The organism is Paenibacillus sp. IITD108, from assembly GCF_036541265.1.
Lineage (GTDB): Bacteria > Bacillota > Bacilli > Paenibacillales > Paenibacillaceae > Pristimantibacillus.
In genome coordinates, this window is the sequence record NZ_JAZHCT010000001.1 from 346,028 (window position 1) to 403,698 (window position 57,671).

A 57,671-nucleotide genomic window follows, 5' to 3' on the forward strand; every position below is an offset into this window, starting at 1 on the left:
CATTAACGTCATTCTTTTTGGCAACAAGTTCAAGTCGTGCTGCAGCTATATTTCCATCGAAGCTTTTATTTTTCAATTGCGTGCCTACAATGGTAATCTCGCTGTCCTGCGCCGTCCAGGTGAGAAAGCCTTCTGCATTCCACTGGTCTGATCCCGTAATGCTTTTTATTTCCCATAATGCCGGATCAATATTGAGCTTGGCCTTAAAGCCGTACAGCTTATTTGCTTGATCAAGCTCGAGATTAACTGTAATTGTATCGTTCACTTTCGCCGAGGCAGGTCCCGTTAATTTCAATTTTCCTGCATGCTCATATTGCACATCCGATACCGCGATCATTTGCAGGCTGCCCATATCGGTGGCATCAGCAAAGTAAATATTTTCATTGCCGTTTGCATCCTCGGCAAGCGTCATAAATTTAACTTCCATACTATCTTTGAACAGCCGTACGAAATCCATATTTTTCGGGTTAATAACGGTAATGCGATCCGCAAGATCCATATACAGCAAGCCGTCCTTGCCCCAGTAAGAATGATATGGACGCCACATGCCATAGCTGCTGCTTACATCCGGGTATATCGTTTTATAGTCAATAACCTCATAATTTACCGGGTCCAGCTTGAATAATGTTCCGCTTACACCGCCCCAGATGTTTCCATCCGGTCCTACTGTAAGTCCGCTGATCATAGCCGGATTGCTAAGTCCTGGAATATTTAGCGAGAATTCCGTTACCTTACGCTTGTTGGCTACATCCCAGACGAACATTTTTGCTGATTTTTCTGAAGCAGTAATGCCCAGCCCTCCATGTATTGTCGTTGAGCCGTAAATGTAGCCGTCCTTATAGGCAAGGCCGACGATACTTTGGTTTTGGACGATGTTACGAAAAACCTCATGCTTGCCTGTGGCTGGATCAAAAATCGTAAGAGCGCCGCCAAGCTCTCCATAGCCCGGAATGGTACCGATTATAATTTTATCATCCATCACTTTCATTACATATGGCCGATCCTGCTCTTCTCCGATTGTAAACACTTCTGTAGCGACAGGCGTACTGAGTGTGGAATCGATTTTGTATACATGGCCGCCTGGATATATGCCTAAATACATATCCTTGCCATACGCGATCATGCCCTCAGCCTGCTCCATCACCAAATTTTTTCTTTGTCCCGTGCGCGGATTATATACCGCCCCTAAACCTGCCGGATAAGCTGACATGTACAGATTGCCGTCCGGGCCAACTTCAATATTGTGAATCGGATTTGGCGCCCCTTCCAGCACCGACAGCTTGTTATATACCGTTTTGGCATCCACATTGAAAACAGCAATATCTCCGTTTGCTTTCATGGAAACAAGCGACATGCCCGGGTATCCTTCAAGATCATCAAACTGTACCCATGCCGCGCCTCTCAATGATGTCCCATACTTGATAAGCGGGGTAGCTTTGAAGGTCGTAAGATCAAGCTCCGTCAAATGTCCGTTAGCGGGCAAATATAATTTGTTATCACGGGTAACCAGTTGTGCAAAGCTGAATACCCCGGATCCTGTTCCGCCATTTTCCGTGCTTTTGCCAAGCTTATGCTCCAGCCATTGCTTATTTTTCAAATCATAGAACAGCAAGGTAAGTATATCTCCGCCCTGAAACTTAACAAGCAAATAATCGTTTACAACAGCCATATCATAAGCAAACGGCACCTGTGCAGCCGTCACGCCCAGAAGTTCCGGCACTTTCGCTCCGATGCTTTCCTTCGTGCCTTTTGTAGCATCCGTTACGCCTAGCTTGATAACATCCCCAACTGTACCGATCCCTGCATAAATATAGCCGTCATGATACGCTATCGAGCGAACGTATTCCTGGCCTGCAACCATCGTTCCATAATCAGTAAACTTTTTAGCAACCGGATCATATTTGAACACCTTGCCAGATTGAAACGTGCCGCCATATACATTTCCCTTGTCATCGGTCGTCAAGCTCCAAATCGACTTTTCTGAAGAAATAGGCTCGCCGATTTCCTCCAGCTGATGCGTCTTGGGCGAGTAGCTCCATAAAATACCTTTTGTTTGCCCAGAGGTTCTAATTCCGCCTATATATACCGTACCGTCCGGTGCGATCGCATGCGCCCAAGCCTGCTGCACGCCTTTCATAGGCAAGCTGTAAAGCAATGTATCCGTCTTGATATCTACAACCTGAAATAATGCAAGCTCCGCATTGACGGTTGTATAATAAACAGGCCTTCCCTCTTCTTCACCTACGACAGCGCCGGAAATTCCTGCCTTCGTAATTGGCGTATCGATCTTGACCGGCTCGCCAAATACTCTTCCCATGAATTTCGTATCATTATCTTGGCTCGCATTCGCCGCTGCAGGAGCGGCAGTAAATCCGAGCGAAGCGATTAAGCTGCAAATAATAGCCAACAGCATACCTTTTTTTCGAATATTGCGCATGGTAAGCCTCCTATTTTAAATGATGTTAAAGCAATTCCGCTTAGCCAAGCGCTAGTTAGCAGCTACAGCCTGTGCGATTAGAGCGACATCAGCAATATCAATTTTGCCATCGCCATTCAAATCATAATATTGGGTTACACTATCCAGCTGCGCATCGACTTGTTTAGCTACCAGCAGCAAATCTAGCAGGTTAACAACGCCGTCATGATTCACATCTTCCACATGCTTCATAATGATCGTACGCACTCTCAAGTCGGCCGGGTACGTCTGGCTCTCCAGCTTGCCTGCCTTGTAGGTTTTAAGAATTGAGCCGGCTTTTAAGGAAAGAACCGTATTGCCTGCATCACCTTTTACTCTAAAAGTAACATTTACTATGCCCACGTCTCCGCTTACAACGCCGTTGCTGTTTTTAGCGGCCTGGATGGATAGAACACCATTATTCACAGCAGAGGTTACAGTCGTATTTTCATTTGTGCCAAAATCAGAATGTACAACCGCTTCAACAAATTCCAGCATATTAGCATCAAATGCCAGATTGAGATCGGCTCCTGTCAGCGAGTCAGCTTTTTTAGCGCCTAATTGGACCGTAAATGTTTTATTTTTTACCGCGAATTCTGGCGCTGCAATATCCAGCCCCATCAAATCACGTTCATAGGTCAATAAAAAGTCGTCATAATACGCAACTGATTTATTGAATTTGTTTGATAAAGCAAACGCCTTGGCATATTTCGCACCTTCAGGAGCAAGCCCCTTTACTTCAGCCTTATACCATTCTCCGAGCGGGGTTTTGTAATGCTGCAAAACATCCGAGCCAACCTGGGCATTTTTGTCATCAAAGAAGCGCAGCAGCAAGGTAGCCCCAGTAGTAACAGCATCCTCGATATACATCTGGGCAGAAAGCGTATATTCCACCCCTGGCTTAACCGTTATTGGCAGGCTTTCCAGCACGACATCTCTGTCATCTACCAGATCCGTTATTTTCAAGCTGTACTTGCCTGACTTTGTTTTTTGTGTTGAACGCTCGTATTTAGCCGTATCAGTCGGAGCACTCCACGCTCTCCAGCTTTGAACCGTTCCGTCATCATTCAAGTTTCTTTCGAAGCCCGCGTTCGGGATCGGAATGCTGATAATTTCCTTCAGACCGTCAGATGATATCACCTTTTCTGTCAAGTCCTCAGGCGCTTCTACAGACGACTCGGATTTATAGATTAGCGTAAAATCATCGAAATACGTATCGCCTACCCAAGCCGCTGTTACAGAAGCTGATATCGTTACATATTTAGTGCCGGCAGGCGCCTGCAGCTCCAAGCTGAGCGGGACAAACTGTCCGTATTTATCGGTCGTTGTATAATCCGCTCTATTTTTTTCCGCCCCTTTAACCTCAATCCCATTTTCATCATAGAAATTCATAAAAATCGAACCGCCCCTGGAGCCTCCGGTAGAAATGGTAGGATTGTTAGGCGATATTTGTGTCATCACTTTGTAAAACTTGCCTGCAATCGCTTCATATTTATCGCTTGTTATAAGAATATTTTCCGATGTCGAGTAATCTCGCAAATGCAAGCTGTAACTGCCCGATTTCTTTTGTTCAATGCTTACACTGTGCGATACATTTGATGATGGCGTATAAGCGACATTCCAGCCCGGAATTTTGTTATCCCCGCCAACTGTTGATTCAAAGCCAGGATTAACAAGCGCAACTGTACCATAATCCGGCGTCGGCGTTGGCGACGGAGTCGGTGATGGCGTTGGAGGAGCTGGCGTGTCAAACGTAATTTTGAAATCATCAAAGTACGTATTGCCGTTCCAGCCCGATGATATCAACACCGCGACTACAACATATTTGGCATTGCTTGGCGCGACCTTGCTTGGAGTAACGATTTCCTGGAAGTTTCCTTGATTTCTCCAATCATTAAAATCATTTACCGTTTGGGTAACGCGATTATTATTTTCATCGAAAAACCGCAGCTCAATCGATCCGCCTACTGAACCGTTCTTGTAATTTTCCGGTTGATTCGGATTGATCCATGCGCTTAGTGCATAATTTTTTCCTGGGATGACCGGATATTTCTCGCTTAAAAGCATAACGGTGTGCGTTGTTGAATTATCGAACAAATTCAAGCTTCTGGTGCCGTTTCTAGCAACTGCATTACTAATGCTATGGCTGACAGTGCCATCAACGCGCGTATAGCTTGGCGTCCAGCCGGGTATATTTCCATCCTCGTCGGGATTATCCTCAAAGCCAGGGTTAATCATGACGATTTCACCCGATACCGGTTCCGGTGCTGGTAGGGTTGGCGTTGGGGTCGGAGTCGGTGTTGGCGTTGGCGTTGCCGGCGTTTCCACACTAATTTTAAAATCATCGAAGTACGTATTGCCATTCCAGCCCGTTGATATCAACACAGCTACTACAACGTATTTTGCATTGCTTGGCGCGACCTTGCTTGGAGTAACGATTTCCTGGAAGTTTCCTTGGTTTCTCCAATCATTAAAATCATTTACCGTTTGGGTAACGCGATTATTATTTTCATCGAAAAACCGCAGCTCAATCGATCCGCCTACTGAACCATCCTTATAATTTTCCGGTTTATTCGGATTGATCCATGCGCTAAGCGTATAGCTGTTTCCAGGTATGACCTCATATTTGTCACTTAAAAGCATAACGGTATGCGTCGTTGAATTATCAAACAAACTCAAGCTTCTGGTGCCGTTTCTAGCAACTGCATTGCTAATGCTATGGCTGACAGTGCCATCGACGCGCGTATAGCTCGGCGTCCAGCCGGGTATATTTCCGTCCTCGTCAAGCTCATCCTCGAAGCCAGGGTTGATCATGACGATCCCCGCCTGTTCACCCGCATCATCCGCCGCATGAATAAATGAAGCTGGCATGCCAGCAAATATAGTAGAAATCAATAATGCCAGAGCAACGAAAATGGATATCCTTCTTCGCATCATTCTCAATATACTCACTCCTTATTGTTGTTCGATCAAGCGCAGTAAAATAACCGCAACATCTGCACGTTTAGCGCTCGCTTTTGGCTGTAGAAGATTATTGCCAACACCTTTCAGAAGGCCGTTTTCCTTCGCCTTATAAACAGCTTCCTTCGCCCAATCGCTGATTGACGCATCGTCCGCAAATTTATTCGTTCCAGTGCCATCTGCTTTTAATAATCCTGCGTTGACAAGCATTACTGCCATCGCTTCACGAGTGAGCTTGCCGCCCGGATTAAAGTTGATACCATCACCTTGAATAATGCCTGCTTTTTTAGCTGCGCTCACCTCAGCTGCATACCAGGCTCCAGCTTTAACATCAGCAAAAGAATGATTGCTGACAGCGGCAGTATCCAATCCAAGGATACGAACAAGAAGTGAAATAAACTCCGCTCTCGTTATTTCTTTGTCAGGTGAAAATTTTCCATTGCCAGTGCCGAACATATAATGCTTGGCAGATAAAGCTTCTATCGCATGCTGAGCCTCTTTGTACACGTGATCCACATCTTTATAATGAGCCGAATAGGACATAACGGCATAAGTGCCAGGCACATCAGTTACAAGCTGAAAGCTTCCGTCCTGCTGCTTGGCCTTGCGAACAAAGTCCCAAGTGGATGAAGCCTCATTCCATACGTAAACGCCAAGCTTATGAGCTTCGGAGCTCGCTTGATTAAATGGCAAAGTCAGCTTGATCTCCCCAGCAGCTTGAGTCATCACTGTTCCTCCTGCTGTAAGAAGCTCAAATTTTAATCCAGAGAGAGCTTTCAATTGCTTATTCATTTGCTGACCGGGTTTTACATCAGCAGCTTGGAAACGAATTATGGTCTGCTTCTCTTGCAAAAGCGCCTTCGGTGAAATCTTGGCTTCGCCCTGATTTGTTACCAGCACAAGTGATGCTTTATGCTGTTCCAACAGCTTCGCCTGCTCTGCCGTGACATACAGCGCTGATGCACCAGCCTGAGCAAGCTGCAGTTGAACCTCAATTTCTGATGACAATTTCAGCTGATGGGCTTGTGCCAATGCGGTTAGACTGCCAAGTGCTTTAAGCGCTTTCAATAAAGCGTCATTGTCGAGCTGAATTCCGTTCGTTGAGCTGCTAGTCACCGTTCCAGCATTCTTTTCCAATTGCTGTTTAAGCAGATTGGCAATATTTCGCAGCTTATCCAGCTCGGCAGCAGAATAGTTAGACGTGCCTCCTGCAAGCAATGAAGTCAATTGAGCCAGCGCCTGCTCACTGTCGCCGGCTGATATTTTTTTCTCGAGCTCTTTCAGCCCTTGTTCTTGAGTCTGGCCGCCTGTCCAAGAATCTGTAGTTGGAGGATTAACAATCTGTATAGCAAGAGCAGGGCCAGCAGTTATGTCCAGCTCAACTAAATCGTTCAAATGATGATCATTTTCAAACGTTTCGCTTGAAACTGCCTTGAGCTCCTGAATAGAAAGCTTTGCTTCCCCTGTGTTTTTAGCTGTAAATGAAAGCTGAGCAATTGTTATTCCAGAGCTGCTGACAGAGGCTGCCCCTCCTTGTCGAAGCAGCGGAATCAGTATCGTTCCCTCGCTTGAATTCGTCTTGATCCCGCCGAAATCGTTGTAGCTGCCTTTAGCTTCCGCACCTGATACTTGCAGCTTTGCTGCATCATAGCGGACAACAAGCTGTACGCCATACAAATCCATTGCATCGCGAGCAACTACTTGGACAGCTAATTGCTGCCCTATCTTTACAGACTTGCCATCATGTACAAGCTGGATCGTCGTCTGCTTACTTGTCCCGCCCTCTGCAAACGCATACATAGGAATGTTTAATATCAGACAAAGAATAAGAACAGGCATAATGAATCGCTTATATTTCATTTTCATATCTCCTTTCGTTTACATGACTCACCTTTAAATAATAGACATCTAGTACTTAGTAACCATTACCACTTTCGACAAACCCGAAAAAATAGACTAGATAAGTAATACATATAACGTAATGAAAGAATTGAAAATCGACATTTTCCTCCTTTTTATATTAAATAAACAGAAAAACACAATTTTTCTTGATGTTTTAATAATTATGTATTGCTTATCTGGTTCATAGCTGATTATAATCTAAGCAGAAATATACTGTCAATGAGAATCGAATACGCTTTCATGACTTTATCTTTTCCATAATTAATTCACTATTTTATGCTATAATTAACCATTGAGGAATTATTTTGCAATCGAGGTGTTTGTATGGGCTCTAAACCGAAGCGTTCTACGTTTAGAAATCGATATGAAGAAATGATCATAACATTAAGAAATGAAATGATAACGAATATTTGGGAGGAAGGCAGCTACTTACCGTCTGAATCTGATCTTGCTGACCGCTTCGAGCTTAGTAAAAACTCAGTTCGTAAAGGATTAGAGCTGCTGGCTTCAGAGAACTTTATAGAAAAAATTCCGCGTGTAGGTAACCGCGTGCTGAAATCACCGACAGGCGTAACGATTAAATTCGGATACTATCCTTCCATGATTAAAGAAGCACAGCTGGACAAGCTCGTAGAACAATTTCATATGCAGCACCCGCTTATTCGGATTACGATGATTCCGATGCCCTATAACCATACCCATCCAACGATGAGGGATTATATGGAATCTGATAATATTGATGTTATGGCGATTAATAATCAAAATGTCGAGCTGTTTATGAACGCCAACACGCCGCCAAGCATGCTGGAGCCGCAACAAATAAACGACGGCGTCTATCCTCTTTTGACAGAGCCGTTTGTACACGAAGCGAAGCTATACGTTCAGCCCTTTATGTTCTCGCCGATTATTCTTTGCTACAATAAAAAGCATTTTTCGGAAAATAACGTTCCAGAGCCTGATAGCAGCTGGACATGGGAGACGGTAAAAAAAACAGCACAGCAATTATCATCAGGCAATGACCGATACGGATTTTTCTTTCATTTATTGTCTGACAACCGCTGGCCCATCTTCTTATTGCAAAACAATCTGGTATTCAATCGGGAGCCAGAAAACCAGAACAGCCTGGAGCTAGATAAAGCATCTCTCAAAGAAAGCTTTCAGACGATGATTGATCTAAGCGAGGAAGTGTTCCCGCCTTTTCTGTCCGAAAGCGACCATGATGTCGATATGCTGTTTCGGCAGCAGAAAGTGTCTATGATTATTACCTCTTACTTTTTGCTGAATATGATCGAGGATGTAGATTTCTCATACGATATTTCGCCTTTGCCTTACCAAGGTTCGCCTAAAACATTGATTATTACAATAGGGCTGGCTATTAACAAAAACTCCAAGCATAAGCAAGCAGCACAAACGTTTATCGATTATATGCTTTCCCATGAGGTTCAGCTTGCATTAAGGCAAAATACGCTAAGTCTACCGAGCTTGAAAAGCGCTGCCGAATGGAACGGGCCTGTAAATATAAAACAGCCTGAGCGTTATTTTATATTTCGGGAAACCTTTCCGACCTTCAACTATCACACCGCTCTCAATGTCTCCTTTTCAGAGCTGGAGGAAATTCGCCAAAATATGAAGCTTTATTTGTCCAAAATGGGCGAGCTGCAAGTGTTTTAACGCTTGTTTGCAAAAGAACAAAATCACCAATCGGTGACCTAACTTGCCGTCATCGTGTGCAAGGAACAAACGATGCGATGTTATTTGCGGTGCGGACATCCATGACCGTTAGAACCAAAAAAGCAGTCTTTTTGTTGTGTATGCGGACACTTATGACCATTAGAAGAACATTCCGCCGAATTTTCTAGCTTTTTTCCCGCTAACAGACATTTCTGTCCTCTAGAAAGTGGAAGTTGGCGAAATATGAGCGCTAACGGCCATCAGTGTCCGCATTATTAGGATCAATTCAAGCTCGACATACTTATCCACAATTTTATCTGGCTCATAATTTCCTAAAAAATGAACAAAAAGCCTGCCGGATAATTTCCAGCAGGTTTTCCCATTTTATTCTTAACGACACTTCTTTCTTTTTAGTTGAATCGTATTGGAGATGATTGTTGCCATTCCGGCAATACTTATCCATACTCCCCAATGATCCCCGCGCCATAAGAAGAAACTGCCGCCCAGCACTCTTCAAAATGATCTCACTTAGAAAATCCAAGATACCCAATAGCTCAATAATACTAACGTGACGATAGCGGTAATTGGTATGACGATTATGGTCACCTTCAAATACTGCCCCCAGCTGATTTTTACACCGCCCTTCTTAATAATATGCATCCACATGATCGTAGCTAATGTACCGATTGGCAGCAGAAGCGAGCCGATATCACTGCCGATGACGCTTGCGAGATAGGAGATTTTCAGCGTCAGCGGATCGAGTCCCATATTCGTCAATGTCAGTGTTCCAACCATCAAAGCCGGATGATTGTTAAACAGGTTGGACAATATGCTAAGAAGGAGCCCCGTCAGTACGCTTGCTTGCAGCAGACTGCCGGCGACAAGCGGCTGCATGATCGTAATCAGCCATTCCGTAAGCCCAAGGTTGCTTAATCCGTAAATAATGACATACATAGCAAAAGCAAAGATAAGAATATACCATGGTGTTTTTTTAATCATATCGGTTGGAGGAATCTTCAAGAAAGTCCAGCGCCATGCGAGAAGGAAGGCGGATCCAAGGACAGCCATTATTGAAACTGGGAAGTGAAAGTATGAGGCGACGAATAAGCTGATGCGCACACAGAATACGAAAATAAGCACATTCCGCATAAACTTCGTGTTTATTTCTTGTAAATGGTCCCCTTTTAACGGATGTCCCCCAGGCATTAAGCTCCACTGCGCGACTTCTGGCAATTTTTTTGGCAATCTCTTATAGAAGATTGCAAAAAGGAGCAGCGTCAGCAGCACCAGTCCGAACGATGCGGGTATGAACATCATCGCTGTGTGCATATAAAGATCCATATGAACGATTTTAAGCGCAATTAAGTTAACGATATTGCTTACTCCGATCGGTGCACTGGAAGCTGTCGCTATAAGCGCGCCAGAAAGCAAATAGGGTATTTTTTGATGATTTTTAAGCCCCATGCTTTTAAGCAGCATTAATAAAATCGGTGTAGTAATTAGAATACTCCCGTCATTATTAACAAAGAGCGTCATAAGAAAACAAAAAAAGTTGGTTAACCAGAACAGCCTTATGCCAGACCCGCGTGCTTTCCTTAGTAAAATTTCGGCGGCCCAATGAAAGAAGCCAAAGCTTTCAAGTACAATCGCCATCACGATGGTTGCCATAATCGTAATCGCAGCTCCGCTTATCGTTTCTGTTATTGCCCCCAGGTCGGACAACGATACAGTACCCGTCAGCAGCACGATTAGAGCACCGGCAGATGCCGGTATAGCTTCGTTAATATTAGGTTTCCAGAATATAAATGCAATTGTAAGGAAAAAGGCACAAATAGTGATTATACCCATTAATTCATGCATACTTTAACCTCTCTTCATTTCTCTACTATCTCATTCTCCTTTCAAAGCCATATAATTGCCATGAAACAGGGAGATTTATTTCATAGATTCGCCTCCTTCTAATTTCCGCTAGAGATAAGATGTAATATATAGATATGTGCTGCACAAATAGCTCGTACTGGTCAATAACCCCAATTCTTTGAAAAATCATCTCCTATCATTTATTGATAGATATCCCCTATTGACATTTGCCAGCTATGAAATCTAGCTTTTCGCAGCTGTTGATGCGCGACAAAAACATTGACGCAGAAGCGCCGGTCAATTAACTGCCGACATACTTACAGTGGTGATGTTTGCAGGGTCTATTGCAATACCCGCTCCCCTTTCTATTTCGCAAAAAAATATACCCCCTAGCGCAGCTTCAGCGGTTCCTTTTACGGGTTTTCCACTGTTTGCTTTAGGGGGTACACTCAATTCAATCTACTCACATAAGTTTTCACATTATTTTAACTAACAAATACAGGCGATATCCATGCAAATTGGTTGTTCGCTTGACGAATTTCTACATGATAAGCATCCGTCTCCAGCTCCTTCTCAGCATCTGTCCATTCTAAATGAACCTTGTACGATGTTTCGGGAACAGCGCGATGAATGAGTATAGCCTCAGAGTTATATGGTTGAATATGCATGGAGCAGGAGCCTTCAAGCAGCTCACCCAAACTAATTTGCTTTTCCATCCCGTTTGCTTCCACAGTAAGCGTAGTATCCTGGCCTCCTTCAATTTCCAGCACAACCGCTGCTGTCGCAGGATGCAGAGTCGAAGGATTCTGGAAGGTGGTGCAGGTCCAGGCAAGCACCGCTTCTGTCTGCTCGACAATTTGATTGCCGAGCTTGTTAATATTCGGATTTTCTCTCATGCCCGGTTCAGGCGCCAAGACGCTTTGACCGCGGAAGCAGCTGTCTGCCGACAGCAGCTTGCCGCCGCTCACTTGAGCTTTGGCGGTCCAGCTGTAGCCTTGCTTGGAATCGCCCCAGCCCAGCTCTACCCTCACTTTATAGGCTTGTTTGCCGCCGCTGTGAGTTGGCTGCTGTAAACTTTCCCCTGCGACTACCTTCCATGGCTTTGCATTTTTGTAGATCGTAACTTTATCAACATAATCGACGCATTCCGCATCCAGCACAATATGTCTTGGCTCAGACGTTTGAATACTGCTGCCCATCTCCGCTCCATTTATTGAAAACTGGCACGCAATTTTATCACCTGTAACCGCATAAGTACGGCCTGCTTTAATCGCTTCCCATATCGCTTCGCGCGTTTTCTCCTTCGCCCAGACAGCTGCACGCCCATCTCCGTATGAGCCTGGATAGCCTGCATGATGATCAGTAGAGCCGACAAAGCTGAACGTTTTGCCTTTCTTAAGACCAGCAATTACAGTATTGCGTGAATCCTTTGGTCCCATCGTATGATAATAGGGATAACTGCTTGAATCCGACATGCCGCAGCCATGCTTGGAAAACACTTCAACGATCGGAGAATAGTCGGAGCGGAACGCCTCCCAATTGATGCCGCGATAGCCTGGCGTATACCCAATGTGATGCGGTACTGCAATCACATCATAGGCAGCGAGCTTCTCCACCAGCTCTTGCGGTGAAGCAGCATATTGTAGCGGCAGCTCATCGTTTGGCGACAAAATATGATGATCGCCAAACTCGCTGGAATGAATTTCATAGCCTTGAAAGGTGACAAACTGATGCGCTTCATTGGCTGCTTGAACCTTGGCGCGAACCGCCTCCCAGTCTGCTTTCAATTTCGCAAATCCCTCGTTATGAAAATCAACCAAAAATGCCGTCGCATCTGTTCGCTCGGGCATATCCGGCCACATCGCATGTCCGATAATTGCGCAAAAGTCCAGCTGGCTTTGGGCTGCTTCAAGAGCATTGTTCAATTCTCCAAACCCATAAGTAATCCCGCAATGATTGTGCAGGTCTCCCCAAAATAACTTCATATGGTTTGCTCTCCTTTTTTCTCCTTAAAAATCTCTTATTTTTTGTCTAGCAATGCTAGTATTAAAACGACAGCTTCCGCACGAGTAGCAAGCTGATTCGGTGCGAATTGATTATTGCCCTTGCCTTTAATCAAACCAGCCTGTACAGCTGCAGCAATATAAGGCTTGGCCCAATCTGCAATCTGATCCGCATCTGCAAAAGTAATATCCGCTCCTTCTTCAAACGGCAAATTCAGCGCTCGAACGATAATAGCCGCAAGCTCCGAACGGGTAATCGCCTTGCCAGGACGGAAGGTTTGATCGCCATAGCCGCTAATAATGCCAGCTTCTATACTTTGGGCAATGTAGCCTTTTGCCCAGCCTGGAACATTTGCCGCATCGTTAAATGGCAATTCCTTATCGTCAGACTGCTCCATTTGCAGCGCTCTGCCCAACATGACCGCGAATTCAGCACGCGATACATTCGCTTGCGGACGGAAAGATTGATCACCGTAACCATTAACAATGCCTAATTTAACGGCGCGTTCAATTTCATCTAGGGCCCAGTGTCCTTTAATATCTTGAAGAATTGGCGGCTTCTCCTCACCGCTATTGCCGTTGTTGCCGTTGTTGCCGTTATTGCCGTTGTTACCATTGTTACCGTTGTTTCCGTTGTTTCCGTTGTTTCCGTTGTTTCCGTTGTTTCCGTTGTTGCCTTCGCCGTTTCCATTGCCAGGCTGCTCAGGCTCAGTTTTTTTCATTTGATACACGCGAACCTCTGCATAAGAATTCCATTGGTTTACGGAATTGCCGTGGCCTGTTATGCGCACATAACGGGCTTCATGCTGTCTTAAATATGTTTTTTCAATGTCCAGGCTCTCTCCGCTGCTTTGACCCGAATAAGCTTTGTACCAGGTTTCACCGTCTAAAGATGTTTCAATTTCATACTTGAAGCTGCGCTCGTTGCCGCGAATAAAGGCAATGCCGACACTATTCACCGTTTTAGCCTCGCCCAAATCGAGCATAATCCAGTGATCGCCTTCCGCTCCCCAATACGTGTTGAAGTCGCCGTCGATCGCTTTATCTTCCGTGTTCCCCTGTTCCGACTGCGATGCGCTCGCAGATACAGCTGCAATCGCCAATTCTATCAGGCTTTCATCCTCGCCGTTGTTCGGAACTAATTTGTAGTTGAATCGATAGACGCTCTTAATTTCCGGACTTTGTAAGGAAGAAACAATTACCTTTGTAACGCCTGGAACTTCAGCTGCCGGCGTAACTTGAACCTGATACAAAGACTCGTCGTACGTAATTGCCAGCTCAGGCACATCTGTATAATCGAGCGGCAAAGCAATATTATAGTTAAATGTCTGTTCCGCAAAGCCTTCTACGCCAGCGCCGTCCACACTCGCGCTTTGAATAACCGGAACGATCAAATCGCCGTCCGCAATATTCCATTCATCAAGAGCTGCAGGCGTCACCGTTGTATCGATATCCTCCGCATCGCCTACGATCGGAATCATCGTTACCGTTAAACGCATTTCCTTCACGCCGTCCAGCTTGACGAACAGCTTGCGGATGCCGTCATTCTGGTGCTGTTTCGCAGGATTTGGAGATTCCGGCAGCGGCTTCGCGTCCATCACTCCGAACCTAGCGGCAACCGGCGCACCGGAAGCATCGCGGGCATCACTATCGAGGCCTACCCACAGCTTTTCTCCACCCTTTGTGAAAATCGCTGATTGGCCGTCATCGCTTACTTCAATCTCGGCCTCTGTATGCATAAACCAATAAGCCGTCGAAGGTGTCAGGAACGTTGCCTCATCCTGAATGGTTGCTCTCATCCGGTTGGATGCCAGCATAACGCCTCGTCTTGCTTCGGATACTTGCTGGTTATAGGCTTCGGTTAAATTAGCAATTGCAAATCCGCCAAGCGGCTTGCTTTCTACCTTTTCGATCTTTGAGAAGGCTTTAATATTTTGCTGCGCGCCTCCGTCCGGGTTAATAACAAGCGTGTTATGGCCCTCCGGATTCAAACGGTAGTAAGTTAATCGCTCTTTTTCATAATTTGAATAACCCGGCAAGTTATAATCATCTTTGCCAAGATCAATCGCCCACTGCTGGCCAAGCGCCTCAAATACAAAGCTGCCGAGATCATAGTGGCCATGGCTCACAACATTATTGCCCGCTTTGAAGCCAAGGAAGCTTGCGGCAGGATCGTCCCATTTGCTTCTGAAGGTTGCAACCTCTGTCCCGCTGAAATATTGATCCGGCTCAAGTGTCTGATTCGGCATATAGAAGCTTGGCTCATACCAGAGCATTTCCAACTCCGAACCGGCATTTTTGTATTTTATTTTGTTGTCCAAATGAATCGAGGCGAGTAGTTTATCCTCATATTTCTTGGCGATCCAAAGCTCCTCCGCAGAGATCACCTTATTGTTTGAAGCATCGCCATAGTTCAGCGAGCCGACAGATCCGCTTAAGTATGTTGGGAAGTAAGCTGTTTTGTTAAAGCCTGGCGTCTGATCATAGCCATAGCTTGTCCCTAGCGCCGTTTCCATGGACGCTATAAAGCGAACCATATACTCCAGTGTGTATTTCCAATAGCTAGGCCCCTCTGCCCATGCACCGTCCGGTGTAAATTCCAGCAAAATATAATCTTCTAGCGCATTGAATGCGATATCCAATATTTTGCTGCCGAATTGATGCATCGAAACCGTTTCTTTTGAAGGCAGCATAATTTGCTTATCGATGTCTCCTATAGCCATTAAAGCAAGAATGGTAGAACCGTTGCTTACCGCATTCCAGTTATTTGTTCTTGGATAGGTATGAATCCACCATACATTTTTATTGTAAGCCTCTAAAGATTTCACAAGCCCTTTTTGAATAATCGCGTCTTCAAGCAATTGTCGCTGTTCAGGCGTCCACGCGTCATACAACCAGTCATAGGCAATCGCTACGCCTTCCATAAACTCTGCTGTATTCAAAAATTCATTATCTTCATTCCAGCTAGGGAATTGCGATACGGTATAAACTTCATCCCAAATGCGCTGCTTATACTGCTCCTTCTTAGCCGCATCATCACTCAAATGGTAGAGCATACCTAAATTAATGACGAGCGGACCGACCTGTCTGGAGCCGATCATACGTCTGCCGTCCGGCAAATCATCCGTCGGAACTGCCATAGCCAGATGCTTCTCACCCTGCTTTTGAATATCCGCAAACCATTTGCTTATCGTTGCTTCTCCGGCCCCGAGCATCGATTTGATTCGGCTGAAATCCGATGCCGTAGCTATAATTCTTGGATGTTGTGCATTGTTATCGATTAATTTGTCCATTGCCTGCTCGCCGCTTGGACGGTCATAAACGATTTGCTTTACTGCTTCCTCAATATAAAACTTTTCATTATTTTGCGGCTTAATATTTTCATCCACTTTATCCAGCGCGTCATTGAACGGCTGCGCATTGTCGCCTATTACGATAAGCCCTCTGCCTTTATAGTCTGTATAAGCCTGCTTTTGCAAAATGCCTGCAGCTATTTCTAGCGGCACCATAACCTCGCCTGTCATGAACGAGATATTTGAAGATGGATGTTCTACACCCGCGATAACAGCGCGTTCCTTCTCCACCTCATTTTGCACGCCATTAACTTCTACACTGGCGCTCTCACCGTTAATTTGCACATCTACGCCAAACAGCTCGCCAACTTTACGCAGCGGCACGACAATCGTACCTTCCACTTTTTGCGGTTTAGTTTGGTCGTTGAACATACCATTCATTTTGACATTATCCATTAATGCATTCGAATTGTTCAGCATCATCGCCAAAGAGCCAGCCAAGCGATCTGTCACGGAAATGCCCAGGTCATTATCGAAATTCATCAAGGAGTCCGGCTGCTGAAGATCCGCCAGCTCTTCCATCGTCTTCAGCTCCGTGCCTTCATAGACACGCATATTGTCAAGCAGAGTGGTAAAGTGCTTGTCGCCTGCCGCATCTGGCTGCAGGCTAGCTGTAGCAGATCTTTTAGCACGAACTCTGAGATAATTTATACCCGCTGCTTGATTGCTGTTATTGATTGCAATCGAATCCAGCTTTTTTACTCCGTCTACATACACAGATACCGTTGTCGCGCTTGCCTCCACATTCATCGCAAAGGAAAGCCTGTACCATTCATTCGCTTGCAGCGGCACCTTGCCCGTTCCAACCTTCAGCACGCCATCTGCGCCAATGTTTCCAAGTGTGATGCCTTTATTAGCGCTATCCTTTATTTCTATAAACCTGCCGCCATTTGTATCCAGCAGCTTGATATCGAAGTCAAAAATAAGCTGGCCTGTCAAATCATCCGCTCCAAAACGCTTGGCCAAACCTACATCGGGCTGCTCGGCAGCCACGGTTTCTTCAATGCGAAGCGACGCGCTAGTGCCATTCGGAGCCGTACTTTCATTATTCAAGGCGCCGCTTGTGCTCTTCACCTCCGCAATGCCTGTCATTTCAAAGCCGCTCGGCGGAGCCCCTGTTTTCGTATAATCCTCAAAATCCTGATATAAGTGCACTGCGATACTCGCTGCTGAAGCTGCAGGCGGCAAGGCGCCCAAAACTCCGCTGAAGCCTAATGCAAAGCATAGCAGCAAGCTGATTTTTTTTACCCAAGTTCTTATTTGTCGCATCCTAATTGCTCCTCTCAATCTAGTTTGCTAATGCGCATATCGTTATCCTTTATTGCAACTTGGTAACGCTCACCATACAAAAATTCGAAAATGCCATCTCCCGCTTCGATCATCTGAACATTGGGATGCCCTTCCCCTTGATAAGGAATAAGTACCGTCAGGAACGAAGCTGTGCCATTGTACGAGTCTTGGAAGCGGACTCTAGTAGACGGTCTAGCAATATCGTTAATATCAGACAGCCTTCCCGGCAGAAAATCTGTTTTCCCCTGATCATTCGTTATAATGGCAAGATTTGCGATATCGCTTTTGGCGATAACTGCATCCGAGCACTCCCTAACATCCGTGAAATCAAGATGGAAATAGCGCTGAACGCTATGTCCCTCCAGTCCTTCTACCCAATCCGCCACGACAAGGAAGCGGTTATCTACAAGCGAAATATGGCGGTGGTGGATGACTGGCTCGTAATTCATATGGTAAGCGCTTGCGAGCTGATAGAAGCCTCTGTCTTCTACCTTGTAAATGGCTCCTGTTTTCTGAGGGCCATAGCCAAATGAGCTAATATATTCAAAATGGTCCCGCTCATCGATAAGCAGAGTAGAGTGATAATTGGAGCTTTTAAATTGCTTGCGGTCCTCATCATCCCTGTAGCAGAAAATGCCGGGATCGCAAACCATATCCTTGCCGAGCGCTGTAAAGTCAAAGCTCATTAAATCGATATGGGCGTGAAAATTTTGAATCGGGCTTCTGCACGTGAACAGAAAGCTAAGAGCCTGCGAATCCCAGCCGCTGCGGATAATCGCTTGATGCAAGGTACGATTCCAAAACGTTGTCTGCTTGTCGCACTCAAACTGCTTGCCCTGCAAAGATCGTAAATCCTCCACGAATTGCTGCACATCCAGCGCGCGCCATACATGCTTGCTTGCCTCCTGCATAATCTCGGCCGGATCAATCAAGTTAGTGGCAAGCCCGAGCCAAGTCATATCATCAAGCGCAAAGTATCCATAAACGCCGCCCATAATAGCTAGATTGTTGGCGTGTGAATCCCCGACCGGTACGCATTTTCCTGTAGGCCTTAACGAATAAATCGAATAATCCAAGTTATTCTTGAACCGCTCCGTATACGAATCCGAGAACTGGAAGCCGAAGCGCTTGGCCAGCACTACCGCAAGTCCGAACCAGAACATGCAGCCATTATGATAGGACGGGCAGCCCTCGATTTGTCCGCCATCCTCCGTCAGCTGCGCCTCGCAGCATTTTTCAATGCCATCGATTGCAAAGGCCTTCCATTCATCCGCTTCTTTAAGCTCCGGGAAATAAAGCGCTGTTGTCAAAATGCCCAAGCATTCCATCAAATAATGATTATGATCCGCTTTTGGCCATAACTGCGGCGAAACTTTGCGTAATATTTTAATTTGTTTATAGACAGCGGTTACATATTTCTCCAAAACTTCCTCTGTGAACAGCTCGGTATGCCCCAAATGCTCCAGCAAAAGCGGCCACGTCTTATAAGCGCGAATGCCTAGCTCCAGCGCTCGCAATGGATGGCACTGCGAGTAATAGTCCAGCGGCAGATCGATCATATCTTCCGTAATATTAACGGTCTTAGTCCAATCCAGCATCTCCTCTATTACTTTGCGCCCATACTTTTCTTCCTTCGTCAACGAGTAAGCTTCCAGCAGCTCCTGCCAATAGTTCATGCGGTTCAGCTGCCATAAAAATTCGTTATCATTATGCCTGCGTTCCAGCCAATTTGGCGGATTGCCGACAAATTCCCTTACGCCGCCAGTACCAGGGAGCTTGATCATTCCTTTTAAGGAAAGCTCAGCATTGTCGATCGTCTCCCGTACTAGCTCAGGCATATGGCTGGCAATATAAGCTGCCTTTGCATCCATCGGTTCAAGCCGCGAACGCAAATTGGCCAGCAGCTCCGATGTCGATATCGGCTCCTTCATCCATGCTTGAATGCTCATTTTTTCATCTCCTTATTCGAGGATAAACGGCTCCGCCGTCCTTTGGACAGTCGCGTTTACCGATGAAATATAGGAACATGTATAAAGTGAAAACTTATACTTTCCTACATTTTCAAAAAGACTGCAAACCTTTCAGCATCATTGCTATATTGCTAATGAATCGCCTTAAGTTTGCAGCCCATTCTACTGCCTGTTATTGCTTCATTTCAGCTACGTAACGGTCATAAGCAGCTTGGTTGATTTCTACCAGACGACCCGCGCCAAGCTTCTCAAGCTCTTTTACGAACGCCGCATGGTCTACCGGCTTAGCACCCAAAATCCATTGCTGTCTTGTTTCTACAATATAAGTGTCTACTTTAGGCGTAATCTTCTGGATTTCTTTTTGCTCTTCCTCTGTAAATTTCAGAACAGGATACTTATCCATAAATACATTGTTTTCTTTGTATTGATTAATACCTTCTGTTGCCAAAGGCAGCGTCCATTGCTCTTCATAGAAGTAATCCTGCTGGAATCCAAAATTAGATTGTGCTCCTGTCTCACGAATAACATCCACAGGCGCTTTGTCTGACTTCAATACTTTATCTGTAAAGATCGGCTTGCCGTCTACCATCGTATACGTATCGCCCTCGATGCCGAAGTTCGCCATACGTCGTCCTTCTTCTGAAAACCAGAAATCAAAGTACTTAATCGTTGCTACCGGATCAGGATTGCTGTGGGAAATTCCCCAGCCGTAGTTTTTAGCACGGTCGCGCTTGGACGGCTCTTTCACTTTGCCGTTAATGTCGGCAGGAGGAAGCATAGGATCGAAACGGAAGCCTTCGATTTTGCCATCCAGCTGATCGTTATAGTTGCCTGTAGAAGCAAAGAAATCATGCGTCAGACCACCGACATTGTCAGCAAGCAAAATATCTCTCGCTTTGCTGCCGCGGGTAAAGATTTCCTTGTCGATCAAGCCTTCTTTATACCATTTCGCCATATTCGTCATAGCATCGCCATATTCCGGCTCAAGCGGCCCATAAATGACTTTGCCGTCGAATACGCGGTAATCCAGGAAACCGTTCCAAAGCGCCATCAAGCCTTCAATGCCGATTGACGTATTTCTATGGAAAAAGCCAACCTCGTCTTTTTTGCTATTGCCGTTCGGATCATTGTTTACGAATGCAGTCAGTACATTGTATAGATCTTCAACTGTTTTTGGCTCTTCCAGGTTCAGCTTTTCAAGCCAATCCTTGCGGATAAACCAGCCTTTTTCAGCTTCGCCGTCCGCAATAAAAGGAATGAACCAAATATTGCCTTCATTATCAGACGCCGCGCTCCTTACGTCCGGGTTCTCGTCAAGAAACTTTTTCAAGTTAGGCGCATGCTCATCAATCAGCTTGTTAAGGGATTGAAACGCACCTTCAGGTCCATATTGCAGGAAGTCCTTGGACAATGCCTGCATAATATCGGGAATCGAGCCGGATGCGATAACGATGCTGAACGTCTCGCTGAAATCAGCTACCGTGCTTGGCAGTGTTCCTTCCAAAGTAACATTCGTCAATTCCGCCGCTTTTTTAAAAATCGCCCAATCATTTTTAAATACGCCTGAATCCTTCGTTCCCATATGAACCGTCAGCTTCAACGGCTTTTCAGAAGCCAAATAAGGGTTAGCGTTTTCGCTTCCTTGCACATCAGCAGACTGCGTCGGCTTTGGTTCGGCATTTTTTGGCGTTGACGAGCATGCTGCAAGCGCTCCTGCCAATAATGTTGTTGCTGCAAGTACAATAACTAATTTTTTTATTTTCATATATAACACCCCGTATTTATAATGTAGTTTTCCTTCACAATGGCTTCCTTAATAACGCTAAACAAATTACCGAATCGTCACTTTTGTTATCCTTTTACCGCGCCAACCAGCATACCTTTAATGAAATACTTTTGGATGTATGGATAGACAAGCACGATCGGCAATATTGAAACTATTATCGTAGCATAAGTTACGGTTTCTGCCGAGACAGTAGATGTAAAATCTAGCGCTGCAGCAAACTCCGATTGGATGTCGTTCTCTACGATCATCTTTTTCAATAATACCTGAAGCGGAATTTTATCCATATCCGTCAGCATGATCATCGACCAGAAGTAGCCATTCCATCGCTCAATTGCATAGAAAAGACCAACTGTTGCGAGCGCCGGCTTCACTAGAGGCAAATATACATGCCACAGCACATGCAGATCATTACCGCCGTCCACCTTCACCGATTCCTCCAGCTCGTCAGGCAGCGCTTCAAAGCTTGTACGAAGCAAAATCACTTTAAAGGCGTTGCTTGCAAAAGCGATAATAATGCCCGTTCTTGTATTAAGCAGCCCCAAATCTCTAATTGTCAAATAAAAAGGGATCATGCCCGCGTCAAACCAAAGCGTCAGTGTAACAAAAATCGTAAACCATTTCCGTCCTCTTAACCGTCTTTTTGATAGCGCATAGGCGCCGCATATCGTTAAAAACATCGACACCGCGGTTCCTACAACGGTATAAAAAATCGTATTGCCGTATGCCGTCCATATTTCTGGATTGCCCAGCACCTTCTTATAAGCATCCAATGTGAACCCTTTTGGAAACAGAAGCACTTTGCCTGTTACTACATGATAAGGCAAGCTTATGGATGCAGATAATACATATACGAAAGGATAGAGCGCGGCTATCGCCATAATGGCCAACAAAATATTGTTGACGATTTTAAATGCTTTTTCTCCTCTTGATTCAATCATATCGATCACCTACCATAAGCCTGCATTAGTTACTTTTTTACTCCATTTATTAGCCAATACTACTAATACGAGAGCTACAACAGAGTTAAACAACCCTACGGCTGTAGCAAAATCATATCTTCCGTCAATGAGACCGGAACGATATACATAAGTGCTGATGACGTCTGCCTTCTCATACGTCGCCGGCTGATAGAGCAAAATAATCGTCTCATATCCAACACTTAGCAAACTTCCGATTTTCAAAATAAACATAACGACAATCGTAGGCAGAATGCCCGGCAAAGTAACGTGGATAATCTGCTTGAACTTATTAGCCCCATCCATTTTAGCCGCCTCATACAGCTGAGTATCGATTCCAGCGATAGCTGCAATAAATACAATCGAGGCAAAGCCCGTTTCTTTCCACAAATTCATAATGGTATAAATGCCCCTGAAATAATCCGGATTCGTTAAGAAATATACACTCTCAAAGCCCAGCTTTTCCAGCACTAAATTAATTAACCCGCTTTCCGGTGACAGAAAGGTCGTCACAATTCCCGCAATGACGACAACCGAGACAAAGTGCGGCAAATACGTTAGAGTTTGCACCACTTTTTTAAAGGTATTGCGAGTAACCTCGCTGATCATAATCGCCAAAATAATTTGTGCCGGGAAGCAAATGATAAGTCCATACAAGCTAATGATGACGGTATTTTTAAATACCCTCAAAAAGTATTCGCTTCCAATAAATTCAGTAAAATACTCAAAGCCGATCCATTTGCTGCCGCCTATTCCTTTAAATAAGCTAAAATCCTTAAATGCAATTTGGATTCCCCACATGGGCAAATACTTAAAAACTAAAAACCACAGCAGAAATGGAATAAGTAAGTAGTACAATATTCGGTCTCTAAATATATCTCTTTTCAAATTTCTGAAGTACATGCCAAGCTTTCCGTCAGACCCTCCCTTTTTTAAATTCGGAGATGGTTCAATAGATGCTTCTATTTCGTTTGCGCTGCTCATGCTCATGTCTCACCTCCTGCTGTTTGATTTGCTGCTTGCTCAATCGCTTGCTTATTTGAATCGTATAGGAGAGCGGATGAAAGCGATATCTTTAATATTTGTCATGATCCCTGTTTTATTGATTTACGACCAAAAAAGAGGATTCGCATTCCGTTTTGATGATGAACAAAAAATCGATATACATCGCCGTAAACCGCTCTAAAAGCGCTTTCTGCAAGGGTTTCAGCGAGGTCAAAAAATGAGGATGAGGGCTAATTGTTAGATTATGTTTTTGAAGAAAGGATTAAAGTGATGTAGACTAATTTAGAATTCATACTTAATAAAAATAGAAAGAGAAATAGAGACAGCGACTGATTATGCTAAAAGGGGAGTTCGTGAAATGATAGTAAAGAGGAAGTTTTTGTACAAGATGCTGACCTTTTTTATTATTATTGTTTTGCTTTATTCGATCATCACATCATCGATTATTTTTTACAAAAGCTATCAAATGCTCGACGCGCAGAACAACCACAATCACCAGCTCTACATAGACCAAAACAGCAACTATGCAGACTACAAATTTCGTACTGCAATGGAGTTTGTTTATAAAGCTTCTACCATGCAAAGCGTGATCGATTATCGGTATAGCGATCATACAAACTACCTTAATGTTGCAAACCTTTACAATGACCTGATTGAGCAGCTGCGCGGCTTCGGTCAGCTGGGGTTTACGCTCGGCGTTTCTAAGCTTACAGATGATTTGATCATTACGGGTACAGGAACATTTAGCATTAAGCATTACTTGGATGATCTAGGAATTCGGCCTGCTGCCCTTGAACAATTTCAACAGCAGCAAAATGAAGCCTTGGCTACAGGAACCTATGTTGTTCCGCAGTCGCAAATGACAGCACCGGGCAGAATTGTCCTGATCCATCAGACCGTAAACTCCAAGCTCGACCCTCTTTACTTCTTTATCGTTGTTGACAGCGTTTCCTTGCTGCCCAAAACAATCGATCAACCGGAGGGCAATTTTTATTTGTACACAGATGAAATGATTACTTCTTATACAAATAATCAAAATTTGAATCCCGTTATTTTACAGCGGACCGATATGCTGAACGTACCATCTGATCAGCATCATATAAAAATAGGTTCAACGATCAACTATATTCATCATTCCAAGCTGGTACCGAATTTACACTACGTATACATTAGCGAGCTGACTACTTTTAGCACGATCTTTTTTGCTTTATGGAAAACCGCCTTGTTCCCTAGCGTGCTGCTTCTGCTAATCGGATTGATCATTGCCTATATGGCTACCAGATCAAGCTATAAGCCAATCCGGCAGCTGCTGCAATTTTTGGATGAGCATAATAAGGCTAGAGTAAAAACAGGCAGCAAAACATCTGAAGGCAGTGATCAAGCTGCTGCCCTTCCATCTTTGGAGAAGTCGCAAAGCCAATTACAAATAAACCAAATTCATGAACTCGCTTACATTCAATCCAGTATTGAACAAATCTATTCTCTTAACCACGCGCTGCAAAATAAACTCGATCATTCTGTCGTGCATTTGCGGGAGGATTTTTTCCGAAAGGTTATTTATGGGATAGCGAGCGAGGAATTTATAAACGATAATATAGCTGCCCTGCAGCTAGAAGCATTTCAAGAGCGGCTGAATATGGTGCTGTTTGAGTGTGAAGGGCTGGAAGCTCTGCATGAAACCGTTCCGGTGCCTAACCTATCGGCTATTTTCCATTCGATAATTAAAGAGAAGTTACAACATGAAGAGCACTTTTTTGTACTTCCGCTGGACCGCAATAAATATTGTGTTATTTTCCATGGTTTGAATGCGGATCAGCTTAAGGAAACGTCCGAGCATATGATAAGCAGCGTCGAAAGCAATTTGGCTTTGGATATCACCGCTTGCCTATCAGAAAGCTATTCGCTGACCGAGCTCACATCCGCGCTGCAGGAGCTGCTTCGTTTAAGCAATTATCAATATGCGGCTGTAAGCAAAATCATCACATCAGAAGGTGTAAAGCATGTCGAGGAAGTCGCCTGCTATTATCCGATCGAGGTTGAAAATTTACTTCTTAACTATGTAAATACGAACGACCTGGGAAAAGCCTATGAGCTGCTTGGCAATTTAATAGAAGAAAACGAAAAGCAAAATATGCTGGGCCCGGCCAATCTGTCGAGCTTGAAGCATTCGCTTTTGACTACGTTCAAGCGCTGCTTGAATACCAACAATAAGACATTGAATCAATTTATGAAACAATATCCGAATGCGCTCGACGAGTTTATGGATAGCACTTCAGGGAAGTTTTCGGAGAAAGCTTTCGGCCTGTTCGAACAAATATTCAACTATTGCAACAAAGATAAATTCAGCCTGGAAAGCTCAACTGCGTCGCAAATCTTTATTTATATCCACCAGCATTTTGATAAGGATCTATCCCTTACTGATATCGCGGAGCATTTCAATTTGTCGGAAAGCTATGTAAGCAAGCTGCTGAAAAACTCATTGGACATTAACTTTAAGCAGTACGTAAATACGTTGAAGGTTAAAAGAGCCAAGGAGCTGCTCAACCAAAAGACATACAAGGTGCATGAAGTAGCAGCTATTGTCGGCTGTAATAATACGAATACGTTTATACGAATTTTTAAACAGTATATCGGCGTGTCGCCTGGCGAATATTTGAAAAATTTAGGCTGATGACAAGAAAGAGTGATGAAAGGTGCGCAAAGACAAGCTCGAAAACTATGACTATGAAGTTGAAAAATAATTCTAACGAAGCTGACAAGCGCTATTTCGACGAAAACAGCTCATTTTAAATTGTAACGAAGATTAGCTACCCTATATGTGAACAAACCACGTTTTTAGGTAGCTTTTGCCCCAATAAGGCCGTCAAGCTTCGTTAAATTTCTATTCAAGCATTTTTGGTTTAATAGCACTTCTGGTCCCCCGCTAGATGGTCAGTCATTCCGCTATTTGGCCCAAAACCGCAGTTTTGAGGAGGTAAAGTGACAGACGTTCCGCTATTGGTCAATAAATCGAAGAAAAAGTCCCATTTAGAGACGAATAGCGGAATGTGTGTCCGCGAAATGAAGAAAATGGCGGTTTTTAGACAAATAACGGAACGTGTGACCATCTACATTCATTTTGGGCAAATAGCCAGCAATTTTGCGCCTTTGAGCGTATCACGATTTTTTACGATATATTGATTTTTTGCTATTTTAACGATTTGGAAGGCTGCAGTGTCATTTTTGACGATCATTATAAATACTGGCGATTGTTTGCGCTTCCCTACACCGCTACAATAAAGTCGATCATATCGATAATAGATTGCTAGAGAGGGGTATTTCGTTGACACAAACAATGGAGCAGCAAATGGATTGGATGAATGACGCTTATTCGCAAGCCCTAATCAAAATAAATCGTTTAAACGAAAAAATCGGAGCAAGCTTTCCTCATGTTTGCTTGGATGGCAATTATAACTGCGAAGACGCCTCCTTTTGGACATCTGGATTTTGGGGCGGTCTGCTATGGCTTGCCTATCGTGAAACGAAGGAAGAAGCCTTGCGGGAAACAGCTGAGCTTATTGAGCAACAGCTGAATGTTCCTTTGCAGCAATTTTATGATATTCACCATGATGTCGGCTTTATGTACTTGCCAACCTCGGTTATCAACTATCAGCTAAGCGGCAATGAGGAATCCCGCCGGATGGGTCTTATCGCAGCGAGTCATCTTGCAGGCAGATTCAATTTGAGCGGCCAGTTTATTCGGGCATGGACAGACCGCGTCGATCCGAACAGCACGGGCTGGGCTATAATTGATTGCCTTATGAATTTGCCGCTTCTATTCTGGGCGTCGAAGGAAGAGAACGATCCTCGCTTCAAGCAAATCGCAATCGCGCATGCCAATACAGTGCTAAAGCAATTTGTTCGCGACGATTGGACCGTTCCGCATATCGTAAGCTTTAATCCGGAAACTGGAGAGAAAATAGAAAACCTTGGCGGACAAGGTCTCGGACCTGATTCCGCGTGGTCCAGAGGGCAAGCGTGGGCTATTTATGGATTTGCTATAGCTGCGCGGGAAACTGGTGATCAAGCGTATGTAACAGCTTCTAAAAACATCGCCAACTACTTCCTCTCTCATCTGCCTGAGGATAAGGTTCCTTATTGGGATTTCCGTACGGCAGATAAGGACAAGCATGTGCGTGACTCTACTGCTGCCGCTTGTACAGCCAGCGGACTGATCGAGCTTAGCAAGTTGATAGAGGATGAAACGGAAGCCAGCTTCTACTACGAGAGCGCCATTGCTATTTTGAAAGGCTTGTACGACAACTATGCTGATTTCAGCGATGGACAGGACGCCATTCTGACTAAAGGCACCGTTTCTTACCCGGTGAATCGTCATGTGAACGTGCCGATTATTTATGGCGATTATTACTTCCTTGAGGCTCTAGTGAAGCTGAGAGGGCAGCAGGGCTTGTTCTAGAACTAGAACTGGGGCAGTTCTCATCTGAGCAGTACTATTACAGCAAGCATGGGCTGGTTCACGAGCAAAAGTCGTAATGCCATCTGTTTAGAATTGTAACGGAACTGAGAGGCTCTATTTAGCAATAAGAAGGTGTTTTAAAACTGTAACGGAACTGTGGAGCGCTATAGGTGATCTTTTCCCCGTTTAGGTAGTGATTTTGAGTAAATAAGGTCTCTCAGTCAGAATAAGCTGATTTCCGTACAATAGCGTGTCTACGTTCCGTTAGCGTTTTTCAACGGCCCAAATAAGCAATAAGCCCCGTCCATTCGCCTTGCTCTCTCAGCAAATGTACTGGGGCTTTGCTTATTTCAAATTATAACCCGGCCCAAACATCCTTGGCATAGCGTCCTTCCTGCTGCAGATCATTCAGCCAATTGACCGCTTCTTCCTCGCTCACATGGTGAGTTTCTTGGTAAGATGCTTGCAATACGCGTTCTACATCGGGAGCCATGCGGCTTCCGTCTCCGCAAATGTACAGCTTGCCACCTTGATCCAGCAAAGCAATCATTTCCTGAGCATTTTCGCGCAGCAGATGCTGGACATACGTCTTCTCCGTCCCTTCTGCCCGTGAAAATGCCGTATGCATCGTTACGAGCCCCTCTTGCTGGAACTGCTCCATTTCATCGTGATAGATTTGATCGAGACTATTGCGGCATCCAAAGTACAAATAGGCTTTACCAAGCGTTTTTCCTTCCTGCTTCATGGAACGCCGAGCCTGCAAAAAACCTCTAAACGGAGCAAGCCCCGTTCCCGGACCGATCATAATAATTGGCGTTTCCGGATTTTCAGGGAGCCTGAAGCCAGAATCTGGCTTGCTAATAAATATAGCGATGTCATCTCCAAGCTTGCGTCCAGCCAAATAATTCGAAGCAACGCCATAGTATTCGCCGCTGCCGCTTTTTGCAGCGCCGCGCACAACGCTTACGGTAATGCTGACCCGCTCCTCGCTAGCCTTAGGAGAGCTTGAGATCGAGTAATACCGTGCTCTCAATGGCGGAAGCAGCTCTACAAATCTTTCGAACGGCAGCTCGCATGCCGGATACTGCTCCAGCAAATCAAGCATGCTTACCCGTTTTGACAGGATATCGTCGCGGTAAGCCTCTTCATCCAGCAAAGCCTCTAATTGTTTTTTATGAGGCGGACATGTCGTGAAGGCAGCTAACTCGCGAAGCTGGGCACGCGTGGCCGCCTCCTGCAATTCCAAGCTATTGCTGAGCAGGTCATAAATGCTTATTGGACGATCCAACGGCAGATGCGCTGCACTGCGCCCGCTGGCACTAATAATGAGATGATCGCTGCCCTGCAGCCCGTAGCGGTTGAGTACGCGCCCTACTATCGCCGGATTATTTTTGGGAATGACACCAAGATGATCGCCCTCTTCATAATCCGTGCCTTCCGGCAAAGCAATCTCGATATGCCTTGTACTGCGTTCACTGCCTTCGGCCTGCAGTTCCCTGTTATCCGTTACGGTTGCAAGAAAAGCGCCATGGTTCTGTGCGAGCGGGCTGCCAATCAAGCCGCTAACAAATTGCACGCTTAGCGTGCTGCGTTCCTGCTGCGGTACTGCTTGGCTTTTCAGTCCTAATGCATGCAGAGCTTCCAGCCATAGCCGCTCATTCCATTCCTCGACCTGCTTCTCGAAATCTCCGCTGGCATCCGACTCTCCGCGAACAGCGATCCGCTCCGCTCCTTTGGCAGCTAGCTGATCATCGATAAATCGCGGAATATGCTGATAGGTGCTGGCCCAATTGTGATCGCCGCAGCCAAATACTGCATAGCGCACGCCTTTCAGCTCGCCTTGCCCGACTCCATCCAGCCATTGCACAAACTCGCGCGCATTGCTTGGCGGCTTGCCGTTATAAGAGGCGCTGACAATAAAGACCGCGCCTGTTTGAGGCAGCTTTCCCGTATACTCGTTAAGCGGCGCGACCTCGCTTTGAAAGCCTTGGTAACGCGCAGTATCCGCGATCTCTCTAGCGATGCCTTCAGCTGTGCCCATATTAGAGCCATAGAGCACAAGCAGCGGCGTATTATGAGTCTCTATCGATGGCATCGCTGCCTGCGTCTCATTCGTCTTCTTCGTTTCCTTTGCTGCTGTTTCAGCTGGGGAAAACATTAAACTCTGTGCGCCGCGCGGGCGGACACGCATTTTGAAATCATCAGGCTTCAGCGTCAGTGATTCCTTCACCTTTAGCTGATAAGCAGTATGATCGATAATCTCGAAATAGCGCAGCACCATGCCGAGCACTAGCGTCGCTTCCTGAAGAGCAAACTGCTGCCCGATGCAGGCACGTTGACCATTACCGAAAGGCTTGTAGGCATCATATGGAATAAGGCTCGGATCTTCAAAGCGCTCAGGACGGAACTCCTCTGCATCTTCTCCCCAAACCCCGGTATCTTGATGCAGCTTAGGAATCAGTACGGTTACACTTTCCCCTTTTCTTAACGGATATTTTCCTGCAAGCAGCGTATCCTCTTTTGCATACAAAGAAAATGCCGGTGCTGTCGGCCATAAACGAAGGGATTCATTAAGAATCATTCGGATGTACTTCAGCTCCCGAACCTGGGTATAGCTTGGGATAGGGTCAGTTAGAACCTGGTCCACCTCTTCATAGGCCTTTTTCAGCTTATCCGGGTTTTTCAGAAGATAATAGAGCGCGAAGGACAGCAAGCCGCTTGTCGTTTCATGACCGGCAATGAGAAAGGTAATAATCTGGTAGCGAATATTTTCATCATCCAATGGCTCTCCCGTTTCCGGATCCTTTCCGCTCAGCATATGCCCGAGCAGATCATCTCCTCCCGTTTCTCCGTGAGCTTTTCGTTCAGCGATGATCGTATCGACCAACGAGTACATAACCTCGATGTCATGCTTGAATTGCCGCTTCGTAATAACCATCAGCTTATCCTGAATGCCGAGACGCTGCAATTGATTCATCGCTTCGCTCAGCGCCCGGATCATGCTCGTTATGAAAGGATGAGGCTGTTCGCGGTAAAAGCTGTTAAAGCGATAATTAAAGCCGCAAAGGCCGATCGTATCCAAGGTCAGACGAGTCATATCCTCAGGTACGTCTATGCTTTCATCGGGATTGAGGCGCGCCCATCTTTGGATGAGCTGAACAGCAATATCCACCATCATGTCATGGTAACCGCGCATGGCGGATTGACTAAAGCTGGGAAGTAAAATATTATGCGCTTTTTGCCAATTCAATTCACTTGTTTCGCTAGTGAACAAGCCGTCCCCTGCGAAAGCGCGAACCTTCTGCAAGGGAGCCCATATATTTTTGTCAAACCGGGATTCGTCGCATGCATCAGCCACCAAATCATGTCCAGAAATAAACAATTCTGTTCGGCCGGGAAAGTCCATTCGAAATATCGGGCCAAATTCATTCGCCAGCTTAACGATGGATTGAAGCGGCTGATCCAAATCCATTAATGGGAGATTTCCTAATGGTCCATATGTTTTTGGCTGTGGAATCATTGTCATACTAATCATTTCCTCCTTTGGTCATGATTAGTATGAGATTCGAACGGCGTCCTTATCCGCTACTCACATCCACTTTATTGTGCCATATACCATTCATTCATAGCATCAATTGCTGCTTTACCACCTTTTGCGTTGAACTCAGTGACAAATTTCACATCTTTATTAATCGCAAACTCCTCGTCCAATCAAGCCCTCATCATGCCACTTCTTCATTGTTATCAGAAATTGCTTGTATTCAGGCTGCAGCCAGGCAAATTCTAATTTTCCATCCTTCACGATCGTCGTGGCACCGACATCGTAAGTACTGGCAAACACTTGGAACTGTCCCATAAAGCCGCCAGGATTAGAAGCAGCCGCAGTGAATGGAATTATTCCTTCCGCTTTAATTTTCTTCATCGTATCGTACAAATCATCCATTGTTTTCGGCTCTTGCAAATTTAATTTCTCCAATATGTCCCCTCTGACCAAAAGTCACTGCCAGCCTTTTGTGCTACACGAACAGGAAGGCCGTAAGTAACGCCATGACCATATAAAAAACCGTTTTGATTTGAACGATTCTACTGTCTTCGGAGGAAAATTATTTTTTTGGGGAAAGGGAATATGAATATTGCTAACGCAAGAGGAAAATCGATGGAAACTTGAAGAGGGCTTATAGAAACAGAAAAAAGACTGAAAAAATGGTTAAGGAAATCGTTCAACCAGCTTCAGCCTCAGTGCAGTTAGAGACGGTTATTTTTATTTGCTGAACCCCCGCTGCCGCATCGCTTCAAACAGCAATACCGTGCTGGCCATCGCCACATTAAGCGATTCGGATTGGCCGGCCATCGGAATAATGATCGTCTCGTCCATCATGCTCTCCACCTCAGCAGACAAGCCTTCGGACTCACTCCCCATCAACAGCCATGTATCCTGCTGCCAATCATAGCTGTAGCAAGTATTCGTCGCCTGCAGACTTGTGCCGACCAGCTTTACGCCTTTGGACTTTGCCTGTGTCAGCAGCTCGCTCAAATCCGCTTCTATAATTGGCAAGTGGAATAAGGAGCCCATCGTTGAACGAACGGTTTTAGGATTATATAGATCAACGCAGCCTTTACCTAGAATAACAGCATGGGCTCCAGCAGCATCTGCGCTGCGGATAATTGTGCCTGCATTGCCCGGATCACGTATGCCATCCAATACGACGACGAGAGATTGCTTTGCAAACAATCTGGCGACATCTGCTTTAAGCTTGCTGACTACCGCAAATACTGGCGGAGCCGTATCGGTGCCAGTGCATTTAGCGATAACAGAGGAGGAGGCTTTCACCCACTCGACTCCATTAGCTGCTTCTTTATATATAGGAGCAAGCAATTCGGCTGGAATACCGCGATCCGCATCATATACAATGACAGAAATGGACGCGCCTGATTTTAAAGCTTCCTGTAGCAGATGTACCCCTTCAATAATAAATTGACCGGTTCGGTCACGGTATTTTTTGTCCAGCAAGGAGGACCACTGCTTCACCCTCATGTTATGGGGCGAGGCAATATAGGGATGATTATTTATTGACATGCATGCAGCAACCTTCCGTACATATGATCATTAACAAGGAAAAAACGAGCTGTTTTCCCAGTGAAATATTGAGATACGCTTTATATTTTAACATAATCTGTGCCAATGTTTATGGATGAAACGCTTATTTCCAGGGGATATTAAGAAAGTAAATTTGATTGCTTCAGGAGGTCAATATCCATTGGTCAATATTGATTTGCGTCAAGCTATTTTGTTGCGCGTAAAAGACAAATCAAACAGTGAGCTAAGCGAAATTATCGATGGCTCTGTCGACCATGACGAGCTCGCCCTGCCTGGACTTGGAGTGTTGTTCGAGATGATCTGGAAACAAAGCTCCGAGGCGGAGCAAGGGCATTTGGTCCAGACGCTGTACAAGCATTTGCATCCTGAGAAATAATTCAAGGATTCCAAACTTTCCGTGGAGCAGCGCTGTAAACAATTGTTCCATCAACTATTGTTGTCGAAATCCACGGGATACCCTCGTATTGATCCACTACGATCAGATCAGCATATTTGCCAGGAGCAATCGAACCAATCTCATGGTCCACTTGCATAGCAATGGCAGGATTGAGAGTAACCATTCGAACAGCTGCTGGCAAATCGTTGACTGTCTGTTCATCTGCCAATTTAAACACAGCTGCCAGCATCGAGGAAGGATGATAATCAGAACAAATAATTTGCGCCGCCTGTTCGCTGATTGCGTCTGCTGCCCGCAAATTTTTGTCATGCGATCCGCCACGTACAATGTTAGGCGCACCAACGCATACCTGCATCCCTTTTTCAGTCGCATACTTGGCTGTTTTCATATTAATTGGAAACTCGCTGATTGCAGCTCCTCTGCTAATCGATGTATCTACCTGCTCAGTAGTATCATCATCATGCGAAGCGATAATTATACCCTGCTGTCTTGCCAAATAAGCAAGCTGCTTCAGCTGGCCCCAGTCAATCTGCTCGCGTCGGTCCATTAAATCCGCAATGATTTCCTGAACCTCATTGACATCTACTCCTTGATTTTTCATTACATATCGCTCGAAGGAACCAGGAGCTCGATATTGTCCTTGGCCAGGAGAATGATCCATAAAGGAAAGCAAATCAATTGTGCGCTCCTTTAAATACTTGTCAACAATAGGCAGCCCAGATAAATAAGAAACCTCGTAGCGTAAATGGATACGGTTGCGTACCATCGAGCGCTGCTTGCGGTATTCGGTAATCGTTTCCACCATTTGGGTCAGCAAATGCTCTCCCCGCACACTTAATCCAACACCAAGCGATAATGAATGGTACATCGTTGTAATGCCGTATAAAGGAAGCTTTCTTTCAAACTCCATTAGCGCCATTTGCAAAGGAAAAATCGTATTGGGACGAGGCTCAACCTCTTTCTCAATCGCATCGCAATGAATATCAATCATGCCAGGCATAACTAATTGATTATGTACGTCAATAATTTCTGCTTCAGGATGCTGATGCAGCCATTCGTCTACTGCGTCCTGATCTTCAATAATACGCTCGATTACTCCGCTGTTGATTGCGATCGCTGCATGTACAACGTCTTGCTCCAATATTAGCCGGCCATTCGTAATTAATACATTTGGGCGTTCTGAATCCATACTCATCCTGCAACCCCCTCCATACAAGAGTTCTAAACTAACTTAAAATGGTCGGTGCCACCTCTATATGGCCATTTGTATATGAAAAATCATACAGAATCGGTTGGTGCCACCTCTAAACGGCCAATTGTATATGAATTTTCATATACATTACGCTGAAATGCCTCCAAAAACGCAATTGTATATGAAATTTCATACATAATCGGACGATGCCACCTCTAAACGGCCATTTGTATATGAAAATTCATACACATTACGCTGAAACGCCTCGCAAATCACAATTGTATATGAAAAATCATACAGAATCGGACGGTGCCACCTCTAAACGGCCATTTGTATATGAAATTTCATACACATTACGCTGATATGCCTCGAAAATCACAATTGTATATGAAAAATCATACAGAATCGGTCGGTGCCACCTCTATATGGCCATTTGTATATGAAATTTCATACACATTACGCTGATATGCCTCGAAAATCACAATTGTATATGAAAAATCATACAGAATCGGTCGGTGTCACCTCTATACGGCTAATTGTATATGAAATTTCATACACATTACGCTGATATGCCTCGAAAAACACAATTGTATATGAAATATCATACAGAATCGGTCGGTGCCACCTCTATACGGCCATTTGTATATGAAATTTCATACACATTATGCTGAAACGCCTCGAAAATCACAATTGTATATGAAAAATCATATAGAATCGGTCGGTGCCACCTCTATACGGCCATTTGTATATGAAATTTCATACACATTACACTGAAACGCCTCGAAAATCACAATTGTATATTATGAAATTTCATACAGAATCGGTCGGTGCCACCTCTATACGGCTAATTGTATATGAAATTTCATACACATTACGCTGAAACGCCTCGAAAATCACAATTGTATATGAAATTTCATACAGAATCGGTCGGTGCCACCTCTAAACTACTTTTAGTCGGCACTTTTCAAGATAGAAGGTTTTTCAACAGTCCGATAAATATTTATATTTTAAATAAGTTTATCATATATGATCATGAATGAAAGCTGCAATATATTACTCTGTTCAAATATAACGATTTCAATTAAAACTGTCGATTATTGTGGGCAAGCGTGTGGATTGACTGCCTTCCAATTTTATACTATCGCGAAAAAAAAGCCTGAACAAAAATGTTCGGGCTTTATCTATGCTAAATAAGTTACACCGCTATTTTTCGCTGGTTTCCTTCGGAATAAAGTTGAAAATATCACCTGTCTCAAATGATTCGATCAAGCGCTCCAGCCAGTCGTAATATTTGAGTGCATCTTCAATTTTAGCTTTATCATGCTGAAGGACAGCAACAAAAGAAGCATCGGCGGAATAGTCCTCCATCATCTGATCAATTTCATTGCGGGAGCGTTTAAGAGCTGACATATTTTGCTCAACCGCTTTTCTCCAGCGTATAGAAAAATAATCAGAAAAGTTCTGATGCCAATCAGGCACTACCTCATATAAGTCCTTGCGCGAGCCTTTTCCCCATACTTTGTTAATTAATTTAAGATTTTGCAGGGTACGCATGCCAGTGCTCATTGAGGTTTTGCTCATCCCCATCGTTTCGCTCATCTCGTCGAGCGTAGCAGGATGCTCATTAAAGTACATATGACCATATAAATGTCCAATTGATAGCGTTATGCCGTATAGATCCATATTTTTGCCAATGGAATCAATGACTCTGCTTCGCGTATGCTGCAGCCTTAATAGCTGCTCCTCTGTTAAATTCGCAAGTTCCTTCATGATCTTCCTCCTGAGCCAATCCTTCTTCCTTCCCCATTGTAAGCTACCTTGCACACATAGTAAAGATGGCGTCACTGGTGAAAAAGGGAGTTATCGGGAGCATACTGTACATATAGTACGTAAAGTTAAAACTGTACAAAGTATACGCTCACTCACGCACTTTGACCATTTTCAACCAAATCTTTTACACTTAGGAAGTTGAATTTTTCCACAAGGGGGGGAGCAAGAATGAGCATTATTGAAGCCAAGAAGCTGACCAAAATTTTTGGATCCGATCCAAAAAGGGCTATCCCGCTGCTGGATAAAGGCTTATCCAAAGAGAGAATATTAGCAGAAACAAAATTAACAGTAGGAGTAAACCAAGCCAGCTTTTCTATAGAGCCTGGTCAGATCTTTGTCATAATGGGCTTATCTGGAAGCGGTAAGTCTACCCTTGTCCGATTGCTTAATCGCTTGATTGAGCCGACAAGCGGACAGCTTCTATTTAATGGGAAAGATGTTTTAAAAATGTCTTCTGAGCAGCTAAGACAGTTCAGACGCAAAAATGTCGGTATGGTATTCCAAAAATTTGCGCTGTTTCCACATCGGACTGTTATCGAGAATATCGAATACGGTTTGGAGGTGCAGGGCATTGCCAAAAAAGAACGCAGAGAGATGGCGATGCGCTCGCTTGAGCTTGTCGGATTGAAGGGCTGGGAAAACAGCTATCCGGATCAGCTTAGCGGAGGCATGCAGCAGCGTGTCGGCCTTGCTCGAGGGCTAGCCAACGATCCAGAGGTATTGCTGATGGATGAGGCGTTCAGCGCACTTGACCCGCTTATCCGCAAGGATATGCAGGATGAGCTGATCGAGCTGCAATCAAAAATGAAAAAAACGATTGTATTTATTACACATGATTTGGATGAAGCGCTTCGTATTGGCGATCAGATCGCATTGATGAAGGATGGCAGCATCGTTCAAATCGGCACGCCTGAAGAAATCTTAATGAATCCGGCCAACAAATATGTGGAGCGCTTTGTCGAGGACGTAGATTTGTCTAAAGTTTTTACAGCCTCGCATGTCATGGCTAAAGCCGAGACGATAACGCCCGACCGAGGTCCTCGCGTCGCTCTGCAATTTATGCGGGAACGCGGCGTTTCAAGCTTATATGTCGTCGACAAGTCGATGAAAATGCTTGGAGTCGTTACGGCTGAGCAAGCTTCAACAGCAGTAGCGCACAATAATAAGCTAGATGAGGTTATGATAACCGGCGAGGAAATTCCAAGCACCTCAATGGATACGGCTCTAAATGAGCTATTTGAAATAATGGGACAAAAGCTTAACAAGCTGCCGATTGCGGTTGTCGATGACGACGGCAGGCTGCGCGGCGTAGTTATTAAAGGTGCTGTATTCGCTGCACTTGCTGGAAATCAAGATACAGAGGCTGGTGATCATAATGAACCTGCCTAAAATTCCAATCGCTAGTTGGATAGAAGCTTTGGAAAATTGGCTGCAAAGCAATTTTGGGCCATTATTTGATGTATTTCGCATTGCGATCGGAAAAACGGTCAACTCCATTGATGCTGCGCTAAACTTTTTACCGCCTATTGTCATGATTGTATTGTTTGCACTATTAGCGTGGTATCTGGGCAAATGGAAGATGGCGGTGCTCACTGCGCTTGGCCTCCTGCTCATTGAAAATCTGGGGCTTTGGAGCCAAACGATGCAGACGCTTGCGCTCGTAGTAACCGCAGCCTTTATCTCCGTCCTGATCGGAGTTCCGATCGGCATACTATGCTCCCGGAGCAGCAAGGTGCAAAAGATCGTTACGCCTATTCTGGACTTTATGCAGACGATGCCTGCTTTCGTATATTTGCTGCCTGCTATTACCTTCTTCCGGCTTGGCGTCGTACCGGGCGTTATTTCATCGATAATTTTCGCTATTCCGCCAACAATCAGGCTTACCAATCTCGGAATAAGACAAGTGCCTGATGAGCTCATCGAAGCGGCCGATGCATTCGGCTCAACGCCTTCACAGAAGCTGTTCAAGCTGCAATTGCCGCTAGCCATGCCAACCATTATGGCTGGTATTAACCAGACGATTATGCTCTCGCTGTCGATGGTTGTTATTTCCTCCATGATTGGCGCGCAAGGCGTCGGTGCGCTAGTATACCGTTCTGTTACACAAGGCAAGACAGGCGTAGGCTTTGAGGCTGGTCTTGCAATAGTCATACTCGCCATTATTCTGGATCGCATGACACAGAAGGTCATTACGAAGACGAAAGCCCAACGATAACAGCTTCGCCGTTCTCATCTGAGCGGAGAAGGCGCGTTTATCCAAAAAATAATGCTTAACAGGAGTGATCGATTATGAAAAACAAAAAGTGGATAATTTTAATTAGTGCGATTATGGTGCTGGCTTTAGTTGCAGGCTGCTCCTCCTCTGGAGGCGGCGGTTCAAAAAAGGAAATTACACTTGCCTATGTTGCATGGGATTCTGAAATTGCCAGTACAAATGTCGTAAGAGAAGTGCTGGAGCAAAAGCTTGGCTACAAGGTAACGATGCTTCAAGTGGATGCAAGCCCAATGTGGGCAGGTATTGCCAACGGTAGTGCAGATGCGATGGTCGCAGCCTGGCTGCCAACTACGCATGCTGACTTTGCAGAAATGAATAAAGGCAAGTACGAGGATTTAGGAGTTAACCTGACAGGCACGAAGCTGGGCCTAGTTGTTCCTCAATATATGGATATCGACAGTATTGAAGATTTGAAAAATGATGATGTTGCCGCATCATTGAATCATACGATTACAGGTATTGAACCAGGCGCGGGCATGATGGCAACGACTGCTGTTTTGATGGATGAATACGGCCTAACAGACAAATGGACGCTATTGGAAAGCTCCTCCGCTGCTATGACCCAAGAGCTTGAAAGAGCTTATGCGGCTAAAGAGCCGATTGTAGTAACAGGCTGGACACCGCACTGGAAATTTGCGAAGATGGATTTGAAATACTTGGATGACCCAAAAGAAATTTACGGTAAAGCCGAAGAGATTCATACTATTGCGCGATTGGATCTCGAAAAGGATCAACCCGAGGCTTATAAGTTTTTGAAAAACTTTAATTGGGAGCCAGCAGATATGGAGAAGGTTATGATCGATATCGCTGATGGCGCAACGCCTGAGGCTGCTTCCAAAAAATGGGTCGACGAAAACACAGACAAAGTGGATGCATGGTTGAAATAATGGATAGACAACACTAAACGGCTTTGCCGCTTTAGTCAAAGCGAGCGCTTAGAGTACTTCTCCTAAGCGCTCGCTTTTTTGATTATTTTCAGGCTGTTGAAAAGCTCGTTTGGATTATCTAACGAATGCTGGTTTCGCTATAATACCGATAAAGCTTGTATTAAATTTGTAACGAATCACAGCGTGCTTATTGGCTGTAAAATGCTGCCCAAATGAGCATTTGTTCACAGATAGCGTCTCTACGATGTGTTAGAATTTCAAAACGTGCATTTTATGCGAAATAGCGCCTTCAGAATTCGTTACAAAATGAATGGCTTCTCGAACTCCGCTCTAAGTCAGTTATCAAAGCTATTAAGCAGCGGCAGAGTTTTTCAACAAGCTCTTATTTATACTTAGTCCAAGCAAAATGGCCGTAAACCAAGCGGCAGCGCTGCCGGTCTCTCGCAGCTGCTCTTCATCGTGTAGTGCGCGCCGCTGCTAGCTGCATCATGAAAGCCATGCATAGCTTCCAGCACATGGTAAGCAAGCTGTCCATTCGCGCGGTGCTTGCGGCCCGTCACAATTGCCTTGGCCATATCCGCGGCGCCAATGCCGCGTGCATTTTCAGTATTCGGATACGCGTAAGGGATTTCCGACCAATCGCTAGCACCAGCACGCTTCACACGAATCTCGCCGCCAAAGCGGTTAGGGTCGGGCACAATAATCGTTCCTTCGCTGCCATACACTTCAATGCGCGGCAAGGTAGAGCCTCCCTTTACATCGAAGCTCGTCAGCAAGGTGCCGATTGGTCCGGCAGCAAATTCAATGATGCCCGCTATATGCGTAGGCACTTCTACTTGAATCGTTTGCCCCAGCTTTGGCTCGCTCGTAATCGTTCTCTCCGGGAATGAAATGCGTGTCATGCCCGTTACGCGCTTCATAGGGCCAAGCAGCGCCACAAGCGCCGTCAAATAATAGGGTCCCATATCAAACATAGGCCCGCCGCCTGCTTGATAATAAAACTCTGGAGCCGGATGCCACGATTCATGACCGCCGCTCATCATAAACGCCGTTGCACCGATCGGTGTTCCGATCCAGCCATCCTCTATCAGCTTAATACAGGTTTGAATGCCGCCGCCGAGGAATGTATCAGGAGCACCGCCGACATAGAGCCCTTTTTGCTCCGCCAGCTTCAGCACCTGCTCTGCTTCCTCGCGAGAAACGGCAAATGGCTTTTCCACGTACACATGCTTGCCTGCTTCCAGCGCTCGCAAATTCACTTCGGCATGGGCCTGAGGAATTGTTAAATTAATAATCATTTGAATTTCAGGATCAGCCAGCAGCTCGTCAACGGAGCAGCCGCGAATGCCATGCTCCTCTGCTTTTTGCTTTGCCCTTGCTACGTCGAGATCAGCGCAGGCTGCAACCTCCATTGCATCAAAGCTGCTTCCGTTTTTAAAGTAAATGCCGCTAATGTTTCCTGTACCGATAATGCCTGCTTTCAATTTCGTCATATAAGCTCGCCTCGGATTCTATTGATTATGTTTCTACAATTGATTGTCAGCCATGCCAGTGTATGCTTCGCTTGCTGCTGTATGCTTTTGCGCCTCTGACTTGCCTTCCGCGCACCAGAGGAAGCCGCGCTTCATTAATTCTTTAACTGTTGCAATATCCATAATATTGGCCTGATGGCCCAAGGAGTTGTAGTAAACGCGCCCTACACCCCAGCGTTTTGTCCAAATGACAGGCATATCAACTGCTTTATTTAAGGAGTGCGGACCCGGTACAGTAGGAAAGCGTGTCGTGGCAAGCACTTCTACCGCAGGATCGACATGCAAGTAATACTGCTCCGATTTTACAGAAAAATCTTCAATGCCTGCTGTAAGCAAGCTCGATGTATTACTAATATTAACTGTATATTCTACACCGTCATTGCCCGGATGAGCTACCCATTGTCCGCCTGTCATAAACTGCCAGTCCACATTTTCCCGGAACGCATCGCACATCCCGCCATGGCAGCCTGCAAGCCCCACGCCGCTTTGCACAGCCGCAGATACGTTTTTGACAAGCTGCTGATCGATTTTGCCCATCGTCCATAACGGAATAATTAAATCCAGCTGCATTAATTTATCCGCGTCCGCGAAAGCTTCCAGCGTATCTGATACTTCGACCTCAAAACCTTCCTCTATAAGCTGCTGGCGAAAAATTTCTGCTACCTGCTTCGGCTGATGGCCATCCCAGCCGCCCCATACGATAAGTGCTTTTTTCATATTGTAGCTCCTGCCTCTCTCATGTTTTTCAGCCTTCCTGGGCCTACTCCATCTCGTCAATTGAAATCCAGCGCCGCTCAGCGATAGATTTGTCGACTGCTTCAAGCACTGCTTGGCATTTCACGCCGTCAACAAAGTTCGGAACAGGCTGGCGATCCTCCGCGAACGCCTGCATCAGCTCATGCACCTCATGCGTAAACGTATGCTCATAGCCGATCGTATGCCCTGCCGGCCACCATGCATCCATGTAGGCATGCGCAGGATCAGTAGCAAGCACACGGCGGAAGCCCTGCACATCCTCTGCATCATCCGTAAAAAACACCTGCAGCTCATTCATCCGTTCAAAATCGAATTTGATGCTGCCTTTACTGCCGTTAATCTCGAAGCTATTCGTGCAGCGGTGACCGGCTGCGAAGCGCGTTGCTTCGAAGCTGCCCAGCGCGCCATTGTCAAAGCGGGCCATAAACAGCGTAGCATCATCGACGGTTACGTCGCCCTTCGGCCCCCCGCCGCCGCCTTTGGCGCTAAGCCCCGTCATTGCCTCGGCAATTGGCCGCTGCTTAATAAACGTCTCGCTCATGCCGATCACTTCCTTGAATTCACCAACGAGAAAGCGGGCCATATCGATGACATGCGCGCCAAGATCGCCATGCGAACCGGAGCCGGCAATTTCCTTCTGCAAACGCCAAACGAGCGGAAAGCTCGGATCAATGATCCAGTCCTGCAAAAACCAGCCGCGAAAATGATAAATTTTACCAAGGCGCCCATCAGAAATGATTTTTTTAGCAAGCTGAACTGCAGGAGCAAAACGGTAATTGAAGCCTACCATATGCTTTACCCCTGCTTTTTCCGCTGCTGCCAGCATTTCTTTGGAATCCGCAAGCGTAAGGGCTAGCGGTTTTTCGCAAAACAAGTGCTTGCCTGCCGCAGCAGCTGCTAAAGCAATTTCCTTGTGGGCATCGCTCGGCGCATTGATATCAATAAGATCAATATCCTCTCTTTTAATCAGCTCACGCCAGTCCGTCTCCGAGCTTTCCCAGCCGAATTGGGCACGAGCCTGCTCCAGACCATCCGGATTGCGGCCGCATATCGCTTTCATCTCCGGCTTGATCGAGTCAGGAAAAAACATCGGCAGCGCGCGATACGCATTACTATGTGCCTTCCCCATAAACTTGTAGCCAACCATACCAACTCTAACGCTTTTCATTGCTCCAACATCCTCTCATCCCTATTTATAATAAATGACGACGTTTCTCTTGGAATTAATTGAATCGGCAATGTTAGCTGCTTCGAATCAGCCTCATTATTACTTTCTATCCCCTGAAGCAGCAGCTGAGCAGCCTGCCTGCCCATTTCATAAAAAGGCACTGCGACCGTAGTAAGCGGCGGAGTAACGATTCTGGCGCCATCGGAATCATCGTAGCCTGCTAGGCCATAATCCTTGCCCGCAACAAGTCCATGCTCCTTAAGTCCATTCAACAAGCCAATCGCCATCCTGTCATTAGCTGTAAAGACAGCATCGATTTGGCCGCTCTTAATACGCTCAGCAATGAATTGTGCCGATTCATAACCGCTCTTCCGACTATAATTGCCCCAAAAAACCAGATTTTCATCCGGCTTTTTTTTCGCCTGTTCAAGCGCAAGCAAATAGCCTTTATAACGATCAATACTATTCGAAAATTGCAAGGGTCCATTCAGAAATGCGATGCGGCGGTATCCCCTCCCAATAAGATGCTCTGTTGCAAGCCTGCTGCCTTCTACATGATCAGCATCTACCGTACAGTAGCTTTCATTTTCAAAGCGCTGATTAACCAGACAAAATGGAAAGCCTTCCTTATGCAGCACTGCGAGCGCTTCTCTCTCTTCCGGCACATCCTGCGAGCCAAGCATAATGCAAGCGTCGATTTTTTGTGCGCGGAACAGCTTGCTGTAATCCCTTTCTACAGACGGCTCCCGATAAATAAGCAATAAATTGTATCCATAGCTTTGGGCCGCCTCGCCTATGCCGCTTAAAATTTCAGAGAAATAATACGTAGAGAACAAGCGGACCTTGGGAACAAAAGGCAGGATCACGCCTATATTCCCGCTTTTTCTGCGGGCAAACTGCTGCGCCAGCGCACTTGGGACATAGCCAATCTCAGCTGCTGCCTTCAAAACCCGCTCCTTCGTTTCTGGCTTAATCGGACCTACATTGTTCAGCACTCTGGACACGGTTGCTTCTGATACGCCTGCCAGCTTAGCTACTTCCTTCCTGCTAATGACACACAGCCTCCTAATATCGTAATAGTCAGATTAAATGTACACGCGTACATTGTTGCATATAATGCAGGCTTCGTCAACCATTTTTTTGCAAAACTAGCTTCAGGGATTTACCATACAACAAAAGGCAGAACTTTTGGCTACCATATATTGCTCTAACGGTTATCAGAGCTGCTATTTCGATTAATTTAGCTCATTTGAGCATTTAAAGGTTGCCACGAGCGCTATTGTACCATTTATCGAGAAAAATCAGTGCTTTTTGGGAAAATAAGCGCAATAGCATCCGTTAGAAAATTCAAACTGTCATTTTTGCACGAATAACGCTTATGGCAACCCTTAGAGTTCATCATTGTTATATTAAGGATAAACGGCTCCGATGTCCTTTGGCCAGGCACAATTACCGATGAAAAAAATATAAAAACAGATATAAGATTACAAGAACTTATACTTTCTTATACTTTCTAATATTTTTTTAAAAAAGGCAAGCAAAGACTGCTCTTTGCTCGCCGCTCTTCATATTTAAGGTGCTGTATCCAAAAATTTAAAATCAGGGAATTTCTCCAGCGCTGTACGCATTGCATACTCATTCTCAAACAAAACGACGAAGTTTTCCTTTTTATCCTTCACAAGCGTTGTATTAATTCTAAATTTAGCCGGGTCAATTTTATCCCCGATAATCCAGCGGGCAAATTGGAACGGCATACGCTGTAAAATAACATCTACGCCATATTCCGCCTTCATCCGATGCTCAAACACCTCGAATTGCAGCTGTCCAACAACGCCAAGAATTGTTTCGTCAAAGCCCGTTGTCGACTGGAACACCTGAATCGTGCCTTCTTCCGTAAGCTGGTCGATCCCCTTCTGGAACTGCTTATATTTCAAAGCATTTTTGATCGTTACCTTCGAGAAAATTTCTGGAGAAAATGTCGGAAGCTCATTATAAATAATACTGGAGCCTTGCGATAAGGAATCGCCTATCCGGAAAATGCCCGGATCAAATAATCCAATAATATCTCCCGGATACGCCTCATCTACAATATCCCGGTCTTGGGCAAGAAATTGCTGCGGCTGAGCCAGCTTGATCTCTTTGCCGTTGCGGACATGGCGTACCGCCATACCGCGCGTAAACTTGCCGGAGCAAATTCGGAAAAACGCAATGCGGTCACGATGCGCAGGGTTCATATTGGCCTGAATTTTGAATACATATCCGCTGAACTTTTCCTGCTCAGTCGGATCAATAATCCCCTCCGAGCTATCGCGCGCAGACGGTTGAGGCGCCAGCTGCAGGAAGTTTTCGAGAAATGTTTGCACGCCGAAATTGTTAACTGCGCTGCCAAAGAAAATCGGAGTGAGCTCGCCGCGCAGCACCTTTTCCAAATCAAACTGGTCGCCGGCAACGTCAAGCAGCTCCAAATCCTCGATCAGTTGGTCCGTCAAATAATCGCCAGCCATTTCTCTAATAGCTGGATCGTTATAATCGCTTACCTTTTTAACCTCGATTTTGGAATGATCATCGCCTTGGAACAGCTCTACTTGCGTCTTCATGCGATCGTATACGCCGCAAAGCTCGCGCCCCATGCCGATCGGCCAGTTCATAGGCACGGAATGAATGCCAAGCACCTGCTCCAGCTCTTCCATCAGCTCAAACGGATTTTTACCTTCACGGTCCAATTTATTAATAAATGTAAAGATTGGAATTCCACGCTGGCGGCATACCTGGAACAGCTTGATCGTTTGCACCTCGACCCCTTTGGCGACGTCAATAAGCATAACTGCGCTGTCGGCGGCAGTAAGCGTGCGGTACGTATCCTCACTGAAATCCTGGTGACCCGGTGTATCCAAAATATTGACGCGGTGTCCATTATAATCAAATTGCATAACGGATGAGGTTACAGAAATACCGCGCTGCTTCTCGATCTCCATCCAGTCCGAGGTAGCATGCCGATTCGCCTTGCGCGCTTTAACCGAGCCTGCCAGGCGGATTGCGCCGCCAAATAACAGCAGCTTCTCCGTTAGTGTTGTTTTACCGGCATCGGGGTGAGCTATAATTGCAAAGGTACGTCTTTTTTCTACTTCATGCTTTAATTCTTGCGATAAAGATTGACTCATACTTGCCTTCCTTCCCTTAAAAAAGAGTGAAACAGCGGCATTACTTGCCGCTGTTCGTTACCCATATTACATTATCTTCATCCTGGCCATTAACCGGCCACCAGTGGAAGCCATCCTGAGCAAGCAGCTGATCTGCTTCCTTCGGCCCCCATGATCCCGCTGGATAATGAAGAAGATCGCTGCTGCTTTCCTTCCAGGCTTGTGCAATACGATCAACAAACGACCACGCCTGGGCAACCTCATCCCAACGTGTAAAGTAAGTGGAATCGCCGCGGGCAGCATCATAAATGAGACGTTCATAAGCTTCCGGCGTATTCAAGCCAACGAGACAGCTTTGACAAAATTCCATCGCAACGGGTTGAATCGTGCTGTCAGCCCCTGGTGTCTTCGCATTCACTTTAATGTAGATGCCTTCCATCGGATTAACGCGAATGACTAGCAGGTTAGGAGCCAGGTCTTGCTTCTTTGCAAACAGTACATTTTGCGGCATAGACTTGAACTCAATAACGACCTCCGTCGTTTTGACCGGCAGCCGCTTGCCCGTTCTTATGTAGAAAGGAACGCCTGCCCAGCGGAAATTATCTACAAAAACTTTAGCTGCAAAATAAGTTTCTGTCGTAGAAGCTTCTCCTACAGAATCCTCTTGACGATAGCCTGGCAGCTGCTTATTGCCAAGTGAGCCTTCGGCGTACTGCGCGCGAACGACATTGCTGCGGACCTCACCGCTGTTAGCGTAATTGCGCAGTGAACGAAGCACCTTCACCTTCTCGTCGCGAATATCCTCGCCGTGCAGCCGGCTTGGCGGCTCCATCGCGATCATGGTCAGCATTTGCAGCATATGGTTTTGTCCCATATCGCGCAGTGCTCCCGATTTGTCATAATAACCGCCGCGCTCTTCAACCCCGACCGTCTCGGACAGCGTAATTTGCACGTTAGCGATATAGTTATTATTCCAAAGCGGCTCGAAAAAGGCATTGGCGAAACGAATCATTTGAATGTTTTGCACCATTTCCTTGCCAAGATAATGGTCGATGCGATAGATTTCCTCTTCCTTGAACACTTGACCCAGCTGTTCATTCAGCGCTTCTGCTGAAGGCAGATCATAGCCAAATGGCTTCTCGATTACTAGGCGGTGCCAGCCTCGCGATTCCAGCAAGCCTCCGTCACGCAAATTCAAAGACACAGGACCGAACAAGGATGGCGCCAGCGCCAAATAAAATAAACGGTTGCCTTGAATATTGAATTTTTGCTCCAGCTGCTCCGATAGGCTGTTTAGCTCTTTAAAGCCATCTACATTATTAATGTCAAGCGACATATAAACGAAATGCTCCGTAAATCGCTTCCACAGTTCAGAATCTTGAGCTTTATAACGGCAAAACTCATTGATGGATTCGAATAAATCTTCTCTGAATTGCTCGTTTGTGCGTGGACGGCGGGCTAATCCTACAACTGCAAAATTATCGGCTAACTTACCTTCCTTATATAAACTGAACAACGCCGGGAACAGCTTGCGCCGCGCCAGATCTCCTGTTGCTCCGAACAAATAGTATACAGCGCCTTCAGCAGCTGCAGATTCTATTGAAATTGTATTGTTGTCGGTCATTTGCCTCATTCTTTCTTATAAATTTTGGTTCAACCCACCCACATGTTATGTAGTTTAGCATATTCATTCCTTTTACGCCATTAAGAAGCCTATAAAAAAAAGTGATTGATGTACCAAAAATTACAAATTGGTTAAAGCAAAATGACAGACAGCTTCTTTATCAAATTACGTATCTTTACCCGCAATTCGTTAAAATTCTCCGCTTATAGCCGGCACTCCTAGCGTCAGCTTATATGTATCAGATTCTGTATGTTTTTTAAGCGCGACTTGCATATTGGCTTTGTAGCCTTCCTTCATCCAAGCATAGCTTCTAAGATTGGCCGAGTAGTAAAGCACGCTTTTAATTCCGTCTTCCTCGTAGGATTGAAGAGTTTCTGCTTGTGTTAGTCTGTCCCAATCCTTTTTGATCCAATCCGAATGAGCATTTCCTTGCAGCTTTACTGCAATCGCAGGTGCAGATGAATACGGGGTTATCGCCTCACTGATCATTGCCGCAGCTTTAAGCAGCTTTTCTTCTGTTAACGCCTCTGCCTGCTTGCCCGCATAAGACCATACGATCATATATTTATTGCTGTACTCAGTTTCTTCCAGATCATGAATGGCGATTTGTCCCATGCCTTCAATGATGCCAGTTATCGTTTTTCCGTCATTCGTTATCCGCTTTGGAACGGGGCCTTCATATTTATCATTCGGCAGCAGCGCTTCAATCAGCTTATTTTGGGCAATCAAAGACTGTGTCGTAAACTCCCAGCGAATCGACCATTCTGCATCCTTCACGCCTGCTGCAAAATATGAGGGGGTCATAAGCCACAGCTGCTTTAAATCATAATTAAGCTGATTATCGATGCTGTCCGTTGATGCTGCCCGATCAGCCTGCCACCAAGCAGTAAACATTAATACGGCCAGCAGCAAAAGGACGGTTCGAATGCGAATTCTTCCTCGAGCAGCCTTCTCTTTACGTTTTTTTTTTGGAGCCGGCGCCAACGTACTTGTCTTGCAATACATACGAGCATGAGACATAGACACATTACTCCCTTCCAAATATACCTAGGAGCTTCATTATGTCTGAATTTTGCCCGTATTTCTACCTATTAGTGGAAACTTCTAAAAACTAGTGAAAACTAGTGATAATGTCTTTTTTTTCTTAAAAATACGCTACATTTCGACTGCCGGCTGAAAGAGGATATGGAACGCGTTTATGACAGCATCAGCAAGCAATTGACATCGGCATCAAATGCTGTCAGTTACTCTGCAATTCCTTGCTTATGCGCATATATTGCCGCCTGAGTGCGATCCTCGACCTGGAGCTTGTTGAATATATTCGTAATATGAAATTTAACTGTTTTTACACCAATAAATAGCTCATCCGCAATCTCTTGATTGGACATCCCCCTGGCCAGGCGCTTCAGAACATCCATCTCGCGATCCGTCAGATCATCATGAAGACGCACCTGCTCCTGCGCCTTTGGCTGGCGAATACGGTTCATCATTTTGGCTGCGACCTGCGATTCCAAAACAGATTGCCCCCTTGCTGCTGCGCGAATCGCTTCGGCAATTTCTGTAGCACGCGACGTTTTTAACAAATAGCTGAAAGCTCCAGCTTCAATAACCGGATACAGCTTGCTGTCATCCAAATAGCTGGTCAGCACGATAACCTTGCAGTCAGGCAGCTGCTCCATCAGCTTAGCAGTTGTCTCTACGCCATCCATGCCTTCCATTACTAAATCCATGAGCACTACATCCGGCTTATAAGCAAGTGCTAGCCTTATACCGTCCGCCCCGTTGCTGGCCTCCCCTACTACCTCCAAGCCATCCTCCGTATCCAGCACCGCTGCAAGTCCGATTCGAACCATTTCGTGATCGTCCACTAAAAGTACTTTTACAACTTGATTTTCCCCATCGTTCGCTTTCATCGTACTATTCCGCCTTCCTTATCCCCATGCATGATGCCCGGCACAGGAATCCACAAATGAATAGTTGTACCAACGCCAGCCTCCGACATGACCTGAAAAGCGCCTCCGAGCTCATTTACACGCTCTTCCATCGTAAGCAGCCCGTAGGAGGATTGCTTCTTCAGCTCGACATCAAATCCGACTCCATTATCCTGAATGGTCATATGCACCTTATTATCATAATTTAACAGCTTAATGAGCATGCGATCCGCCTTGGAATGCCTAAGCGTATTAGACAGCGCCTCCTGCGCTATGCGGAACAAATGATCCTCAGCCTGCGGCAGCATGGAAATCGATTCGTCAACCTCAAGCTGGATCGCCATTGGTATTTTTTGCTTCAGCTCCTCTACTAGAGAAGCAAGAGCTTGGCCCAGGCTTTTTCCGTCCAAATGAACAGGGCGAAGATGCAGCAGCAGCGCTCTCATCTCTGATTGCGCAACAGCAGCCATCTCTTCAATTAGCTGCACCTGCCTTTTGGCTCTTTCCCAGTCCTTCTCAATCGTTCTGCTTACAGCAGTTGCCGTCATCGAAATAGCGAATAATTGCTGGCTGACAGCATCATGCAATTCTCTCGCCAGACGCTGGCGTTCTTCAATAACAGCTGTAAATTTAACCTTTTCCGTCCACATGGGATCCGCTTCGGCCGTCTCTGCCCGCTGCCCCGTCTCACCTTCCGCATGAGGCAAAGTAACTGCAAAAGTTCTCTTTTTTTGCTGATCCTTCATTCTTTCAATGGCGGCCTTCAGCCTAGAATTTTGCAAATAGCTGTTAAAGGTGGCCGCAGCAAGGCCGAGGCCAACCGCTGTCAAGCCGATAATCGGCCATTTCCCTTGCAAGGTTACAATTTGAACTAGTCCAGTCGCTTGCAAGACAATAACTGATAATCCTATTATTATAAGCAGCCACAATACTGTCTCCTTGTAGTTTTTTCTTCTTTCCAGCATTTGCTCCTGCTTCGTTTTATTCATCTGGTTCGATTGCACAACAGTCACAGCTCCTTGCTAGTGAACAGGTATATTTTCAAGAAATTTCTGTAGTCAGCATGAAGCAGCAGACCGTATACGGCCTGCTACTTCAGCAATTCACCATTTATTCAGCTTCTGTTTTTGAACCATTCAATTTATTTTTCAATGCTTCAAGCTGAGCGTCAACCTTCATTTGCTTTTCCAAATCAACCGGGCTTACTTGGCTGGACGAAGATTTGCTATAGGAGTATGGCATTCTGAATACGTCTGCCTCCGCCTCCATCTGCATAATTTTTTCTTCCATGCGCTGGAAGCCTCTCGATGCAGTGCCATTGTCGATCGAGTGATTGCTGGACAACTGCGCCATTTGCTTTTGCGCTTTTGCAATTTGTGCGCGGGATACCAGCTCATTGCGCTTGTTGCGCATTTGATAAAATTCTTCCTTCATGCCGTGCAGCTGCTGCATAAGCTCGTCTGCCTGTGCTTTGGTCTGGCCATGGAGCTCCATATACTCATTAGCTTTTTGCTCAAAATATAGCTTTTCTTCAAGCATTTGACGTGCAAGCTCTTCTTGTCCTGCTCTCAGAGCTGCCTCTGCCTTCGATTCGCGTTCTGTTACACCGCGAACTGCATCGTCAAGGCGCTGCTTCATGCGGCGCTCATTCGCCATTTGCTTGGCTACTGTAACCTCAGCCTGATGAATCTCCACTTCCATGTCTCGCAAGTATTGATTAAGCATAACTACAGGATCTTCAATTTTGTCCAAAACCTCATTCACCGATGCTTTTGTCATATCCTTCATACGTCTGAAAATACCCATTTTATTATTCTCCCTTCTCGTACTTCTCAATTTTTGATTTTAATTGTTCAATTTCACGCTTTAACGCTTTTTTCTCCAAATCATCCATCATACTATCGAACTGCTTATCTACAGCAGGGTCAGCTTTGTATGCCGGTTCAGACCAGTCTGGTTTAGGCGGCGTTTGATACATATTGGTTTGATGCTGTGTTTTGTAGCGGTAAGGATCATATCCTCCAGGTCCCGGGCCTGGACCTGGACCTGGTCCTGCTCCGTATGGCGGAACATAATTATTATTGGAATGATGATTCGGTCCAAAATCTCCGTAATACGGCGGTTCTTTCGGTACAACTAACGCTGCAATAATATAAACCGCTATAATCGTTCCTCCAGAGAAGGCAGTAACTACGACCAGCAATATGCGCAGCAATGTAGCATCGACATTCAAATATTCACTCAATCCACCGCATAGGCCAGTAATCTTTCTATCTCGACTAGAGCGGTATAATTTATTCACTGTTATCAACCTTCTTTCTGAAGCTTTTTCTTAAGCTCAGCTAGCTCGCGTTCGATTGTCGACTGAATCGTTTCACCCAAGCCTGAAAAATGCTGCTGAGTGCTTTGTCGAACATCGCGCAGGCTTCGCGCCTCAAGCTCCATATCGCTAATGCGGTCTTCCATTCTGCGGAACATAGTGCCTGGCTGGTTGCCGTTCATCCCTTGACCGTAGCGATGATTCATTCTTTGCTGCAAGCGCAGCGACTCCATTCGAGCCGCATAGTACTCACGCTTGTCATACACCGTTTGGTACTCGCTTCTCATTTGGCGAAGCTGATCCTCCAGCTCCAGCATTTGTCCATTGCTTTGCTCGTACAACTCTCTATATTGGGCCGCTCTCTCTTCCGCTCCTGCTTTTTCTTGCAATGCAATTCTGGCCAAATTTTCTTCGCCAGCTTTCAAAGCCGTTACCGCTTGCTGCTCGCGGCGCTCCTTCTGCTGCTCTGCCTGCAGCCATTGCGCTTTAAGATGATTGCTGTGAGCAGCATATTGCTGGTAAAGCCTTTCGGCTTGTATAATTTCTTCTCTCGTTGACCAAAGGAATTGATCGATCATTTTAACAGGATCTTCGGCTTTTTCCAATCTTTCATTTAAGGTTGCAACTGTAATGTCGCGAACTCGTTTAACAATGCTCATTCATTTCTTCCTCCTAACGATACGTTCTGCGTCCGTTATTTTTGATTACTGAATATCCGGCGACTACTAGGCCGATTGCGATAATCCACATGAACAAGCCGCTTAGTTTGGCTAGTAGCATCAAGGAGCCTAATACGATAAGTATACCACCAATCACCTTCTTCTGATTAGCCCATCCTAGTATTCCTAAGCCGATCATAATAACCGGCATAAACATTCCTATAATTGCTCCGAGTTTAATGCCTAGAAGATTCAGGACGGCTAGTGCTCCAATAGCAATTAACAACGTTCCAACTGCTGTTTTCCCATTCATATCCAGTTCATTCTCCTTTCTATTATTAGAATTTACTCATTTAGCTGCTTCGTTTTGAACCGATGTTTCTCTTGCTTATGTACTTAGTATAGATCGTTCAAACCCTTTTCAAAACGGACTTCGGACGGTTTTATACACTAGACCAAGGTCGAGTGGATAACCCGTCTGCAGTGCCATATCAAGCTTTTCTTCCATATATTTCAGCTTAAAAACGCTATCATTCCTATGTTACGGTAAGTTCATCAAACAGGAGGTGCATCACTAACATGAAGAAAAGCCTATTCACTAAAACGATTGTTGCAAGCATCATTGCAGTAACGTTGCTCATAACTGGAATTGTTCCGATCCACACTGACGGACATGCGTATGCAGCATCAAGCACATCTTCCAAGATCGAGAAAACGATCTCGCTGGGTATGAAATATAAAGGAACACCATATGAGTTTGGCTCCAACCGCAGCACGACCAGAACATTTGACTGCTCTGATTTTGTAAAACACGTATTTAAGCAAGCAGCAGGCATTACACTGCCAGGCAACTCCAGAACGCAAGCAAGCTACGTTAAAAAGCATTCAACAATCAAAAGAAGCTTGTCCAGCCTAAAACGCGGTGATCTTATCTTCTTCATGTCTTACCGTGGAGCTTCAAAATCAAACTATTCCAAACTTAATAAAGATAAGCAAAGAGTTACGCATGTCGCTATTTATCTGGGCAATAATAAAGTTCTTCACACCTACTCCAAAAAGAGCGGCGGCGTACGCGTTGACAACATCAAAAATACGTCTTGGGAATATCGCATGATTTTTGGCGGCAGCGCACTTTAATACTTCAACGCTTTAGTTAAAGATATTTTTAATTAAAAAAAAGAAGCGGCAGCTCGTATGACGGGCTGCCGCCTCTTTCTTCCTATATAAGTACCTATCTATCCTTCACAATTTCAACCCACATATCAGGCTTGGCAATTGCTTGCTTGCCCGCTTCAATTAAAGCCATGATCTCCAGCGTCTCTGCCCTCGGAACAGGAGATTTGCCTCCCGTTTCGAAAAAATCAAGCATGCTGTCGATCAAACGTTCAAAAATGTGGCTCATTTCACTAACGCATACGCTGCTGCCATCGGATAGCTGCATATTCAATTGAAATGGCGCTTCACTCATTTGCTGCATGGAGGCTTGCCTGCCATCTTCATATTGAATAATAAGCAATCTGCCATTAGCTGTAGGGAAGCTTTTTAAGCGATTCGCACCAGTCCCCATCATTGCAACGATCATTTCAAACTGATGAACAGAATAATTATCGAATTGCCCTGGACCGGTAGATGCAATATATTCAATCGACTGCGCATTGATCTTCTCGTTCGGATAGGATGCCAGCTGTTCAGCAAAGCGCAAGGCTGAGCTGGAAAACAGAGGTGTGGCATATTGCTCTGCGCGATCAAACATTCTTATGCCGGCAGCCAAATCCGGCGAAAATGTTTTATCCATATAGATCGGTTTGCCGGCTTGAAGCGGAAGCTGAGCCAGACGCTCATGATGCTCAGGATGATCCGGTGAAAGTATAATCAAATAATCCGATTTTTCGACAAGCTCTTCTATAGAAGAAACGGCTTCAAGTTGATGCTGCTCGCACCACTGTCCGGTAGTCAGACCGCCAGCCTTATCGATTTCGGCATAGGCATACGCCAGCTCCACCTGTCTGTTCTTAGCTGCAATATTGTTTCTGATCCATCCCGGATAATTGTTAGCATGCCACTCGTCTAAAAAGAAATCGAGAAAACCTATCTTTTTCATAGCTTAATCTCACTTTTCAATTCAGAGGATTTATAAATCGCATCCATCACTTCGGTAATTTGGATGGCGTTGTCGATATGATTGCGCGACTTCACGCCAGTTGAAGCGGACTCGATGAAATCCTTCATTTCCTCATAGAAGCCGTCGGCTTTCTCATAGGCAGGAGTGGTCTCCAGCAGCACTTTTCCTTTGGACGAATATACTTTGAAGTTGCCTCCATACTCCAGCTTAATGCCGGCTTTGTCGCCAAGCAGCTCGATAAACATCGCCGACTCGCCAATATTTTGCGCCCATGCGCCATTAAGGCTTATCGTAGGACCTTCGGTGCGAAGCAGTCCTGTAACAAAATCCTCTACATCATTAACCCCATCGTATACAGGCGGACCAGCCCACATATTTTGATAAGCGTAATCCTCCATATTTTTGGCCATTTCACTATATATTGCGCCATTTACCGATTGTACCTTCACATCTCCGAGGCAATAGAAAATAATATCAAGGAAGTGAACTCCCCAATCTACAAGCACGCCTCCGCCTGCTTTTGCTTTTGTCGTAAACGGACCGCCAAGGCCAGGAATCGAGCGATGTGAGCGGAATGAACAATACACATGATAAACATTGCCCAATTCACCTGCATCAATCATGTTTTTAATTAAATTAATCGATGTATTAAAACGATTGACTACGCCAATATTAAGCATGCAATTGTTACGCTCAGCTGCAGCTTTCATTTCCTTCGCTTGCTCCAGATTCAGAGCGGCAGGCTTCTCGCAAAGCACATGCTTGCCAGCATTCAAAAAAGCAATCGAAAGGGGAGCATGCAAATCGTTAGGCGTGCAAATCGAAACCGCTTTCACTTCCTCGTCCGCAAGCACGACATTATAGTCAGCAACAGCGTTAGGTATATTGAAATCAGCAGCAACCTTCTGCGCTCTTTCCAGCAATGGATCTACGATATATTTAATTTCAACCTTATCATTCTTCAAATAGCTTGGAATATGAGCGGTCTGAGCAATCATCCCGGAACCGATAACCGCAATTTTCATTTTTGACATCGTCAATATCATCCCTTCATCATCAAATTTTAAATAAGCGCTATACTGCTTACTTTAACAAATTGTGTAAAGAGAGGATTTAGCCTAGTTATACATTTCATTGTTCCTTATTTGTGATGGTCTCAGCAACCTTGGTCATCGTTTGATATTCGGAGGGCGATAAGCCGAAATTTTTGCGAAACGCCTTGCTAAATGTATGAATCGACTGATAATTCAGTTTTTCGGCAATAGATGTAATATTCATCGTTCCTTCCTTCAGCCATTGCACAGCTTTTTCGAATCGTTTGCGATTGTAATATTCCTGGATGGTCAGGCCAATTTCCTTGGAAAAGCAGTTGGACATATAAGAGTAGTTATAATGAAGCTCTTCTGCAATTTGGGAAAGCTCTGTTATTCTTTGCAAATGAACATCAATATAATTAATGACCTCATAGACCATACTGGAGGCGCCTGCTTCCTTCAGCTCCGGCTTATAGCCCAGATCCCAGTTTTCATGAAAGCTGCGGTAAGCGATTACGATCAATTGACGCAAATACATGCCTACCATTACCGAGGAGTAGCTATTCAAATGAACCAGCTCATTAAAAATACCTACAAATGGCACATCGATTTGCAGCCTGTTTTTGACGATAGGGTATTGGGTTTGATCAAGCATTTTTTTTATATGTACAAAAGCAGGACTGCCTTCATTGCTGGCATCAAAATTAAAGCCGGCATAATAGTACCGCATTGGCTGCTCGTCATCGGTGCGGATATAATGAGTTTCTCCGGGAACATTCAAAATAATATCCCCTTCTTCAACCTCGAAGCGCCTGTTATCCATATGAAATTCACCTTTACCGGATACAACATAGCTGATCTCGTAGCAATATTGGCGATGATCCGCGACCGTATATCCCTTTTTGCAGCTCAAATCGCCAATCTGATATAAAATAATCGATTCATGCTGCTGCGGATTTTCAAAATACATATTATCAAAATGAAAATAAGCCTTGCTATTTCCATTATTGCCGCTTAGCTTCTTCATCTCGCCACAACCTTTAATTTAATCGTCCTGGTTAAACGGCTTCTCCGTTCTTCCCATCCTAATACAAGGGGCGCGCCTTGTCCACGGCAAAATAGTAAGCCCCGGCATACGAAATAATGCCAGGGCTATTTGCTCAATCTACTTCAAAATGCCTTCCAAACTTCCGCCGCTCGCAAATAATCGCTTTATGTTTTCTTCTACCTCTTCATCCGGCAATAGCGGCGGCGCATGATGGGGCTTCCTGCGCGCATCAATAATTACATTATCACAGCCCCAATGCTTATAGTCCATCGTACTGTTCACCCCGTAAATATCGTGGGAAGGATTGCTTCTCGTAAAGGTCGCCCACAAGAAATTGCTGAGCGACTCACTGACAAAACGGCTGTCATCACATACGATGATGAGCGGGCAATCCGGCAGCTTGCCTGCTGCGTTAATCGCCTCACATAACGATTGCACATCTTCCTCGCCCTTGAAGCGGCTAGTATAAGCAGGCGCTTCTATTGCGATAACGCCCGGCATGACATAGCTTGGCTGCGAGAAGCCGACGCTGCGCAATTTCTCCAAAGCTGGATCGTTTGAATCCAGAGGCTGCTGGTCAACAAGCTGCTCCAGCAGCCGCGGAACCTGGCGGCAAAGCTCTCTGACCGGCTCTCCTACAGCAGCAAATATAACTTTGCTTCCTTTGTTAAGACCCATGCCAGTGTAATCTAGCGTATCGATTGTTGTGTTCGTCTGAAAATGAATGTCGCGCTGCAAATCTATTCTTTCTAGTATATATGTGAAAAACTCCTCAACACGATATGTGCTTAAAGCCGGCTTTTGGTTGTTATGAGCACCGTCTTTCTGTTCGCTGCTGTATGCATCCTCAGCAGCGATAAATAAATATTTGGCAAGGCTTAGCTGGCCCGTACCCAATATGCGGTTTGCTATCGTGAGCAGCTCGGCCGGCTGCTTCGTCTGCTGAAATGGCGTATAGCGCTCGCTGCCAATCGCAAGGAGCAGCGGGTG

At 45.3% G+C, this 57,671-nt stretch carries 41 protein-coding genes (2 of these 41 running past the window's edge); 9 read left to right on the plus strand and 32 right to left on the minus strand.

The genetic code is table 11. The features are described 5' to 3' along the window. The 3 genes in view from V1L65_RS01485 to V1L65_RS01495 are tightly spaced (at most 51 nt apart) and all read right to left on the minus strand, a layout consistent with a single transcriptional unit that may run on beyond the window. Window positions 1–2,437, minus strand: the 5' portion of a protein-coding gene (locus tag V1L65_RS01485; RefSeq protein WP_331697271.1) for a cohesin domain-containing protein. 284 nt of this gene lie to the left of the window's left edge; 2,437 of the gene's 2,721 nt are visible here — the first part of the coding sequence; it begins with the start codon at window positions 2,435–2,437; its stop codon lies off the left edge, out of view. A gap of 51 nt (window positions 2,438–2,488) precedes the next feature. Further along, the gene (locus V1L65_RS01490; RefSeq protein WP_331697335.1) at window positions 2,489–5,392 is read right to left on the minus strand and encodes a carbohydrate binding domain-containing protein; all 2,904 of its coding nucleotides are present in this window, start codon (window positions 5,390–5,392) and stop codon (window positions 2,489–2,491) included. A gap of 18 nt (window positions 5,393–5,410) precedes the next feature. After that, entirely contained in the window at window positions 5,411–7,276 is a 1,866-nt protein-coding gene (locus V1L65_RS01495) for an S-layer homology domain-containing protein (protein ID WP_331697272.1), read from the minus strand. A 414-nt stretch (window positions 7,277–7,690) separates the two neighbouring features. On the opposite strand from V1L65_RS01495, the gene V1L65_RS01500 reads away from it, so the two are divergent. Continuing rightward, a complete protein-coding gene (locus V1L65_RS01500) occupies window positions 7,691–8,989 on the plus strand; it encodes an extracellular solute-binding protein (RefSeq protein ID WP_331697273.1) in 1,299 nt (432 codons plus the stop codon). A 528-nt stretch (window positions 8,990–9,517) separates the two neighbouring features. Here V1L65_RS01500 and V1L65_RS01505 read toward each other — a convergent pair. From V1L65_RS01505 to V1L65_RS01535, 7 genes are all read right to left on the minus strand, one after another. Beyond that, the gene (locus tag V1L65_RS01505) at window positions 9,518–10,849 is read right to left on the minus strand and encodes an arsenic transporter (RefSeq protein WP_331697274.1); all 1,332 of its coding nucleotides are present in this window, start codon (window positions 10,847–10,849) and stop codon (window positions 9,518–9,520) included. Between the two features lie 485 nt (window positions 10,850–11,334). Continuing rightward, window positions 11,335–12,834 (minus strand): DUF3604 domain-containing protein, encoded by a 1,500-nt coding sequence (locus V1L65_RS01510; RefSeq protein ID WP_331697275.1) that lies wholly within the window; start codon window positions 12,832–12,834, stop codon window positions 11,335–11,337. A 35-nt stretch (window positions 12,835–12,869) separates the two neighbouring features. Further along, window positions 12,870–17,474: an S-layer homology domain-containing protein gene (locus tag V1L65_RS01515; RefSeq protein ID WP_331697276.1), complete on the minus strand. Its 4,605-nt coding sequence runs from the start codon at window positions 17,472–17,474 to the stop codon at window positions 12,870–12,872. A gap of 14 nt (window positions 17,475–17,488) precedes the next feature. Beyond that, on the minus strand, window positions 17,489–19,444 hold the full coding sequence (locus tag V1L65_RS01520; protein ID WP_331697277.1) for an alginate lyase family protein: 1,956 nt from the start codon (window positions 19,442–19,444) through the stop codon (window positions 17,489–17,491). A gap of 193 nt (window positions 19,445–19,637) precedes the next feature. Further along, window positions 19,638–21,230 (minus strand): extracellular solute-binding protein, encoded by a 1,593-nt coding sequence (locus V1L65_RS01525; RefSeq protein ID WP_331697278.1) that lies wholly within the window; start codon window positions 21,228–21,230, stop codon window positions 19,638–19,640. Window positions 21,231–21,316: 86 nt separating this feature from the next. Then, a complete protein-coding gene (locus V1L65_RS01530; RefSeq protein ID WP_331697279.1) occupies window positions 21,317–22,189 on the minus strand; it encodes a carbohydrate ABC transporter permease in 873 nt (290 codons plus the stop codon). Window positions 22,190–22,198: 9 nt separating this feature from the next. Beyond that, the gene (locus V1L65_RS01535) at window positions 22,199–23,197 is read right to left on the minus strand and encodes an ABC transporter permease (protein WP_331697280.1); all 999 of its coding nucleotides are present in this window, start codon (window positions 23,195–23,197) and stop codon (window positions 22,199–22,201) included. On the opposite strand from V1L65_RS01535, the gene V1L65_RS01540 reads away from it, so the two are divergent. The 3 genes from V1L65_RS01540 to V1L65_RS01550 all read left to right on the plus strand — a co-directional run bounded on the left by V1L65_RS01540 (window position 23,196) and on the right by V1L65_RS01550 (window position 27,668). Then, entirely contained in the window at window positions 23,196–23,393 is a 198-nt protein-coding gene (locus V1L65_RS01540) for a hypothetical protein (RefSeq protein ID WP_331697281.1), read from the plus strand. The two genes, V1L65_RS01535 and V1L65_RS01540, sit on opposite strands and share 2 nt — an antisense overlap. 177 nt (window positions 23,394–23,570) lie before the next feature. Continuing rightward, window positions 23,571–25,883 carry a helix-turn-helix transcriptional regulator gene (locus V1L65_RS01545; RefSeq protein ID WP_331697282.1) on the plus strand — a complete coding sequence of 771 codons (2,313 nt, stop codon included), beginning with the start codon at window positions 23,571–23,573 and terminating at the stop codon, window positions 25,881–25,883. 651 nt (window positions 25,884–26,534) lie between these two features. Beyond that, entirely contained in the window at window positions 26,535–27,668 is a 1,134-nt protein-coding gene (locus V1L65_RS01550; RefSeq protein ID WP_331697283.1) for a glycoside hydrolase family 88 protein, read from the plus strand. A 355-nt stretch (window positions 27,669–28,023) separates the two neighbouring features. Here the strand turns inward: V1L65_RS01550 and V1L65_RS01555 are convergent, their stop codons facing one another. From V1L65_RS01555 to V1L65_RS01565, 3 genes are all read right to left on the minus strand, one after another. After that, complete coding sequence (locus V1L65_RS01555) at window positions 28,024–31,203, minus strand: bifunctional cytochrome P450/NADPH--P450 reductase (RefSeq protein ID WP_331697284.1); 3,180 nt, start codon at window positions 31,201–31,203, stop codon at window positions 28,024–28,026. A 153-nt stretch (window positions 31,204–31,356) separates the two neighbouring features. Next, complete coding sequence (locus tag V1L65_RS01560; RefSeq protein ID WP_331697285.1) at window positions 31,357–31,644, minus strand: hypothetical protein; 288 nt, start codon at window positions 31,642–31,644, stop codon at window positions 31,357–31,359. Between the two features lie 285 nt (window positions 31,645–31,929). Then, on the minus strand, window positions 31,930–32,745 hold the full coding sequence (locus V1L65_RS01565) for a TrmH family RNA methyltransferase (protein WP_331697286.1): 816 nt from the start codon (window positions 32,743–32,745) through the stop codon (window positions 31,930–31,932). 154 nt (window positions 32,746–32,899) lie between these two features. Here V1L65_RS01565 and sspI point away from each other — a divergent pair, with 154 nt between their 5' ends. Then, on the plus strand, window positions 32,900–33,142 hold the full coding sequence (gene sspI / locus V1L65_RS01570; protein WP_331697287.1) for a small acid-soluble spore protein SspI: 243 nt from the start codon (window positions 32,900–32,902) through the stop codon (window positions 33,140–33,142). Window position 33,143: 1 nt separating this feature from the next. Here sspI and V1L65_RS01575 read toward each other — a convergent pair whose 3' ends face one another. Together V1L65_RS01575 and V1L65_RS01580 are read right to left on the minus strand one after the other, a co-directional pair. Beyond that, entirely contained in the window at window positions 33,144–34,358 is a 1,215-nt protein-coding gene (locus V1L65_RS01575) for an alpha-D-ribose 1-methylphosphonate 5-triphosphate diphosphatase (protein WP_331697288.1), read from the minus strand. A 1,200-nt stretch (window positions 34,359–35,558) separates the two neighbouring features. Then, window positions 35,559–36,125 carry a GbsR/MarR family transcriptional regulator gene (locus V1L65_RS01580; RefSeq protein WP_331697289.1) on the minus strand — a complete coding sequence of 189 codons (567 nt, stop codon included), beginning with the start codon at window positions 36,123–36,125 and terminating at the stop codon, window positions 35,559–35,561. A gap of 228 nt (window positions 36,126–36,353) precedes the next feature. On the opposite strand from V1L65_RS01580, the gene V1L65_RS01585 reads away from it, so the two are divergent. The 3 genes from V1L65_RS01585 (at window position 36,354) to V1L65_RS01595 (ending at window position 39,347) form a co-directional block, all read left to right on the plus strand. Next, on the plus strand, window positions 36,354–37,574 hold the full coding sequence (locus tag V1L65_RS01585) for a quaternary amine ABC transporter ATP-binding protein (protein ID WP_331697290.1): 1,221 nt from the start codon (window positions 36,354–36,356) through the stop codon (window positions 37,572–37,574). After that, window positions 37,561–38,400: an ABC transporter permease gene (locus V1L65_RS01590; protein WP_331697291.1), complete on the plus strand. Its 840-nt coding sequence runs from the start codon at window positions 37,561–37,563 to the stop codon at window positions 38,398–38,400. Before V1L65_RS01585 ends, V1L65_RS01590 begins: the two co-directional genes overlap by 14 nt. A 74-nt stretch (window positions 38,401–38,474) precedes the next feature. Next, on the plus strand, window positions 38,475–39,347 hold the full coding sequence (locus tag V1L65_RS01595) for a glycine betaine ABC transporter substrate-binding protein (protein ID WP_331697292.1): 873 nt from the start codon (window positions 38,475–38,477) through the stop codon (window positions 39,345–39,347). A gap of 392 nt (window positions 39,348–39,739) precedes the next feature. On the opposite strand, the gene V1L65_RS01600 is transcribed toward V1L65_RS01595, so the two are convergent. From V1L65_RS01600 to V1L65_RS01660, 13 genes are all read right to left on the minus strand, one after another. Next, a complete protein-coding gene (locus V1L65_RS01600; protein ID WP_331697293.1) occupies window positions 39,740–40,840 on the minus strand; it encodes a Gfo/Idh/MocA family protein in 1,101 nt (366 codons plus the stop codon). Window positions 40,841–40,873: 33 nt separating this feature from the next. After that, complete coding sequence (locus tag V1L65_RS01605) at window positions 40,874–41,596, minus strand: ThuA domain-containing protein (protein ID WP_331697294.1); 723 nt, start codon at window positions 41,594–41,596, stop codon at window positions 40,874–40,876. 43 nt (window positions 41,597–41,639) lie between these two features. Beyond that, window positions 41,640–42,803, minus strand: a complete 1,164-nt coding sequence (locus V1L65_RS01610; protein WP_331697295.1) for a Gfo/Idh/MocA family protein — start codon at window positions 42,801–42,803, stop codon at window positions 41,640–41,642. Then, window positions 42,800–43,864, minus strand: a complete 1,065-nt coding sequence (locus V1L65_RS01615) for a LacI family DNA-binding transcriptional regulator (RefSeq protein WP_432503741.1) — start codon at window positions 43,862–43,864, stop codon at window positions 42,800–42,802. The genes V1L65_RS01610 and V1L65_RS01615 overlap by 4 nt, the downstream gene beginning before the upstream one ends. 510 nt (window positions 43,865–44,374) lie before the next feature. Further along, the gene (locus tag V1L65_RS01620; protein WP_331697296.1) at window positions 44,375–45,964 is read right to left on the minus strand and encodes a peptide chain release factor 3; all 1,590 of its coding nucleotides are present in this window, start codon (window positions 45,962–45,964) and stop codon (window positions 44,375–44,377) included. Between the two features lie 40 nt (window positions 45,965–46,004). Beyond that, window positions 46,005–47,567 (minus strand): glucose-6-phosphate dehydrogenase, encoded by a 1,563-nt coding sequence (zwf, locus tag V1L65_RS01625; RefSeq protein ID WP_331697337.1) that lies wholly within the window; start codon window positions 47,565–47,567, stop codon window positions 46,005–46,007. A 189-nt stretch (window positions 47,568–47,756) separates the two neighbouring features. After that, complete coding sequence (locus V1L65_RS01630; RefSeq protein ID WP_331697297.1) at window positions 47,757–48,587, minus strand: YwmB family TATA-box binding protein; 831 nt, start codon at window positions 48,585–48,587, stop codon at window positions 47,757–47,759. A gap of 224 nt (window positions 48,588–48,811) precedes the next feature. Then, window positions 48,812–49,480, minus strand: a complete 669-nt coding sequence (locus V1L65_RS01635; RefSeq protein WP_331697298.1) for a response regulator transcription factor — start codon at window positions 49,478–49,480, stop codon at window positions 48,812–48,814. Beyond that, complete coding sequence (locus V1L65_RS01640) at window positions 49,477–50,487, minus strand: sensor histidine kinase (protein ID WP_331697299.1); 1,011 nt, start codon at window positions 50,485–50,487, stop codon at window positions 49,477–49,479. The genes V1L65_RS01635 and V1L65_RS01640 overlap by 4 nt, the downstream gene beginning before the upstream one ends. 121 nt (window positions 50,488–50,608) lie before the next feature. Beyond that, complete coding sequence (locus V1L65_RS01645; RefSeq protein ID WP_331697300.1) at window positions 50,609–51,304, minus strand: PspA/IM30 family protein; 696 nt, start codon at window positions 51,302–51,304, stop codon at window positions 50,609–50,611. A 4-nt stretch (window positions 51,305–51,308) separates the two neighbouring features. Then, complete coding sequence (locus V1L65_RS01650) at window positions 51,309–51,800, minus strand: PspC domain-containing protein (RefSeq protein WP_331697301.1); 492 nt, start codon at window positions 51,798–51,800, stop codon at window positions 51,309–51,311. 5 nt (window positions 51,801–51,805) lie between these two features. Next, complete coding sequence (locus V1L65_RS01655) at window positions 51,806–52,477, minus strand: PspA/IM30 family protein (RefSeq protein ID WP_331697302.1); 672 nt, start codon at window positions 52,475–52,477, stop codon at window positions 51,806–51,808. A 13-nt stretch (window positions 52,478–52,490) separates the two neighbouring features. Continuing rightward, complete coding sequence (locus V1L65_RS01660; protein WP_331697303.1) at window positions 52,491–52,790, minus strand: LiaF transmembrane domain-containing protein; 300 nt, start codon at window positions 52,788–52,790, stop codon at window positions 52,491–52,493. 266 nt (window positions 52,791–53,056) lie between these two features. On the opposite strand from V1L65_RS01660, the gene V1L65_RS01665 reads away from it, so the two are divergent. Beyond that, entirely contained in the window at window positions 53,057–53,614 is a 558-nt protein-coding gene (locus V1L65_RS01665) for a C40 family peptidase (protein WP_331697304.1), read from the plus strand. A 94-nt stretch (window positions 53,615–53,708) separates the two neighbouring features. On the opposite strand, the gene V1L65_RS01670 is transcribed toward V1L65_RS01665, so the two are convergent. The 4 genes from V1L65_RS01670 to V1L65_RS01685 form a co-directional block, all read right to left on the minus strand. Further along, window positions 53,709–54,578: a Gfo/Idh/MocA family oxidoreductase gene (locus V1L65_RS01670; protein WP_331697305.1), complete on the minus strand. Its 870-nt coding sequence runs from the start codon at window positions 54,576–54,578 to the stop codon at window positions 53,709–53,711. After that, window positions 54,575–55,633, minus strand: coding sequence for a Gfo/Idh/MocA family protein (locus tag V1L65_RS01675; protein WP_331697306.1), 1,059 nt, complete (start codon window positions 55,631–55,633; stop codon window positions 54,575–54,577). The genes V1L65_RS01670 and V1L65_RS01675 overlap by 4 nt, the downstream gene beginning before the upstream one ends. A gap of 97 nt (window positions 55,634–55,730) precedes the next feature. Then, the gene (locus V1L65_RS01680) at window positions 55,731–56,660 is read right to left on the minus strand and encodes an AraC family transcriptional regulator (RefSeq protein ID WP_331697307.1); all 930 of its coding nucleotides are present in this window, start codon (window positions 56,658–56,660) and stop codon (window positions 55,731–55,733) included. Window positions 56,661–56,798: 138 nt separating this feature from the next. Beyond that, window positions 56,799–57,671, minus strand: partial view of a UbiD family decarboxylase gene (locus tag V1L65_RS01685; RefSeq protein ID WP_331697308.1) — the 3' end only. 1,056 nt of this gene lie beyond the right edge of the window; 873 of the gene's 1,929 nt are visible here — the last part of the coding sequence; its start codon lies off the right edge, out of view; its stop codon occupies window positions 56,799–56,801.

What these genes read in the sequence shown, in the direction of transcription:
- V1L65_RS01490 (WP_331697335.1), bottom strand. Translation starts at nt 5,392, where the DNA reads ATGATGCGAAGAAGGATATCCATTTTCGTTGCTCTGGCATTATTGATT.
- V1L65_RS01495 (WP_331697272.1), bottom strand. Translation starts at nt 7,276, where the DNA reads ATGAAATATAAGCGATTCATTATGCCTGTTCTTATTCTTTGTCTGATA.
- V1L65_RS01500 (WP_331697273.1), top strand. Translation starts at nt 7,691, where the DNA reads ATGATCATAACATTAAGAAATGAAATGATAACGAATATTTGGGAGGAA.
- V1L65_RS01505 (WP_331697274.1), bottom strand. Translation starts at nt 10,849, where the DNA reads ATGCATGAATTAATGGGTATAATCACTATTTGTGCCTTTTTCCTTACA.
- V1L65_RS01510 (WP_331697275.1), bottom strand. Translation starts at nt 12,834, where the DNA reads ATGAAGTTATTTTGGGGAGACCTGCACAATCATTGCGGGATTACTTAT.
- V1L65_RS01515 (WP_331697276.1), bottom strand. Translation starts at nt 17,474, where the DNA reads ATGCGACAAATAAGAACTTGGGTAAAAAAAATCAGCTTGCTGCTATGC.
- V1L65_RS01520 (WP_331697277.1), bottom strand. Translation starts at nt 19,444, where the DNA reads ATGAGCATTCAAGCATGGATGAAGGAGCCGATATCGACATCGGAGCTG.
- V1L65_RS01525 (WP_331697278.1), bottom strand. Translation starts at nt 21,230, where the DNA reads ATGAAAATAAAAAAATTAGTTATTGTACTTGCAGCAACAACATTATTG.
- V1L65_RS01530 (WP_331697279.1), bottom strand. Translation starts at nt 22,189, where the DNA reads ATGATTGAATCAAGAGGAGAAAAAGCATTTAAAATCGTCAACAATATT.
- V1L65_RS01540 (WP_331697281.1), top strand. Translation starts at nt 23,196, where the DNA reads ATGTCTCACCTCCTGCTGTTTGATTTGCTGCTTGCTCAATCGCTTGCT.
- V1L65_RS01535 (WP_331697280.1), bottom strand. Translation starts at nt 23,197, where the DNA reads ATGAGCATGAGCAGCGCAAACGAAATAGAAGCATCTATTGAACCATCT.
- V1L65_RS01545 (WP_331697282.1), top strand. Translation starts at nt 23,571, where the DNA reads ATGATAGTAAAGAGGAAGTTTTTGTACAAGATGCTGACCTTTTTTATT.
- V1L65_RS01555 (WP_331697284.1), bottom strand. Translation starts at nt 31,203, where the DNA reads ATGATTAGTATGACAATGATTCCACAGCCAAAAACATATGGACCATTA.
- V1L65_RS01565 (WP_331697286.1), bottom strand. Translation starts at nt 32,745, where the DNA reads ATGTCAATAAATAATCATCCCTATATTGCCTCGCCCCATAACATGAGG.
- V1L65_RS01575 (WP_331697288.1), bottom strand. Translation starts at nt 34,358, where the DNA reads ATGAGTATGGATTCAGAACGCCCAAATGTATTAATTACGAATGGCCGG.
- V1L65_RS01580 (WP_331697289.1), bottom strand. Translation starts at nt 36,125, where the DNA reads ATGAAGGAACTTGCGAATTTAACAGAGGAGCAGCTATTAAGGCTGCAG.
- V1L65_RS01585 (WP_331697290.1), top strand. Translation starts at nt 36,354, where the DNA reads ATGAGCATTATTGAAGCCAAGAAGCTGACCAAAATTTTTGGATCCGAT.
- V1L65_RS01590 (WP_331697291.1), top strand. Translation starts at nt 37,561, where the DNA reads ATGAACCTGCCTAAAATTCCAATCGCTAGTTGGATAGAAGCTTTGGAA.
- V1L65_RS01595 (WP_331697292.1), top strand. Translation starts at nt 38,475, where the DNA reads ATGAAAAACAAAAAGTGGATAATTTTAATTAGTGCGATTATGGTGCTG.
- V1L65_RS01600 (WP_331697293.1), bottom strand. Translation starts at nt 40,840, where the DNA reads ATGACGAAATTGAAAGCAGGCATTATCGGTACAGGAAACATTAGCGGC.
- V1L65_RS01605 (WP_331697294.1), bottom strand. Translation starts at nt 41,596, where the DNA reads ATGAAAAAAGCACTTATCGTATGGGGCGGCTGGGATGGCCATCAGCCG.
- V1L65_RS01610 (WP_331697295.1), bottom strand. Translation starts at nt 42,803, where the DNA reads ATGAAAAGCGTTAGAGTTGGTATGGTTGGCTACAAGTTTATGGGGAAG.
- V1L65_RS01620 (WP_331697296.1), bottom strand. Translation starts at nt 45,964, where the DNA reads ATGAGTCAATCTTTATCGCAAGAATTAAAGCATGAAGTAGAAAAAAGA.
- zwf (WP_331697337.1), bottom strand. Translation starts at nt 47,567, where the DNA reads ATGACCGACAACAATACAATTTCAATAGAATCTGCAGCTGCTGAAGGC.
- V1L65_RS01630 (WP_331697297.1), bottom strand. Translation starts at nt 48,587, where the DNA reads ATGTCTCATGCTCGTATGTATTGCAAGACAAGTACGTTGGCGCCGGCT.
- V1L65_RS01635 (WP_331697298.1), bottom strand. Translation starts at nt 49,480, where the DNA reads ATGAAAGCGAACGATGGGGAAAATCAAGTTGTAAAAGTACTTTTAGTG.
- V1L65_RS01640 (WP_331697299.1), bottom strand. Translation starts at nt 50,487, where the DNA reads ATGAATAAAACGAAGCAGGAGCAAATGCTGGAAAGAAGAAAAAACTAC.
- V1L65_RS01645 (WP_331697300.1), bottom strand. Translation starts at nt 51,304, where the DNA reads ATGGGTATTTTCAGACGTATGAAGGATATGACAAAAGCATCGGTGAAT.
- V1L65_RS01655 (WP_331697302.1), bottom strand. Translation starts at nt 52,477, where the DNA reads ATGAGCATTGTTAAACGAGTTCGCGACATTACAGTTGCAACCTTAAAT.
- V1L65_RS01660 (WP_331697303.1), bottom strand. Translation starts at nt 52,790, where the DNA reads ATGAATGGGAAAACAGCAGTTGGAACGTTGTTAATTGCTATTGGAGCA.
- V1L65_RS01665 (WP_331697304.1), top strand. Translation starts at nt 53,057, where the DNA reads ATGAAGAAAAGCCTATTCACTAAAACGATTGTTGCAAGCATCATTGCA.
- V1L65_RS01670 (WP_331697305.1), bottom strand. Translation starts at nt 54,578, where the DNA reads ATGAAAAAGATAGGTTTTCTCGATTTCTTTTTAGACGAGTGGCATGCT.
- V1L65_RS01675 (WP_331697306.1), bottom strand. Translation starts at nt 55,633, where the DNA reads ATGTCAAAAATGAAAATTGCGGTTATCGGTTCCGGGATGATTGCTCAG.
- V1L65_RS01680 (WP_331697307.1), bottom strand. Translation starts at nt 56,660, where the DNA reads ATGAAGAAGCTAAGCGGCAATAATGGAAATAGCAAGGCTTATTTTCAT.